This window comes from Actinomyces weissii (assembly GCF_016598775.1).
In the GTDB taxonomy this organism is placed as follows: Bacteria; Actinomycetota; Actinomycetes; order Actinomycetales; family Actinomycetaceae; genus Actinomyces; species Actinomyces weissii.
Genome location: NZ_CP066802.1, coordinates 2017493 through 2075163, shown reverse-complemented (window position 1 = coordinate 2075163; position 57671 = coordinate 2017493). Strand labels below are relative to the sequence as shown.

The window sequence follows — 57671 nt, the reverse complement described above, 5'->3', positions numbered from 1 at the left end:
GCCCTCGCCGCCGCCTGCGGCACCCTCAGCAACGACCCCGGCCCCGCCCAGGTCAACATCCGCTTCCGCCCGCCCCTGGCCCCCACCCCCGACGCCGGTGGCCGTGCTCCCGCCTCCGCCGTGGGCGCGCCCGCCCCTGTTCCCGCCCCCGACGCCGACGGGCGCGTTCCCGCCTCCGCCGTGACTGGGCTAGCTCACAGTCAGCAGCCCGCACAGGCCCTGGCGGCTAGCGCTGCCACGGTTCCCGGACCGCTGATGCCGTCGTGCCCCGGCCCGGATGTCCCGCCCCATCCCACCCCCGCCCCCGTCCCGCTGGTGCCGTCGTGCCCCGGCCTGGCTGCCTCGCGTCACCCTGCCCATCCCACCCCGCCTGACGGCGCCCCCAGGCGCGGCCTCGTGATCGCCGGAGACAGCGTCGACGCCACCGGGACCCACGCCCGCGCCCTGGCCGAGCACCTGGGCTGGCCGCTCCTGGCTGAACCGAGCTCCGGGGCCCGCGCAGGCGCCAACGCCCTGACCCGCTACGCCGAGCTCCTCAACCATGCGTCCGGGGCCGCCCTGGCCGCGCAGGCCGAGCACCTGGTGGTCTTCGGCCACCCCAGCCTCACCCGCCCCGTCAGCGCTCTGCTCGCCCGCAACGACCTGCCCATCGACGTCGTCACCAGCACCGCCCGCTGGACCGACGTCGCCGGGACCGCCAGCCGCGTCCTGCCCACCGCCCTCCTGTCAGGCCACCAGCCGCCAACCGACGCCGCCCAGGCCGGGGCCGCCCAGGTCGCCGCCGCCCTGGGGCTGGGCCCCGCCCCCGCCGACTGGCTCCCCAGCTGGCAGCAGGCCGTCGCAGAGCTGCCCCCGCTGCCCGAACCGCCTGCCGCAAGCCGCCTGAGCGCCGACGCCGTCGCCACCGCCGTGTGGGACGCCGCCTGCGCCGACCTCACCGCCCCCGGCGACGCCCCCCGCCCCCGGCTGGTGCTGGGGTCCTCCATGACCATCCGCCGCCTGGACCGCCTGGCCGTGCCCCCGGCAGGGGTGGCGCCGCACCCCCTGGCCAACCGGGGTCTGGCCGGGATAGACGGCACCCTGGCCACCGCCGTCGGCGTCGCCGTGGCCAGTGGGGGGCCGGTGCGCGTGCTCCTGGGCGACCTCAGCTTCCTGCACGACGCCATGAGCCTGAACCGCGGCGTGCTGGAGCAGCAGGTAGACCTGCAGGTGGTGGTGCTGGACGACGCCGGGGGCGCTATCTTCTCCAGCCTGGAGTACCCGGCCGTCACGCCCGCGGCGGACTTCGCCCGCTGCTTCACCACCCCGCAGGCCACGGACATTGCCGCCCTGGGGCGGGCCCTGGGCGCCGTCGTCCACCAGCCCGCCACGACCGAGGAGCTGCGAGAGCTGCTATCCCGCCCGATCGAGGGGCTCAGCCTCCTGTACATCCGTCTCTAGCGGGGTGACCTGGGTGTGACGGGGCGTGCCCACCCCCACCCTGACTTGTGCATTTCGGCGCGAGTGGTGCGGTAATCCGGCACCACTCGCGCCGAAATGCACAACTGGAGGCGAAGGGAGGTGTCCCGGCGTGCGGGTGGAGCCCAGGGGGCGTTGGATGTCCTTCAGCACCCGCTGCTGGGTCACGCCGAGCCTTTGGCGGCTTGGGTTTCGCGCTGGAGCCTGCGGCTTGGGAGGCTCGTGGGCCCTTGGTGCCTTGGGGGCTTTGGCACACATGGGAACCAGGCTGGTGCTGGGATTTCAACGTTTCCGGCGCCCAGGTGGTGGGGAGGACAGCGTGAGGTGTGCAACGGCCGAGTCATTGCACATTTAGTCGGGGTGGGCGAAGCTGCCAGGCCGGAGCATGTTTACGGGTGTTGCTTGTGATTGCAGGGGAGAACCCTGTTTCGTTCGGTGGGGTGCTCCGCGCCATGTGTGCAACCAGCCTCCAGCCCACCCAAGAACTGCCCCTGGTGCTGCTGCGGCACCTGTACCAGAGTGCGCAACCAGCCTCCAGTCCGCCCAGTACAACATCCCCTAGCACTAGAGCCCCTGGCAGAGGCCCCGTTGCTCAGGACCTTCTCGATTCTCCCGGTCCAAGAGCCGGACCTCAGGGCTGGAGCTGGCAGAGTGCGCCTTTGAATCCTCCCGCGGCTTCACCACCTACTGTGTGCGTCCGTGCTGTGACCAGCATGGAAGGTCCCTTTACTGTCGCTCTCCCAAGAGGTGGCAGGTGGGAGGTTCTCCTTCCCCCTGGGCTCTCACGAGGTAGCCGGTGTAGGCCGCCCGTTTGCCTGTGCGCGGGCCTTCACCTGCCCTGCCGTCAAACCCGGCCCCAGCCGACCCGTGCCTTCCCGCCTGCAGCACGCCCAACAAGCTGCGCCGTCGTCGAGCAGCTGGCGCAGGCCCACCAGCCGCGAGTTATCCACAACTAAGGCCACCCTTGCCGGTCTCGCGGTCCATATGTCCCGGTCTCGCGGTACCGATGTCCCGGTCTCGCGGGGCTGGGGGTGGGGATTGTGAGTGGGGACACTGGGGGTTACGGGCGGTTCACAGGTAAGTTCCAGACAGGCTTGGGCAACGCCCCAGATGGAACACGTTGGCTGTCCTTATATCTAGGCTACGGGAAGACCACCCGGAAGAAGGAACATGAGCATCTACGACGAGATCACTGGCGGACCGGACCCCGACGGCGAGACTCCTCGCACCAGCAGCTCCTGGACCGACCCGCGCACCTACCGTCCGGGACCCGTATCCGCTTCCGCTCCCGAGGCCCCCGCGCCCCCGGTCGCTCCCCGTGTCCGCCCCACCTCCCACCGGGCTCCCGGTCCGGAGCGCTCTTTCTACCCCTATGCGCAGGAGCCTCCCCGCGCGGAGACGAACAGCGGCTCCACGCTCTCCGGCAGCACCTACACCAGCGCGCCCAGTACGCCCGCGGGCTACAGCTTTGAGCGCAGCACCCCGTCCCCCGGCCCCGCCGCCCCGGCCCCCGGTGGTTCTGCACTCTCCGGCAGCACCTACACCAGCGCGCCCAGCACGCCCGCGGGCTACAACTTTGAGCGCAGCACCCCGTCCCCCGCCCCCACCGCCCCGGCCTCCGGTGGTTCTGCACTCTCCGGCAGCACCTACACCAGCGCGCCCAGCACGCCCGCGGGCTACAGCTTTGAGCGCAGCACCCCGTCCCCCGCCCCCACCGCCCCGGCCCCCGGCTCCTTCGCCGCGGCCGTATACGAGCCCATGGAGGCGGCTCCCTCCCGTACTGCCTACCGTCGGCGGGGCCCGGGCTGGGGCGCCCTGGTGAGTGCCACCGTGGTGACGGCGCTGCTCGCCTCCGGAGGCACCGTCGTCGCCACCCGCTACCTGGACAGGCCCGCCAGCAGTGCCCCTGCCGTGTCAGCCCTGCCCAGCCCGATGCAGGGCGGCACCACCCAGACCGTGGACAGCACCACCCAGGCGGCTGACTGGCAGGCCGTGTCCGCGGCGGTGGGCAACGCCGTCGTAGCCATCGCGGTGGCCCTCAACGACGGCACCTCCCAGGGCTCCGGCGTCATCTACGACGCCAGCGGCCACATCATCACCAACAACCACGTGGTGCAGGGAGCCAAGCAGATCCAGGTGACCCTGGCCGACGGGCGGATCTACGAGGCCAGGCTCACCGGCACCGACCCGGCCACCGACCTGGCGGTCATCGAGCTGGTCAACCCGCCCAAGGACCTGGTGGTGGCTACCGTCGGTGACTCCGAGTCCCTGGCGATCGGCCAGGGCGTCATGGCGATCGGCAACCCGCTGGGACTGTCCTCCACCGTCACCACCGGCATCATCTCCGCGCTCAACCGGCCAGTCATCACCACCCAGGAGGAGGACTCCGAGGGACAGGGCGGCCAGCAGGACCCCGGCGGCCTAGGCGATCTCCTCGGCGGCCTGGTGGGGGGCGAGGGCCGGTCCACCAGCCAGGTGGTGACCAACGCCATCCAGGTGGACGCCGCCATCAACCCGGGCAACTCCGGGGGCCCGCTCTTTGACGAGCACGGGCTGGTGATCGGCATCAACTCCTCGATCGCCACTGCCTCCAAGAGCTCCAACGGCTCCATCGGCATCGGTTTCGCGATCCCCGCGAAGCTCGCCAAGAAGGTAGCCGACCAGATCATCGCCACCGGCAAGGCCACCCACGCCTACCTGGGGGTCACTCTCAAGGACGCCGCCGCCTCCGCCGACGGTGTCACCCGCGTCGGTGCGGAGGTGCAGACGGTGGAACCCGGATCACCGGCGGAGAAAGCCGGCCTGCGCCCCCAGGACGTGCTGATCGCGATCGACGGCAAGCCCACCAGCCAGTCCGTGGCGCTCACCGGCTTCGTGCGCCAGTACTCCTCCGGCGACCAGGCCACCCTCACCGTGATCCGGGGCGGCAAGCGTGAGGAGGTCCAGGTGAACCTGGCGGAGCGGGCCGACTCCTGACGGCGCCCAGCTCTGGGACTGCTCCGGCGCAGCCCGGGCCGTTCGGCCGTTCCTAGCGCAGCTGCCAGGGCCGGTTAGGGCTGCTGGAGGTCGGTGCCGCTGGGGTGGGGCAGGCCAGGTGCGCCGGACAGTACGCACCGCACCCCGCCCGGCTGCTCTCAGTCCCCGCGGGGGCGTACCAGCTTCTTGCTTAGGCTATGCGCCGGGTGGTCGCCGTCAGCCGCTGTTAAGGGCCGCGCCGTCCGGGCTGGTGGCCTCAGGCGCTGACCCCCAGGGCCTCCAGCACCGGGCGCATCTTGGCCCTGGTCTCGGCCAGCTCGTCGGCGGGCTCGGAGTCCGGCATGATCCCCCCGCCCCCGAAGACCCGCAGGGGCAGCTGTGGTGACAGGCCGCCGTGGCCGTCCCCGGCCAGCTGGGCGCTGCGCAGGGCGATGCACCACTCGCCCTCGCCCCGCCAGTCCACCCAGCCCACCGGCCCGGCGTAACGGCCTCGGTCCATGCCCTCCAGCTCCTCTATCAGGGCCGCGGCCTCCCGCCGGGGGGTGCCGCAGACGGCGGCTGTGGGGTGCAGGGCGCCCACCAGGGACAGGGCCCCGGTGTCTCCCGCCACCACGCCGGTGATGTCGCTGGCCAGGTGCAGCACGTTGGGCAGGGGCAGCACGAAGCGCTCCGGGCACTCCACCACCGAGCACAGGGGCTCCAGCGCCTCCAGGGCGGAGGCCCGGGCCAGCGCGTGCTCCCGGTTGTTCTTGCTGGAGGCCGCCAGCCAGCGGGCCAGCGCTGCCGCCTCCGCCTCCCGCTCCTGGGGGGTGCCGCCGTGACGGCGGGCGGTCCCGGCCAGCACCCGGCTGGTGAGCCTCCGCTCCCGCAGTCGCACCAGCAGCTCCGGGGAGGCCCCGACCATGCCGTCGGCGGCAAAGGTCCAGCAGGACGGGTAGGCCGCCGCCAGACGCCGCAGCAGGTCCCCGGTGTGCCCGCGCCGTCGGGGCACCGCGGTGACGTCCCGGGCCAGCACCACCTTGGCCAGGTCGCCGCGCCGCAGCGCCGCCCGGGCCCGCTCCACGCTGCCCATCCAGGCGGTCTCTGCCTGGGCTCCCGGGGCGGTCACGGCCCCCACGGGCCCTGGCAGCGGGGTGGGGGAGAGGCTCAAGCCAGCCAGCAGGTCCTCCAGCGGCAGCTGTGGGGACGGCGTCGTCTGCGCATCAGGAGCGAGCACCTGGGCGTGGGTGAGCCAGGCCCCCTGCTCGTCCAGGCCCACCAGCAGCTCCGGCACCACCAGCACGGAGGTGTCAGCGGAGGTGGGGGAGAAGGCGACGGCCCCCACCGCCACCGGGCCGGTGCCCGGCCGCACCAGGGGGTCCGCCCACCAGGAGGCGTAGACCGTGGCCCGCCAGGCGGCCCGCAGCTCCTCGATCCTTGCCTCGCCGTCAGCCCGCAGCTCCAGGGCCCGCCCCAGCCCGACCAGGCCGCGGCCCTCCCGCACCCAGGAGACGACGTCGTCCCGGCCAGCCAGCAGCGCCAGCAGGTCCGGGGCCTGCGGGCCGCCAGGCAGCCGGGAGGTGTCCAGCGGTTGGGTGCGCACCTGCAGGCGCGGCGGGGCGGCCAGGGCGGCGCTGGCGCTCAGTGACAGGGTCATGCGCGGGACTCAGCTGCGGGGGAAGACCTTGGTGCCCCGGTGCACGGCCACGATGCCGCCCGAGAGGTTCTTGTATCCCACGGCCCGCCAGCCCGCCTCCTGCATCAGACGTGCCAGGGCCTCCTGGTCCGGCCAGGCCAGGATCGACTCGCCCAGGTAGTCGTAGGCGTCCGCGTTGGAGGAGACCAGGCGCCCGGCGGCAGGCAGGGCCGTGTCCAGGTAGAAGGAGTACAGGCGGCGGAACCAGGGGCTCACCGGGGTGGAGAACTCGGCGATCACGATCCGGCCGCCGCGCTTGGTGACCCGCAGCATCTCACGCAGGGCCTGCACGGTCCCCTGCACGTTGCGCAGCCCGTAGGAGATCGTCACGACGTCGAAGCTCTCGTCCGCGAAGGGCAGGGCGGTGGCGTCACCGGCCACGAAGCCGATATGCGGGTGGCGGCGCTGCCCCTCGGCCAGCATCCCGGTGGAGAAGTCGCAGGCCACCACCTCGGCGCCGTCGGCGGCGTAGCCCGCGCTGGAGGTGCCGGTGCCGGCCGCCAGGTCCAGGACCGTCATGCCCGGCCTGGCGGCCACGGCGCGGCGGGTGACATTGCGCCACATATGCACCTGGAACAGGGTCATCACGTCATTGGTGACGTCGTAGCGGCGGGCGACGGCGTCGAACATCCCGGCGACCTCACGGGGGTCCTTGGCAAGGGTGGCACGGCTCATGGGGCAATCATCGCAGGTGCGCAGACGGAAGCGGACACCAGCGGAAACGGGACCTCGGTCCCTGGTGCAGCGGGGTCGCAGGCGGCCAGCCAAATAATTACGACATGACAGGCGTTCGTAAATTATTCTCCCGGACTGAGGCCTGCCTGGCCTGTCAGCTCCGGGAACTGTTGCGGCTGAGCCAAAAAGCCGGAAGATGGCGGGTCAGGTCCGAGGGGTGGCCAGGACTGGCTAGAGTCGCCCGGAGCCCTCCTGTGTGGAGGGACTTAGGGCCGTGTGCAGGAGCGTGGCCCTGTCTGAGCCGAGCGAAAGGGGCAACATGCTGGTCGCCCAGGTGCCGTCGCCCCCCGCCGCCCAGCTCCATACCCCCACGAGGACGGTGACGGCAGCATGAACCCGTATTTCTCCCTGCTCATCATGGCGGCAGCAGCCTTTGTGGTGGCCGCGGGCGGCCTGGTCATGTCCGCGATCGTCACCCCGCGCCGCCCCAAGCAGGCCAACAAGGTCATGGTGGCCAACTACGAGTGCGGCATCGACCCCACCCCCACCAACGTCGAGCACGGGCGCTTCCCGATCTCCTTCTACCTGGTGGGCATGACCTTCATCATCTTCGACGTCGAGGTCGTGTTCCTCTACCCGTGGGCCACCGCCTTCCACACCCTGGGGGTCTTCGGCCTGGTCGCGGCCCTGGTCTTCGTCGCCATCATCACCGTGCCCTACGTCCTGGAGTGGCGCCGCGGCGGGCTGGACTGGGACTGAGCCGGGCCGGGACTGACACAGAGACGAGGCAGCAATGCGCAACCGTGAGTACGACAAGAAGATGCTCTCCATCCCGTCCAAGCAGGACGACCCCTGGGCGGAGGCAGCCGCCCAGGTAGAGTCCCCGGGCTTCCTGCTGGCCAGCACGGAGAAGCTCCTCGCCCTGGCCCAGGCGCGCTCCATCTGGCCGGTGACCATGGGCCTGGCCTGCTGCGCCATCGAGATGATGGCCACCGCCGCCCCCCGCTTCGACCTGTCCCGCTTCGGCTGGGAGGTGTTCCGTGCCTCGCCCCGGCACGCCGACGTCATGCTCGTCTCCGGGCGCGTCTCCCACAAGATGGCGCCCGTGGTGCGCAACGTCTACGACGCCATGCCCGAGCCCAAGTGGGTCATCTCCATGGGTGCCTGCGCCTCCTCCGGGGGCATGTTCAACAACTACGCCGTCGTGCAGGGCTGCGACCACATCGTGCCGGTGGACATCTACCTGCCGGGCTGCCCGCCCCGCCCGGAGATGCTCATCAACGCCATGCTGGAGCTGACCCGCCAGATCGAGCGCCACAAGACCATCTTCGGCCACCGTGAGGAGATCGCCCGCGCCGTCGAGGCCGCCGCCCTGGCCGCCACCCCCACCTCCGAGATGAAGGGCCTGCTCACATGAGCCAGAACACCCCTGCCGCGCCGGACCCTGAGGCGCCGGCCCCAGCAGCCCAGGCGGTCCCTGAGGTCGCCGGTACCCCCGTGCGGCCCGAGCTGCGGCTGGAGGTCGTCTCCCGCCACAGCGGCCAGTTCGGCTCCGCCGACGCCGGGGACACCAGCGGCTACGGCGGCCACAGCACCGTGGTCACCCTGGCCCCCGCCGCCTCCCGGCCCTACGGCTCCTGGTTCGACGAGACCGTGGACGCCCTGATCGAGGACCTGCAGGCCGAGGGCCTGGACCCCGCCCAGGTGCTGGAGAAGGTCGTGATCGAGCACGACGAGCTGACCATCTTCGTGGCCCGCGAGCACCTGCTGCCTGTGGTGCGCCACCTGCGCGACGACCAGGACCTGCGCTTCGAGCTGTGCCTGGGCGTAAACGGCGTCCACTACCCGGAGATGACCGGCCGGGAGCTGCACGCCTGCTTCGCCTTCCTCAGCCTCACCCACGGGGCCCGCTTCCTGCGGGTGGAGGTCACCTGCCCCGAGTCCGACCCGCACGTGCCCTCCATCGTCTCGGTGTACCCCGGCGACGACTGGCACGAGCGCGAGACCTGGGACCTGATGGGCATCATCTTCGACGGCCACCCCAACCTGACCCGCTCAGCCATGCCTGACGACTGGGTGGGCCACCCCCAGCGCAAGGACTACCCCCTGGGAGGCGTGCCCGTGGACTACAAGGGCACCACCACCCCGCCCGCCGACATCCGGAGGTCCTACCGCTGATGAGCGCCAACGCCACTTCCTTCGCCGCGGCCGGCCCTGCCACCGACGCCTTCACCGAGGGCGCGCCCGAGTTCACCACCCACGGCGGTGACTGGGACGAGGTCGTCGCCGCCATCGCCGCCCGGGACGAGTCCGAGCGCCTCCTCAACGACCGTATCGTCGTCAACATGGGGCCCGTGCACCCCTCCACCCACGGCGTGCTGCGCCTGGTGCTGGAGATCGACGGCGAGCGCATCACCGACGTGCGCGTAGGCACCGGCTTCCTGCACACCGGTATCGAGAAGAACATGGAGTACCGCACCTGGGTGCAGGGGGAGACCTTCATCACCCGGATGGACTACGTGGCCCCCTTCTTCCAGGAGGTCGCCTACGCCCTGGCCGTGGAGAAGCTGCTAGGCATTACCGAGGACGTCCCGGAGAAGGTCTCCGTGGTGCGCGTGCTGCTCATGGAGCTCAACCGCATCTCCTCCCACATGGTGGCCATCGGCTCCGGTGGCAACGAGCTCGGCGGCACCACCCTGCTGACCATCGGCCTGCGCTGCCGCGAGAACATCCTGCGGGTCTTCGAGATGGTCTCCGGCCTGCGCATGAACCACGCCTACATCCGCCCCGGCGGCCTGGCCCAGGACATCCCTGAGGGCACGGTCGAGTTCATCCGCTCGGTCATGCCCAAGATCAAGAACGACATCGGCGAGCTCGAGGCGCTGCTGCAGGAGAACCCCATCCTCAAGGCCCGGTTCATGGGCACCGGGGAGATCTCCCTGGCCGCCGCCCTGTCCCTGGGCCTGACCGGCCCCTGCGTGCGCGCGGCGGGCTACCCCCTGGACATGCGCAAGATGCGCCCCTACTGCGGCTACGAGACCTACGACTTCGACGTGCCGGTCTACGACCACTCCGACTGCTACACCCGCCAGCAGGTCCGCTTTGACGAGTGCTACCAGTCCCTGAAGATCGTCTCCCAGTGCCTGGAGCGCCTGGACCAGATCGAGGCCCGCGGGGAGGACCCCAGCAACCGGCACATGGTGGCTGACCCCACCATCGCCTGGCCCGCCCAGATGGCGATCGCCACCGACGGCCAGGGCCAGTCCGCCGAGCACGTGCGCGAGATCATGGGCACCTCCATGGAGTCCCTGATCCACCACTTCAAGCTGGTCACCCAGGGCTTCAAGGTGCCCGCCGGGCAGGTCTCCCAGACCGTTGAGCACGCCAAGGGCGTGGCCATGGTCCACGCCGTCTCCGACGGCGGCACCCGCCCCTACCGGGTCCACTTCCGGGACCCCTCCTACTCCAACCTGCAGTCCGTGGCCATCATGGGTGTCGGCGGCATGATCGCCGACCTCGTGCCGGTCGTGGCCTCGATCGACCCCGTCCTGGGAGGCGTGGACCGCTGATGAGCACCCCCGACTACAGCCCAGAGGAGCGCGAGCGCCTCCTGGCCGACATCGACGAGATCAAGAGCCGCTACCCGGCGGGCTACGAGCGCAGCGCCCTGATCCCCATGCTGCACCTGGTGCAGTCGGTGTACGGCTACGTGTCCCCGGCCGGGATCGCCATCTGCGCTGAGCAGCTGGGCCTGACCCGCTCCGAGGTCAGCGCCGTGGCCACCTTCTACAGCCAGTTCCGCCGCCACCCCGTAGGCCGCTACCACGTGGGCGTGTGCACCAACGCCCTGTGCGCGGTCATGGGCGGGGACGCCGTGTGGGAGGCGGTCAGTGCCCACACCGGCCTGGGGGCCGAGGAGACCAGCGAGGACGGCGCGATCAGCCTGGAGCGCATCGAGTGCAACGCCGCCTGCGACTACGCCCCCGTGGTCATGGTCAACTGGGAGTTCTTCGACAACCAGACCCCTGCCTCCGCCGTCGCCCTGGTGGACGCCCTGCGCCGGGGCGAGCCCGTGCAGCCCACCCGCGGTCCCGCCACCGTGCCGACCTTCCGGGAGAACGAGCGCCTGCTGGCCGGATTCGAGGACGGCCGCGTGGACGAGGGCCGGACCGTCGGCGACCCCAGCCTGCTGGGCCTGCGCCTGGCCCGTGAGAACGGCTGGACCGTGCCCCAGGAGGAGCAGAAGTGAGCGAGACCCACACCACCTTCACCGCCCCCGGGGTGCTCACGCCCGCCATCACCGAGCTGTGGGACCAGGAGGACTCCTGGAAGCTCAAGACCTACCGGGTGCACGGCGGCTACGACGGCCTGCGCAAGGCCCGGGCCATGGCCCCCGCCGACGTGCTCAACCTGGTCAAGGCCTCCAACCTGCGCGGCCGCGGCGGCGCAGGCTTCCCCACCGGCCTGAAGTGGTCCTTCCTGCCCGCCCCTGACGGCGGCCCCCGCTACCTGGTGGTCAACGCCGACGAGTCCGAGCCGGGCACCTGCAAGGACATCCCCACCATCCTGGCCAACCCCCACGCCCTGATCGAGGGGGTGGCGATCTGCTCGCGGGCCATCGGCTGCGACCACGCCTTCATCTACCTGCGCGGCGAGGTCGCCCACGCCTACCGCCGCCTGCTGGGCGCCATCCGGGAGGCTCAGGAGGTCGGCGTGCTCCGCGGCGGCTTCGGCCTGGACGGCACCGGCGACCTGACCATCACCGCCCACGCCGGGGCCGGGGCCTACATCTGTGGTGAGGAGACCGCGCTGCTGGACTCCCTGGAGGGACGCCGCGGCCACCCCCGCCTCAAGCCGCCCTTCCCGGCGGTGCAGGGTCTTTACGCCCGGCCCACCGTCATCAACAACGTGGAGACCATCGCCTCCCTGCCCGGCATCCTGCGGCGCGGGTCCGACTGGTACTGCGCCATGGGCACCGAGAAGTCCAAGGGGCACGGTATCTTCTCCGTGTCCGGGCACGTGGTACAGCCCGGCCAGTTCGAGGCGCCCTTCGGCATCACCATGCGGGACCTGATCGACCTGGCTGGCGGCATCCGCAAGGGCCACCGGCTCAAGTTCTGGGTGCCTGGAGGCTCCTCCACCCCGGTCTTCGGCCCCGAGGAGCTGGACGTACCCCTGGACTACGAGTCCGTGGGCGCGGCCGGCTCCATGCTGGGCACCCGGGCCCTGCAGGTCTTTGACGAGACCGTCTCGGTGGTGCGGGTGATCGCCCGCTGGACCGAGTTCTACCAGCACGAGTCCTGCGGCAAGTGCACCCCCTGCCGTGAGGGCACCTACTGGATGCGCCAGATCATGACCCGCCTGGAGGCGGGCCAGGGCCAGGCCGGGGACGTGGAGAAGCTGGAGTCGATCGCCAACAACATCGCCGGACGCTCCTTCTGCGCCCTGGGCGACGCCGCCGCCACCCCGATCCTGTCCGCCATCAAACGGTTCCGCCCCGAGTTTGAGGCGGGGTACACCACCCCCGCCCGGGAGCTGTTCCCCTACGCGGCCTCCTCCATCCTCGAAAGCGCACGGTGACACATGAGTGACATGGTCAACATGACGATCGACGGGATCCCCGTCGAGGTCGAGAAGGGCACGCTCCTGATCCGCGCCGCCGAGCAGGTCGGCGTGCGGATCCCCCGCTTCTGCGACCACCCGCTGCTGGCCCCCTCCGCCAACTGCCGCCAGTGCCTGGTGGAGGTGGCCATGCCGGACCGTGAGGGCGTCGTCCGGCCCATGCCCAAGCCCCAGCCCTCCTGCGCCATGACCGCGATGGAGGGGATGCAGGTCTCCACCCAGGCCACCAGCGCGGTCGCCGCCCAGGCCCAGGCCGGGACCATGGAGTTCCTGCTGGTCAACCACCCGCTGGACTGCCCCGTGTGCGACAAGGGCGGCGAGTGCCCGCTGCAGAACACCGCCCTGGAGCTCATGGCCTCCGGCGCCCAGTCCACCAGCCGCTTCACCGACGTCAAGCGGGTCTTCCCCAAGCCGCTGCGGCTGACCAGCAACGTGCTGCTGGACCGGGACCGCTGCATCCTGTGCCAGCGCTGCGTGCGCTTCATGGACCAGATCCCGGGCGACCCCTTCATCACCCTGCAGGGACGGGGCGCCGGGCACCCCGGCGGCCACCTCACCGGCGGCCTGTACTCCGAGCAGATCGGCCGCTTTGACGCCGCCGTGCTGGACTACACCACTGACGCCCCCCGGGGCTCCGTGTCCAACCGGGGACAGGGCGGGCTCAGCCCCGACACCGGCTGCACCGGGCCCGGCGGCGAGGCCGGGGCCAGCACGGGCGACAGCTACGGCCCCGCAGGGGAGGAGCTGGACGCCTCCGGGCGCCCCTTCGCCTCATACTTCTCGGGCAACATCATCCAGATCTGCCCGGTGGGGGCCCTGACCTCCGCCCGCTACCGCTTCCGTGCCCGCCCCATGGACCTGGTCTCCACCGACTCGGTCACTGAGCACGACGCCTCCGGCTCCGCGCTCCGTGTGGACATGCGTCACGGCACCGTCCTGCGACGGCTGGCTGGCAACGACCCGGAGGTCAACGAGGAGTGGATCACCGACAAGGACCGCTTCGCCTTCGCCTGGGCCAGCGCGCCCGACCGTCTCACCACCCCGCTGGTGCGTGACGAGCAGGGCCAGCTGGTGCCCACCTCCTGGTCCGACGCCCTGGACGTGGCCGCCCAGGGCCTGGCCGCTGCCCGCTCCGCCAGCGGCGTGGGGCTGCTGCCCGGGGCCCGCCTGACCCTGGAGGACGCCTGGGCCTGGTCACGTTTCGCCCGCACCGTGCTTTCCACCAACGACATCGACCAGCGGGTGCGTGACCACAGCAAGGAGGAGGACTCCTTCCTGGCGGCCCGCGTGGCCGGCACCGGCCTGGGCGCGGTTACCTACTCCTCCCTGGAGAAGGCCGGGCAGGTGCTGCTGGTGGCCCTGGAGCCTGAGGACGAGTGCGGCTCCCTGTTCCTGAGGCTGCGCAAGGGCGTGCTCGCGGGCGGGGTGAAGGTGGCCACCATCGCGCCTTTCGCATCCCGCGGCACCAGCAAGCTGGAGGCCCAGCTGGTGCTGGCCGCCCCCGGTGAGGAGGCCCGCAGCATCGCCACCCTGCGCAAGACCAGCCCCGAGCTGGTGGACGCCCTGTGCCAGGAGGGTGCCGTCATCCTCGTGGGGGAGCGTGCCGCCGCCGTCCCTGGCCTGCTCAAGGTCGTGGACTCACTGGCTGCCGTCACCGGGGCCCGGCTGGCCTGGGTCCCGCGCCGCGCCGGTGAGCGCGGCGGCATCGAGGCGGGGCTGCTGCCCCACCTGCTGCCCGGCGGGCACCCGGTGCACAGCTCGCGCGCCCGCGCCGCCGTCGAGGACGCCTGGGGACTGGCCCCCGAGGGCGAGGCCGACGGCTCCCGCCTACCCGCCTCCCGGGGCCGGGACACCACTGGCATCCTCTCCGCCCTGCTGGACGGTGAGCTGGGCGGCGCCGTCGTGGGCGGGGTTGACCTGCGTGACTTCCCCGACCCGGGCCTTGCCCGTGCCGCCCTGGCAGCCGCAGGCTTCCTGGTGCAGCTGGAGGTGCGCCGCAGCGAGGTCAGTGAGCACGCCGACGTCGTCCTGCCGGTGGCCCCACCCGTGGAGAAGAACGGCACCTTCGTGAACTGGGAGGGCCGGGTGCGTCCCTTCGGGCAGGCGCACGTCTCCCGCAGCCGCACAGACCGGGAGGTGCTGGGGATGCTGGCCGCCGAGATGGGCACCGACCTGGGCACTGGCTCCCTGGAGACCGTCCACGCCCAGCTGGCCCGGCTCGGCCTGTGGGAGGGGGACCGCGCCGAGGTCGTGTTCGTCAAGCCCACCGGCCGGAGCCAGGAGCTGCCCGCAGGCCGCCCCGCCGTGCTGGCCACCCACAAGCCGCTGCTGGACGCGGGCCGCCTGCAGGACGGTGAGCCCTTCCTGGCCGCCACCGCCCTGGCCCCCACCATCCGCTTGGGCACAGAGCTGGCCGCCCGGCTGGCGGTGCACGACGGCGACCAGGTCACCGTGGCCACCGCCACCGGCTCCGTCACCCTGCCCGTGCGGGTGGGTAACGTGGCCGAGGGCACCGTGTGGCTGCCCGAGTGCTCCGCCGGATCAACCGTGCGCCAGACCCTGGGCGCCCGCCACGGCGACACAGTGTCGATCTCGACCCCCCAGGAGGTGGCCCGGTGAGCCTCGTGAACCTCTTCCCCGGACTGTCGGCCAGCGCCCCCCTGCCCGCCGTGGGCGGAGTGGTAGCCGACTTCTCCCAGGAGACCTGGTGGCTGTCCGTCCTCAAGGCGGTGTTCATCCTGGTCTTCCTGATCCTCAGCGTCATCATGGCGATCTGGGCGGAGCGGCGCGTGCTGGCGCGGGTGCAGACCCGCCCCGGCCCCAACGTCAACGGCCCCCTGGGCATCCCCCAGCTGATCGCCGACGCCACCAAGCTGATCCTCAAGGAGGACTTCTGGCTGGCGGGTGCGGAGAAGCTCTCCTACATGCTCGCCCCCCTGATCGCGGCCTTCAGCGCCTTCATGGTCTTCGCGATCATCCCCTTCGGGCCGCAGGTCTCGATCCTCGGCCACAGCACGCCCCTGCAGCTGACCGACTTCCCGGTGGCGGTGCTCTACGTGCTGGCCATCAGCTCCTTCGGTATCTACGGCATCATCCTGGGCGGCTGGTCCACCCACTCCACCTACCCGCTGCTGGGCGCCGTGCGCTCCGCCGCGCAGGTGATCTCCTACGAGCTGAGCATGAGCCTGGCGATCCTGTCGGTGTTCCTGGTGTCCTCCACCATGTCCACCTCCGGGATCGTGGCCTCCCAGACCACCCTGTGGTGGGCCCTCGGCATCGCCCCCAGCTTCATCATCTACGTGATCTCCATGGTCGCGGAGGTCAACCGCCTGCCCTTCGACCTGCCGGAGGCCGAGGGCGAGCTGGTGGCGGGCCACATGGTGGAGTACTCCTCCATGAAGTTCGCCTGGTACTTCCTGGGCGAGTACATCAACATGTTCAACGTCTCCGCCGTCTGCGTGACCCTGTTCCTGGGCGGCTGGCGCTCCTTCGTCCTGGCCTCCTTCTGGCCCGGGGCCAACGAGGGCTGGTGGCCGATGCTGTGGTTCATCGGCAAGGTCTGGCTGCTGATGCTCGCCATGATCGTCACCCGCGGCACCCTGGTGCGCTTCCGCTACGACCACTTCATGGCCTTCGGCTGGAAGTTCCTGATCCCCGTGGCCCTGGCCTGGTTCGTGATGGTGGCCCTGGTGCAGGGCTCCCGCTCCTTCAGCGGCCTGAGCTTCCAGGCGATCATGGTGGTCATCTCCGGGGTCCTGCTGGTCTCCCTGATCCTCATGTTCCTGATTCCCGGCGGGGAGGAGGACGACTCCCCGGAGCCGCTGCTCGCCGCCGACGGCACCCTGATCGTTCCCGGTGAGGAGATCGATGCCTTCGCCGGAGGCTTCCCGGTGCCCCCGCTGCCCGGACAGACCCTGCCTCCCTCCCCGCGCCAGGTCCGGCGTGAGGAGCAGCTGGTCGCCCAGGCCCAGACCACCCCCGACGTCGCCGTCCAGGAGGGAACTGATGACTGACCCCAAGCCCCGCCGGCAGGACGGTGCCAACCACGACCAGTGGCTGCGGGACGAGCCCGGGCTGCTGGGCCGCGTCTTCGCGCCGGTGGCCGGGTACGGCGTGACCCTCTCCTCGATCTTCCGGCCCACCGTCACCGAGCAGTACCCCTTCGAGCCAGCGCACCTCATGCCGCGCTACCACGGCCGCCACCAGCTCAACCGCTACGAGGACGGGCTGGAGAAGTGCATCGGCTGCGAGCTGTGCGCCTGGGCCTGCCCCGCCGACGCCATCTACGTGGAGGCCGCCGCCAACACCCCCGAGGAGCAGTACTCGCCGGGGGAGCGCTACGGGCGCGTCTACCAGATCAACTACCTGCGCTGCATCTTCTGCGGCCTGTGCATCGAGGCCTGCCCCACCCGGGCCCTGACCATGACCCACGAGATCGAGGAGCTGGTGGGCCCCAACCGCAACGGCCTGATCTACGAGAAGCAGAACCTGCTGGCCCCCCTGCCAGAGGGGGCCCTGAGCACCCCCCACCCGATGGTCGAGGGCACCGAGGACGGCGACTACTACCGGGGCGCCGTCACCGGCCCCACCGCCGCGCAGGCCGCCTGGGTGCAGGAGCACCGCCCGGAGGACCCGAGCCTCGCCCAGGTCCGCACCGTGGCCGCCCCGCAGCCGAAGGAGGCCCACCTGTGAACGCGCTAGCCGCCTACACGCCGCTGCCCGCCGCCGTAAGCCCCACCGGGACCCTCACCACGGGGGAGACCCTGCTGTTCGGGGCCACTGCGCTGGTGACCGTCGTCTGCGGGCTGGGGGTGCTAACCGCCCGCCGGGCCGTGCACGCCGCCATCAACATGATCGCCATCATGGTCAGCCTGGCGGTCCTCTACCTGGCCAACGAGGCCCCCTTCCTGGGCATCACCCAGGTGGTGGTCTACACCGGCGCGGTCATGACCCTGGTCATGTTCGTAATCATGCTCGTGGGCGTCGGCGGTGACGAGCCCACCGCCGGAACCTCCTCCCGCCTGCAGGTGCCGCTGGCCGTCCTGGGCGGCATCGGCCTGGCCGGAGCCATCGGCGCCGCCGTGACCGCCACCCGCATGGACGGCTTCCAGGGCCTGCACCGTGGCGACGCCGCCACCCCCGCCGCCCTGGGCCAGGCGCTCTTTAGCGGGCACGTGGTCCTCATGGAGGTCACCGGCCTGCTGCTGGTGGTCGCCGCCCTGGGGGCCCTGACCCTGACCCACCGTGACCGCACCCGCCCCAGGACCACCCAGCGTGAGCTCATGGAGGAGCGCATGCGCGCCTACGCCAAGGACGGCCAACACCCCGGCCAGAAGCCCATGCCCGGCGTCTACGCCACCACCAACACCGCCGCCGCGCCCGCGCTGGACGCCAGCGGCCAGGCCCTCACCGACTCCGTGCCCCGGCCCCTGGTGGCCCGCGGGCAGGACCTGGAGCTGGCCGACGTCGCCCCCGGCCTCGCCGCCGAGCAGCGCGCAGGCAAGCAGGTGCACAGCACCCAGGTGGGCCAGTCGGGCATGGAGTCCATGCCCGGCGCCGCCGCCCCCCGCGTCATCCAGCCCGTGTCCCGCGCCAACGCCCCCCAGGTGCCGTCCGGCCCGGCTGAGAGCAGCAAGGAGGACAGCAAGTGAGTGTCCCGGTAAGCGCCTACATCATCCTGGCCGGGGTCCTGTTCGCCCTGGGCGCCCTCACGGTGCTCCTGCGCCGCAACGCGGTGATCGAGCTCATGGGGGTCGAGATGATGCTCAACTCGGTCAACCTGGTCCTGGTGACCTTCTCGCGCGTCCACGGCAACCTGACCGGCCAGGTCTTCGCCTTCTTCGTGATGGTGGTGGCCGCCGCGGAGGTCGTGATCGGCCTGGCGATCATCGTGTCCATCTTCCGTACCCGCAGGTCCACGTCGGTTGACGACGAGAACCTGCTCAAGAACTGAGAGGCCACGTGATGATCCCATCCGCCCTCGCACCCCTGGCGCACGCTGCCACCGGCAGCGCTGGCGTGCACGCGGCACACGGCCCCGCCGCACTGGCCTGGCTGCTGATCGCCGTCCCGGCCGCCTCCGCCGCCGTCCTGCTGCTGGCCGGAAGGCGCAGCGACGCCTGGGGGCACTGGCTCGGACTGGCCGCCGCCGTCTTCTCCGCCCTGCTGGGCCTGACCATCCTCGCGCAGTCGCTGAGCCTGCCCGCCGCGGAGCGGGTCATGGAGATGGAGCTGTGGCGCTGGTTCTCCGCCGGTGACCTCAGCATCGACGTCGGCCTGCGCATCGACCCGCTCTCCCTGACCTTCGTGGCCCTGGTGACCTTCGTCGGCTCCCTGATCCACCTGTACTCGGTGGCCTACATGTCCCACGACCGGGACCGGCGGCGCTTCTTCGCCTACCTCAACCTATTCGTGGCCGCCATGCTCACCCTGGTGCTGGGCTCCTCCTACATCGTGGTCTTCGTCGGCTGGGAAGGCGTGGGCGTGGCCTCCTACCTGCTGATCGGCTTCTGGAACACCGCCGACGCCGACTCCCCCCAGCGCGAGCAGGTCACCAGCCGGGAGAACGCCGCCGCCGCCAAGAAGGCCTTCCTCATGAACCGGGTCGGTGACCTGGGCCTGCTGCTGGCCATGATGGCCATGGTCTCCCAGGTCCACTCCGTGTCCTTCACCCAGGTGCTGCCCTCAGCCACCACCGGCGTGCTCACCCCGGGCTGGGCCACCGCTATCGGCTTCTTCCTGCTGCTGGCGGCCTGCGGAAAGTCCGCCCAGTTCCCGCTGCAGGCCTGGCTGGGTGACGCCATGGCCGGCCCCACCCCCGTGTCCGCCCTGATCCACGCCGCCACCATGGTCACCGCCGGGGTCTACCTGATGGTGCGCTCCGGCGCGGTCTTCCAGGCCTCGCCCTCCGCCCAGCTGGCCGTCGCCGTCATCGGCGCCGTCACGCTGCTGCTCGGAGCCGTGATCGGCTCCGCCAAGGACGACATGAAGAAGGTCCTGGCGGCCTCCACCATGAGCCAGATCGGCTACATGATGCTGGGTGCGGGCCTGGGCCCCATCGGCTACGCCTTCGCGATCTTCCACCTGCTCACCCACGGCTTCTTCAAGGCCCAGCTGTTCCTGGGGGCCGGGTCGGTCATGCACGCCATGAGCGACCAGGTGGACATGCGCCGCTTCGGTGGCCTGTCCCAGGTCATGCAGGTCACCTGGGTGACCATGGGCATCGGCTGGCTGGCCATCCTGGGGATCCCGCCCTTCTCCGGCTTCTGGTCCAAGGACAAGATCATCGAGGCCGCCTTCGTGGGGGAGGGGGCCCGCCCCTGGGTGCTGGGCAGCATCGCCCTGTTCGGGGCCGGGCTGACCGCCTTCTACATGTCCCGCCTGTTCTTCATGATCTTCCACGGTGAGCGCCGCTGGACCACCCAGGACGACGTCGAGGGGGAGGTCCACCCCCACGAGTCCGGCTGGATGATGACCGCCCCCCTGGTGGTCCTCTCCGTGTTCTCCGTGGCCCTGGGCGGTCTGCTGTCCGTCGGCGACGCCTTTGCCCACTGGCTGGAGCCGGTCACCGGGCACGCCGAGCACGGTGAACCGGTGCTGCCGGTCCCCGTGATCATGGCCCTGACCCTGGCCCTGGTGCTCGTCGGGGTCGCCGTCGCCTACCTGATGTACGTCAGGAAGCCGGTGCCCACCGTCCTGCAGCCCACCAACGCCCTGGTCCGGGCCGCCCGCCAGGACCTCTACCAGGACACCGTCAACGAGGGCCTGGTCATGCGGCCGGGTGCCGGACTGGTGTGGGCCACCACCGCGGCCGACGAGCTCGGGGTGGACAACGCCGTCGAGGGCCTGGGAACAGGCACCGCGGCCCTGGGACAGCTGGTGCGCCGTACCGAGTCCGGCTACCTGCGCAGCTACGCGGGCTACATGCTGGCGGGCACCGTCCTAGCCCTGATCGCCGTCCTGGCCACCAGGCTCTGAGAGGTATGCACTCGATGAACGCACACATCCTGACCATCATGGCGGTCCTCCCGCTGCTGGGCGCGGGCCTGCTGCCCTGGCTGCGCAGCTACGCCCGCGAGACCGGGCTGGGCGTCTCCCTGGCCACCCTAGGGCTGGGCGTCTGGGCCCTGACGCGCTTCGACATGAGCCAGGGGGCCCAGGTCCAGCTGACCGACACCTACCAGTGGATCCCCTCCCTGGGCATCTCCTGGGCCCTGGGGGTCAACGCCCTGGGCCTGCTGATGCTGCTGCTCGCCGTCGCCCTGGTGCCGCTGGTGCTGCTCGCCTCCTGGGGCGAGGTACCAGCCGACCGCCAGGGGGGCTTCACCGCCCTGGTCCTGGCGCTGGAGGCCTTCATGGTGGTGATCTTCTCCGCCCGCGACGTGTTCCTGTTCTACGTCTGCTTTGAGGCCATGCTCATCCCGGTGTACTTCCTGATCGGGCGCTTCGGGGGGCCGGGCCGCCAGCGGGCCGCCCTGAAGTTCCTGCTGTACTCCCTGGCCGGGGGGCTGGTCATGCTGGTCGGCGTGGTGGCCCTGCCCTTCTACAGCCCCACCGGTGATCTCACCTTCACGGTGGACGCCCTGGCCGGCAGGCTGACAGCGCCCACCGGCACGGCCCGCTGGATGTTCATCAGCTTCATGGTGGCCTTCGCCATCAAGGCCCCCATGTTCCCGGTACACACCTGGCTGCCGGACACCGCCGAGCAGGCCACCCCCGGCACCTCGGTGCTGCTGATCGGCGTGCTGGACAAGATCGGCACCTACGGGATGATCTCCCTGTGCCTGCCCCTGTTCCCTGAGGCCTCACGCTGGGCCGCCCCGGTGGTGCTGCTGCTGGCCGCCATCTCGATCATCTGGGGGGCGCTGCTGGCTATCGGCCAGGACGACCTCTACCGCCTGATCTCCTTCACCTCCATCAGCCACTTCGGCTTCATCGTCATGGGGATCTTCATCGGCTCCCAGGTGGCGGCCACCGGCGCCATGCTCTACATGGTGGCCCACGGGCTGTCCATCGCCGGGCTCTACCTGACCACCGGATTCCTGGTACGCCGCACCGGCACCACCCGGATCAGCGAGCTCGGGGGCATGGCCCGGGTCATGCCGGTGGCGGCCGGTACCTTCCTGGTCTCCGGCCTGGCCTCGATCGCCCTGCCCGGCCTGTCCGGATTCGTCCCGGAGTGGATGGTCCTGACCGGCACCTTCTCCCGCTCCGTGCCCCTGGGGGTGGCGGCGGCGGCCGGGGTCGTGATCGCGGCCGTCTACATCATGCTTCCCTACCAGCGGGTCTTCACCGGCGCCCCCGCCCCCCAGCGGGTGGGCCTGACCGACCTGGACCTGCGGGAGAAGACCCTGCTGGCGCCGGTGCTCGTCGCGATGTTCGTGCTTGGCCTGGCGCCCTTCCTGCTCACTGACGGGCTCAACCCCGTCTCCGAGCAGGTAGCCGCCGTCAGCAGCGCCGCGCCCGCCAGCCCCACCACTGCCTCTGAAGGGAGCAGCAAGTGAGCACCTTCACCGCTCCGTCTATCGCCTGGTCCGCCCTCACCCCGGTGATCGTCGTGGCCGGTGCCGCCCTGCTCGGCGTGCTGGTTGAGGCCTTCGTCCCGCGCAAGGTGCGTCCCACCGTCCAATTGGTGCTGGCGTTGCTGGCGGTCCTGGGCAGCCTGGTGGCCGTGGGCACGCGGTGGGCCGCCACCACCGGCGGCACCATCGGCTACATCGCCGGGGGACTGTCAGAGGACACCTTTGCGGTCGCGGCCCAGGGCGTGCTCCTGCTGATCGGCTTCCTGGCCCTGCTGGTCATGGGGGACCGCACCAGCGCCAACGACGGCGCCTTCGCCGCCCAGGCCGCTGACCGGCCCGGCTCCGCCGAGGAGACCGAGTCGCTGCACGCGGGCTGGACCACCTCGGAGATCTATCCCCTGACCCTGTTCTCCCTGGCCGGGATGATGCTCTTCCCCATGGCGAACGACTTCATCTCCCTGTTCGTGACCCTGGAGCTGATCTCCCTGCCGCTGTACGTGCTGGCGGCCACCGCCCGTCACCGCCGCCTGCTGTCCCAGGAGGCCGCGCTGAAGTACTTCGTGCTGGGCTCCTTCGCCTCCGCCTTCCTGCTCATGGGCGCCGCCCTGCTCTACGGCTTCTCCGGGCGCATCAGCTACGCCGGCGTGGCCACCGCCGTCAACTCCTCCCTGTCGGCTGGCGGGGACTGGCTGGTACTGGCCGGAGTGGTGCTAGTGACCGTGGGCCTGCTGTTCAAGGTGGCGGCAGTGCCGTTCCACGCCTGGAGCCCCGACGTCTACCAGGGGGCGCCCACCCCGGTGACCGGCTTCATGGCCGCCGGGGTCAAGGCCTCCGCCTTCCTGGCGCTGGTGCGCTTCTACTACGTGGTAGCGGGCGGCTTCGGCTGGGACATGGCCCCCTTCCTGTGGACCGTGATCGGTCTGACCATGCTGGTGGGCACCGTCGTGGGCGTGGTCCAGACGGACATCAAGCGCATGCTCGCCTACTCCGCCATCGCCCACGCCGGGTTCATGCTGATCGGCGTGATCGGCTTCAGCCGCCTGGGCATAGTCTCGCTGCTCTTCTACTCACTGGCCTACGGCGTGGCCACGGTGGGGGCCTTCGGGATCATCTCCCTGGTGCGGGTGGACCACGACGGCGCCCCCGGCGCGGAGGCCACCAACCTGTCCGCCTGGCAGGGGCTAGGACGCCGCAGCCCCTGGCTGGCCGGGGCCATGGGGGTGCTCCTGCTGTCCTTCGCCGGTATCCCGCTCACAGCGGGCTTCGTGGGCAAGTTCCAGGTGTTCCTGGCCGGGGTGGAGGGTGGAGCCATCTGGCTGGTGGTGGCCGCCGTGGTCTCCTCCGCCGTCACCGCCTTCTTCTACCTGCGCCTGACGGTGCTGATGTTCTTCCGTGAGCCGCAGGAGGGAGGCGCCGTCGTGGTGGCCTCGGACGGCACAACCAGCGCCGCCGTCCTGATCGCCGTGCTGCTCACCGTGGCCCTGGGGGTGCTGCCGCAGCCCGTGATCGAGGTCTTCGCGCAGGCCGCTATGCTCGTGCCGTGATCGGATCAATCCCGCTTGACGCACCTGATCTCGAGGACCGGATCGCCCCGGCCCTTGAGGCGGTAGAGACCCGGCTGATGGAGGTCGTCTCCCGTGCGGATGAGGCGATCAACCCGCCTACCTCACACCTCGCGGCAGCTGGTGGCAAGCGCCTGCGTCCCGCCCTGACCCTGCTCACCGCCCAGCTGGGGGACCCCGAGCTGGCCACCGGGGAGGGTGTCCGGGACGCCGGGGTGGCGGTGGAGCTGACCCATATCGCCACGCTCTACCACGACGACGTGATGGACGACGCCCCCCTGCGCCGCGGCGCCCCCAGCGCCCAGACCGTGTGGGGCAACTCCGCCGCCATCCTCACCGGTGACGTGCTGGTGGCCCGCGCCTCCCAGCTGGTGGCCGCCCTGGGGCCGGAGCCCGTGCTCGCCCACGCCCGCACCTTTGAGCGCCTGTGCACCGGGCAGCTGCACGAGACCCTGCCACGCCCGGCCGGCACCGACCCGGTGGCCCACTACATCCAGGTGCTGGCCGACAAGACCGGTTCGCTGATCGCCGTCTCCGCCCGCTACGGGGCCATGCTCACCGGCGCGGGGGCGCGCACGGAGCAGATCGTGGAGAGCTTCGGGGAGAAGATCGGCGTGGCCTTCCAGCTGGCTGACGACGTCATCGACCTGTGCTCCGACTCGCAGACCACCGGCAAGACCCCTGGCACCGACCTGCGCGAGGGCGTGGACACCATGCCGGTGCTCCTGCTGCGCCAGGCCCTGGCCGCTGGCAACCTGGACGCGGCCGGACAGTCCATCCTGTCCACCATCTCCAGCGAGGACCTCAGCGACGACACCGTGCTCTCCCAGGTGGTCGCGCGCCTGCGGGAGCACCCGGTGGTCGCCTGCACCCGGGAGATGGCCTTCGCCTGGGCGCAGGACGCCGTGGACGCCCTGAAAGGGCTGGAGGAGGCGGTGGCCGCAGGCACCAGCAGCCGCCTGGACGCCGCCGGGGTCACGGACCCGCTGGCGCGGCAGCGCGCCCTGGACGAGGCCGCCACCCGCGTGGCGGTGGTGCGCAAGGGCATGGAGTACTTCGCCCGGCTGCTGGTGGACCGCGCCGCCTGAGTGGCCTGGGGTGGGGCCGGCGGACCTGCGGGACCTGAACAAGTACGGTGCCGTGTACGCGGGCCGCTTCTACCAGGCGATTGGCTGGGTGGGCCCGGACCAGGCGGACTGAGGCGCAGGGGGCCTGGCGTGCGCCCTCGGGCGGGGCGGTGGTGACCGCTCCTCCTGGGGCGGGGACAGGGGCTGCGGCGGGTCTGGCCGGGAGGGGCGAGCCTGGCCGGGCGGACCTGCTGTCCGGCGGCAGTGACACGGCTCAAGCCGGGAGGCCCGTCCCTGGCAAGGGGCCTGCGGCCTTTCCTTCGTAGACTGGCAGTGGGCTGCCCAGCCCCACCCAACCGCACTTCGAGTCAGGAACCTTGAGAACAGTGAGCACGCGTCCGCTTTCCGTCGCCGTCATCGGCGCAGGCCCCGCCGGCATCTACGCCTCCGACATCCTGTCCAAGTCCGGGCTTGACGTGAGCATCGACCTGTTCGAGCGGCTGCCCGCCCCCTACGGACTGGTGCGTTACGGCGTCGCCCCCGACCACCCGCGCATCAAGCAGATTATCGTGGCCCTCTACAAGATCCTGCAGCGCGGCGACATCCGTCTGATCGGCAACGTGGAGGTGGGCCGGGACGTGAGCGTAGCCGAGCTACGCGAGCACTACGACGCCATCGTGCTGTCCACCGGTGCGGACACCGACGCCCCCCTGGACATCCCCGGCGTGGACGCCCCCGAGTGCTACGGCGGCGCCGACTTCGTCTCCTGGTACGACGGCCACCCCGACCACCCGCGCACCTGGCCCCTGGAGGCCAAGGAGGTGGCGGTGATCGGCGTGGGCAACGTGGGCCTGGACATTGCCCGCGTGCTGGCCAAGCACGCCAAGGACCTCATGGTCACTGAGGTGCCGCAGAACGTGGCGGAGCAGCTGGCTGCCAGCCCCGTAACCGACGTGCACGTATTCGGCCGCCGCGGCCCCGCCCAGGTCAAGTTCACCCCCCTGGAGCTGCGCGAGCTCGGCAAGCAGCCTGACGTGGACGTGACGGTGGACGAGGAGGACTTCGAGTACGACGAGGGCTCCCAGGCCGCCCTGGCCGCCTCCAACCAGCAGCGCCAGGTGGTCAAGGCCCTGGAGGGCTACGCCATGCAGGACCCGGAGGACCTGACCGCCTCCCACGCCATCCACATCCACCTGTTCCAGGCTCCGGTGGAGGTGCTCACCGACGCCGCGGGGCACGTCACCGGCCTGCGCACCGAGCGCACCGCCCTGAACGGGGACGGCACCGTGCACGGCACCGGTGTGTTCACCGACTGGCCCTGCCAGGCCGTCTACCGGGCGGTCGGCTACGCCTCCAGCCCGCTGGAGGGGCTGCCCTTCGACCACGAGCACCACGTGCTGCCCAACGAGGGTGGCCGGGTGCTGGGGGAGGACGGTACCCCCATCACCGGCGTCTACGCCACCGGCTGGGTGCGGCGCGGGCCCGTGGGCCTGATCGGCTCCACCAAGTCCGACGCCCAGGAGACCATCGGCAACCTGGTGGCGGACGCGCAGGCGGGGCTGCTGCACGCCAGCACGCAGGACGAGGCCCAGGTGGGCCACGACGCCATGCTGGCGCTGCTGACTGAGCGGCAGGTCCCCTTCACCACCTGGGAGGGCTGGGAGCTGCTGGACGCCTATGAGCGAGAGCTCGGGGAGGGCTACGGCGAGGTCGAGGTCACCGGCGGGGCCATGAAGCCGCGCGAGCGCGTCAAGGTGGTCTCCCGCAGCGCCATGACCGCGATCTCCCGGGGCCTGGGCGCGCCTGAGGACCTGATCGGCCAGCCCGACGTCGACCGGGTCCCCGAGCGGGTGGTCCACCGCCTGGCCGACTGACTCCTGGCCGCCTGACGCCTGTGCGACTGGGCTGTGTCCGCCCGCAGGTGCCCTGCTCTTCCCGGCCGTCTCTGGCGGCTTGCGGTCCACCGCCTGCCTGCGCTCCAGGGCGGCGGTAAGGCTAAGGGTGGCTGTCAAGGACCAGGACGGGACTGGTGCGGGAGGCAACCGGGCCGGGTAGGGGTGCGCCGCAGGCTGCCTTGCCCTATGTTCGTAGGTGACCGCCCGCACCTGAGCGGGCGGGCAGCCCGACTGAAAGCAGGACCATGCGTATTGGCGTGCCCACCGAGGTAAAGGACAACGAGGCGCGAGTGGCTCTCACCCCTGCGGGAGCCCACGCCCTGAGCCAGCGCGGCCACCAGGTCACCGTGCAGAAGGGTGCGGGCCTGGGCGCCGGGATCACCGACGCCCAGTACGAGGCGGCAGGCGCCACCACCACCGACGACGTCGCCGCGCTGTGGGCTGACGCCGAGCTGGTGCTCAAGGTCAAGGAGCCGGTGCCCTCCGAGCTCGCCTACCTGCGCCCGGGCCTGGTGCTGTTCACCTACCTGCACCTGGCTGCCGACCGCGAGCTGACCCTCCGGCTCCTGGAGTCGGGCACCACCGCAGTCGCCTACGAGACCGTGGCCACCGACGGCGGGGCCCTGCCGCTGCTGGCCCCCATGTCGGAGATCGCCGGACGCCTGGCCACCCAGGTCGGTGCCGACTGCCTGCTGCGCAGCCGCGGCGGGGCGGGCGTGCTGCTGGGCGGGGCCGCCGGGGTGCGGCGCGGGCAGGTGGTGGTGCTGGGAGGCGGTACCGCCGGCCTGAGCGCAGCCCGGGTGGCGGTGGGCATGGGGGCGGAGGTCACCGTCATGGACATCAGCCCTACGCGTATGCGCCAGATCGACGAGCTCAGCGGGGGAGCGATCCGCACCCGCTTCTCCACCAGCCTGGACGTGGCTGAGGCCTGCGTGCAGGCGGACCTGGTGATCGGGGCGGTGCTGGTGCCCGGGGCCCGGTCCCCCAAGCTGGTCACCCGGGAGACGGTCCAGTCCATGCGGCCCGGCAGCGTGCTGGTGGACATCGCCATCGACCAGGGCGGGTGCTTTGAGGACTCCCGCGTGACCACGCACTCCCAACCCACCTACGAGGTGGACGGCAAGGTCTTCTACTGCGTCGGCAACATGCCCGGGGCGGTGCCGCACACCTCCACCTACGCCCTGACCAACGCGACCCTGCCCTACGCCGTCTCCCTGGCTGAGCAGGGCTGGCGGGAGGCCTGCCGGAGCAGCGCGGAGCTGGGGCGGGGTCTGAGCACCCATGACGGCCGCCTCTACACCGCGGGGGTCGGCCAGGCGCTGGACCTGCCGGTAGCTGCAGTGGCTGACCTGCTGGGCTGAGGCTGGCGGAGCGGCTGGACCTCTCGGCTGTGACCGGCTGCCTGGGCCGAGGGCGGGGGGCTGGTCCGGCGCCCGCAGCACCGGCCCCGCCGTCGGTGGTCCGTACGGGGGCCGGGAGACAGTGGCAGGGCCGCGGCCAGGTCAGGCTCACAGCCCGTACACAGCCCGAGGGCCTAGGCTGGTGCCGTGACCAAGCACCACAACGGACTGAAGACCGCCGCCCTGCTGGGTGGCATGTGGGGGATGCTCGTGCTGCTGGGCTACCTGCTGGCCCAGGGCACCGGCTCCTCCGTCTGGCTGTTCATCATGCCGCTTATCGGCCTGGCCCAGACCGCCTACTCCTACTGGAACTCTGACAAGCTGGCGGTGCGCTCCATGGGGGCGGTGGAGGTCACCGAGGCCGAGCAGCCGGTCATGTACGCGGTGGTGCGTGAGCTGTCCCAGGTGGCTGGCAAGCCCATGCCGCGCCTGTACGTGGCCCCCACCATGAGCCCCAACGCCTTCGCCACCGGGCGTGACCCGCAGCACGCCGCCGTGTGCTGCACCCAGGGCATCCTGCAGCTGCTCAATGAGAGGGAGCTGCGCGGGGTGCTGGGGCACGAGCTCTCCCACGTCTACAACCGGGACATCCTCACGGGCTCTGTAGCCGCCGGGATAGCGGGGCTCATCTCCTCCATCTCCTCCATGGTGCTGTGGTTCGGGGGCGGGCGGGACCGCCGGGAGGCGGGCAACACGATCGTGCTGGTGCTGGTGGCCCTGCTGGCGCCGTTGGCGGCCATGATCACCCAGATGGCGGTGTCCCGTACCCGTGAGTTCGACGCCGACCACGACGGTGCCGTGCTCACCAACGACCCGCTGGCCCTGGCCTCCGCGCTGCGCAAGCTGGAGGGGGGCGTGGCGCGTGCGCCCCTGCCCCAGGACCCGCGGGTGGAGCCGCTGTCCGCCATGATGATCGCCAACCCCTTTGGCCGGGTGCGCAACCTCTTCGCCTCCCACCCGCCTATGGATCAGCGCATCGCCCGCCTGGAGCAGATGGCCGGCTACTAACCCATCCCTTTCCGCGAGACCGGGACATATGGCTCGCGAGTTCGGTAAGGTCCACCTTGGTCTGTGGATAACTCACGGCAGGTAGGCCTGCTCCGGGGCGCGGGACGACGGCGCCCGGCCAGCCATGTGGTATAGGCCGAAGCTTGGTAGGAGGGGCAGGCCAGCGCCCGGCCCGGGGCACAGGCCAGCGCCCGGCCCTTCAAGGGACACAGGCCGACACCCGTCATGGGGTACAACCAGACGCCCGGCCTAGCATGGGGCACATCCCGACGACGGCACCCCGCAGCCCGCCTGCCTCAGGAGGTAGCCGGTGTCGGGCTGGCCCCACCCCCTCCACGCCAGCAGGCAGGCTGGGAGACGGGAGGCCGTAGGCAGAGCATGGAGCCATGAACGACACAGACACCAATAGCTGGCAAAGGCGCTACCGGCAGGCCGGGCGCGACGCCGGTTTCCTCCTGCTCTCCGGCCCGGTCCTGCTAGGTGCCTTCCTGGTGCTGGTGCCCCTGAGCCTGCTGGCCGCCTCCACCACCATCATCTGGGTGGGGGTGCCGCTGCTGGCGGGCACCCTGCTGCTGGCCACGCGCGCGGCCGCACTCGGCCGGTGGGCGGTCGCCGCCGTCGACGGCAGCGAGTACCTGCCCGGTGGCTACCAGCAGCCCCAGCCAGGCGACCGGAGGCTACGGCGGCTCCTGCTGCCCCTGCGGGACCCGCAGCGCTGGCTGGACCTGACCTGGGTGGTGCTCGGGTTCGGGGTGACGCTGGTTACCTGGAGCATCGCGGTCGTCTGGGTGACGGCGGCCGTCCTCGCCCCGGTCGGGCCGCTGCTGCGGCTGCTGGCGGGCCCGGAGGCAGGAAACGCCAGCAGCCAGCACCTGGCCGGGCTACTGGGCCTGGAACCGGTCCTGCTGTGGGCCAGCGCCATCGACCTGCTGCTGGGGGCGCTGGCCGTCCTGACCGCCCCCTACGTGCTGCGCCTGCTGGTAAAGGTCAACCAGCTGCTGGCCCGGGCGCTGCTGTGCTCCCGCAGCCAGGTGGCCCGCCTGGAGACCTCGCGTGCCGCCCTCTGGCGCGCCGAGTCCGAGGCTCGCCGCTGCCTGGAGAGGGACCTGCACGACGGCCCACAGCAGCGTCTGGTGCGCCTGGGCATGGACCTGGCCCGCGCCCAGCGCCAGCTCCGCCGCGACCCGCAGGCGGCTGAGGACACCATCGCCGGGGCCATTGCCCAGACCCAGGAGACCCTGGACGATCTGCGCCGCCTGTCCCGGGGGATCGCCTCACCGGTGCTGGTGGACCGGGGGCTGGCCGCCGCCCTGGCAGACCTGGCCAGCCGCTCGGCGGTGCCGGTGCAGGTGCAGGCGCAGCTGCCGCGCCTTCCGGAGCACGTGGAGCAGACCGCCTACTTCGTGGCCAGCGAGGCCCTGGCCAACCTCAACAAGCACGCCGGTGCCAGCGTGGCGGAGCTGGGGGCGGCCTACGAGGCTGGCAGGCTGAGGCTGTGGGTGGTGGACGACGGCTGCGGAGGCGCGGACTTGGCTAAAGGGCACGGGTTGGCGGGGCTCAGGGAGCGGCTGGAGGGCGTCGGCGGGCAGCTGCTGCTCAGCTCGCCGCCAGGAGGACCGACCCGGGTGGAGGCGGTGGTGCCGTGCGCGTCCTGATCGCGGACGACTCCGTGCTGCTGCGCCAGGGGCTGGCCCTGGTCCTGGCGGAGGGCGGCCATGAGGTGGTGGCGGAGGTGGGTGACGGCGAGAGCCTGCTCGCCCAGGCGCTGGCGCTGCGCCCCGACGTCGTGGTGGCGGATATCCGCATGCCGCCCTCCCACTCGGACGAGGGGCTGCGGGCTGCCGCGCGCCTGCGTGGGCAGTGGCCGGGGGCACGGGTGCTGCTGCTGAGCCAGTACGTGGTGGCGGGCTACCTGCCTGAGCTGCTGACCGACGGCGGAGGTGGTCTGGGCTACCTGCTCAAGGACCGCGTCACTGACATCGACGCCTTCCTGGAGGCGGTGGAGCGGGTGGCCCGCGGGGAGCTGGTGCTGGATCCGGAGGTGGTGTCCCAGGTGCTGGGGCGCGGTCGCCGGGTGGACCCGCTGGCCTCGCTGACCCCGCGGGAGCGGGAGGTGCTGGAGCTGATGGCGCAGGGCTGCACCAACGTGGCGATCGCCGGGCGGCTGGTGGTTACCGAGGGGGCGGTGGAGAAGCACACCCAGCGGATATTCGCCAAGCTCGGCCTGCTGCCGGACGCTGCTGTGCACCGCCGGGTCAAGGCTGTCCTCACCCTGCTGTCCGCCTGAGGGGGCAGCGGGGACGACGACGCCGGGGCCGCCCGCAGCACCTGGCCGTGTGCGCCCCCCCGGGCGGCTGGTGCTGCTGGTCGCCAGTCAGGTGCACACCTGAGCCAGGTAGCACGCTTGCGTCAGGTACGACGGTGCCCAGGCCTGCGTAAGGCCTGGGCACCACCAGGGACTAGATCCTTCTCGTATGGTCAGGGGCCGGTCAGGCCTGTGGGGCCAGGGGCGCGGCCCCGAAGGACACGCTGAAGTCCTCGCACCACAGCACCACGGACTGCCACTGGCTCAGGTCGGTGCCCTCCGGCAGGTCGTAGAGCTGGTTGCCCAGGTTGCCCTTGATCGGGGCGACGTCCAGGTGGGCGTGGTCCTTGGCGGTGAACCAGCCAGCGAAGCCCTCAACCACCGGCCCGGCACTGAGCCACACGCGCACGTCCGGGCCGTTGGAGGTGGCCAGGTCCGCCAGTGCCAGCTGTAGGCGCCCGTCAGGCAGGCGGTAGATGCTGGCGGTGCCGGTGGTGGTGTGCTCGTGGGAGGTAAAGGTCCCGGTGGACACCAGCACCGGGCCTGCAGGCTGGGCCTCGGGCGTGGCTGGACCCTGGGGGTCTGCCGCCGCGGTGGCGTCGTCGGAGGCGGCCTCGGAGGCCTCGGAGGCTGGTGCGGAGCTGCTGGGCGCCTTGGGTGCGGGCGCGGCGGCAACGGGCAGGGTGTCGTTGACGGTGGTGTCCACCAGCAGCAGCCAGGGCTTGAACACTGCCAGGGCCACTCCGGCCGCCACCAGGCAGGCGGCGGCGACGGCGGCAGTGGCACGACGGTGGGCACGGACAAGAGTAAGTAGCTTGGTCAGCATGGGGCGTAAGTGTAGGGGGCGCTCCGCTGGCGCCCACCATGGTGAGGGCCACTGTGAGGAGCACTGAGGCAGGGCGTGGCACCTGCGGTCCCCGACGCCCAGGTGGCCCCGGCTGGAGCCCGGTGCCGAGGCCTGCCTCAGGGCTGCGGGGGCGGGAGAGCCTGGGCACGGGGAGAGCTGCCCCCGCTGCCGGGCAGCTCGCGCTGGCCTGCCTTGTTAACCTGGTCGAGGTTCATGGAGGTGACCGATGTCAACCCTGAGTAGGCGGTGTCTCACTCTGGCTGGTGCCACGGCAGTGTCGGCGCTCCTGGTGGGTTGTGCGACTCCGGCCGGTCTCCTTGGTGGGAGGCGGCGGGGAGAACAGCCGGACAAGCGCTTCGCCAAGCTCACTGAGCACGTGGTGGAGCCGGTCACGGTCTCCACTGAGATGAAGGGCCCTATCAGGCTCATGCCTGGCCTGGGAATCGTGAGCGGCAGCTTTATCGGCCAGGGATGGGCTGAGGGCCGTGTTGACCTTCCCTACCCGGACCGGCCCGTCTGGATGCACGCGGTCCTGGAGGTGTCTCCTGAGCCTGCCCAGGCCCTTGAGGAGGCCGCGCAGGCGGTGGCGGAGCTGCTGCCCCCGGTGCACCCCGCCTTGCACCACCTGGTACCGCTGGGCGCGGAGTTCAAGGAGGTGGCACCGGCGGACGCAGACTATGTCCTGGCGGTGGACCAGGCCCAGCTTGATCCCTCAGAGGCCAGATTCGGCACTGAGCAGCTGGTCGTGTGCGCCGCCAAGCGGCTGGTGGTCATGACCGCTGTGCTGTGGCCCAGGTGAGGAGCCTGCGGCGTCTGGAAGGGCAGCACCGCCCTATCCTGCCTGAGTCGCTCAGCGGTAGTTGACGAACTGCAGGGCGGCGTCGACGTCGAGCCCCTTGAGCAGGGTGATCGTGGCCTGCAGGTCGTCCCGGGACTTGGAGGAAACGCGCACCTCGTCGCCCTGGATCACGGCCTTGACGCCTTTGGGGCCCTCGTCCCGGACGGCCTTGGTGATCTTCTTGGCGACCTCCTGGCTCAGCCCCTCCTTGAGCGGGCAGACCAGCTTGTAGATCTTGCCGGAGGGCCGGGGCTCCTTGTCGCCCAGGTCCAGGGCCTTGAGGGACACGCCGCGGCGGAAGAGCTTGGACTGCAGCACGTCCAGGACCGCCAGCACGCGCTCGGCGGAGTTGGCCTCCAGGGTGATGGTGTCCCCGGCCAGCGACACGGCGGCGTCCACGCCCCGGAAGTCGTAGCGCTGGGAGATCTCCTTGGCGGTCTGGTTGACGGCGTTGTCCACCTCCTGGCGGTCCAGCTTGGAGACGACGTCGAAGGAGGAGTCTGCTGCCATGGTCTGCCCTTTCTGCCTGGTGCCTGGGTGGCGGGCGGGTGCGCGCCGACGACGGGGTCACTGGGATGGTAGCCGGGTCTGCCCGGGCGGGGGCGGTTACCGGGCTGCCTGCGCCTGCTGCGCTGCTGCCCCGCCACGGGCTGGCGGCCTGCCGTCAGCGGGCGACGGCGGGTGGCACGGGATGGTGGGGCTGCGTGTGAGCAGCGTCCTACGGGCCGGATTGGCGCCCACCGGAGTCCGCTTGCTATTCTTCCACGGCAACGAACGCGGCCCTGGTGGGTCGGGTGCGGAGCAAGGCGGGTTGCCCGAGCGGCCAATGGGAGCTGACTGTAAATCAGCCGCGTAAGCTACGGGGGTTCGAATCCCTCACCCGCCACCATGGCCACCTCGGTGGTCAGGCCCCTGTTCGCAGGGGCGCCCCGCAGTGAGGGAGTTCACGGGGGTGGGAGTTGCGAGAGCAGATCCCAGCCACCTAAAGTTCCGCTCGTTGCCCCGATAGCTCAGTAGGCAGAGCGTCTCCATGGTAAGGAGAAGGTCAAGGGTTCGATTCCCTTTCGGGGCTCTGACACGAAGGGGGCCTGCTGGCCCCCATTGTGTTGATATGGCGAGGTAGCTCAGCTGGTTAGAGCGCACGACTCATAATCGTGAGGTCGAGGGTTCGAGTCCCTCCCCCGCTACGTACGTTTCGAGCAAGGCGCCACCGGCTGCTCGAGGATCAACAAAGAGGAGCACAACGTGGCTAGCAAGAGCGCGGACGTTCGCCCCAAGATCACTCTGGCGTGCTCGGAGTGCAAGGAGCGCAACTACATCACCAAGAAGAACCGCCGTAACACGCCGGACCGGCTGGCCATCAGCAAGTTCTGCTCCCGTTGCGGCAAGCACACCGAGCACCGTGAGACCCGCTGAGCGGCGAACCGGCTCGGACCGGTAGCATCCGGCTGTGAGCAGACCAGGCCCCGTCAACCCCAGGTTGGCGGGGCCTCAGCGTGCCGCGGCCCCCGCAGGTGGTGCTCCCGCCCGGTCCGGGCGGGTCGGTCCGGTCCTGGAGGAGGTGCTGCAGCGCTGCGAGCTGGCAGACGCTGGGGCGCGGGCGCAGCAGGTGACGTCGCTGCTCAGGCCGGCGCTGGCAGGGCTGGACCAGGTCAGGCAGTCCCTGGGGGAGCAGCAGTGGGACGGCCTGGTGCACCGCCGTTGCCGTTTGCGCCCCGGTGCGCCCGGGCAGCCGTCCGACGACCGGCAGCCTGCCCCGGAGCAGGCGTGCACCACGGTGGAGGTGCTGGGCAGACGCGCAGGCTGGGAGTTGCTGCGCGCCTCGACCTGCTGGCGGTCCCCGGGGGCGGGGACGCCCCGGGTCGTGCACGATCTCGCACGGTACCTGGGGCAGCAGCCCGGGGCTGTCCCCAAGGTCCTGCCGCAGGCGGAGGCGCTGGCTGGTGCCGTGCCTGGGGCAGGTGGGCCGCGGCTGCAGCTGTCTCCTGCTGATGTGCGGGCCTGGGCGCAGGCCAGCGGCGACCGTAACGCCATACACGTGGAGCCGGGCCGCGCGCACGCCTTGGGGCTGCCGGTGGGAGCTGGCTCGGTAGTGGTCCACGGCATGCTGCTGGCGGCCTTGTCCCTGGCGGTAGCACCCCTGCGTGCCCCTGAGGCGGACCTGCGGTTCCTGCGGCCGCTGCCCCTGGCCCTGGACGGTACGGTGTGGTTGGCGGCAGACCGGGACGGCGGCCTCTGGCACGCGGGACGGCTGCTGCTGCGCCGTGGTGACCACAGGGTGCGCAGCTAGGGGATGGGCCACAACCGCAGGGTCAGACGGTTCCCTGTGCTTATACTTGACCGTTCACTTAATGACGGTATGTGGGAAAGAGGATCCCGTGCAAGGCATGTCACAGACCCAGTGCGGGCAGGTGCGCGGTTGCGGCCAGCCTAGTGGCTGCGGACAGCCTGACGGTGCCCGGCGCCCCCTGGACCCGCAGGAGATGGCGGCCTGGCGGGCCTTCCTGCTGGCCTCCACCTCCGTGACCGCCGCCCTGAACCGGGAGCTGGAGGAAGGTGCGGGCATCTCCCTGCACGAGTACGAGATCCTGGTGCGTCTGCTGGAGGCGGAGGGGAACTCGCTGCGCATGAGCGTGCTGGCCCAGGGCACTGCCCAGTCCCGCTCCCGCCTGACGCACACGGTGTCCCGTCTGGAGAAGGCCGGCCATGTCAGCCGCAGCTCGTGCCCCTCTGACCGGCGCGGCGTGTTCTGCCACCTGACTGAGACGGGCCAGCAGTTCCTGGCCCGCACCGCCGCGCTGCACCTGGACGGTGTGCGTCGGCACGTGATTGACCGGGTCCCCCCGGACCAGCTGGCCCTGCTGACCTCCTTGCTGACCCCCCTGGCGGAGGACTGACCCCCGGCGGTCCCGGGCTCAGCGGGTACCGCGAGGCAGCAGCCCCGCCAGCTCCTCCCAGACTGCGGCCAGGGCTGGCAGCAGCCGTCCCGTCCCCCCTGCCGGTGCAGGCATCCCAGCCGTCAGGGAGGGGTCCTTGACCTCTGGGGCTGGTGGCCGCCAGGCACCGTGGGCGTCGTGGTGGAGCCGGACCCACTGCAGGGAGGCGGACTCCCCGTCGCAGGGCACCAGCCTGTCCAGCCCGGGGTCGGGTAGCAGCCGGGCCGTGAAGGTCGTGTAGGACCAGTCCGGGTGCTGCTGCAGGTGGTGCGCCCCAAGACGCACCAGCGTGGCAGGCACCCCCGTCTCCTCCTCCAGCTCCCGCAGGGCCGCCTGTGCCGGGTCCTCGCCCTGGGCCACGGCCCCACCGGGCAGCCCCCAGCAGCCCCCGTGGTGCGTCCACCTGGCCCGCTGCTGCAGGAGCACCTCCAGCCCCACGTCCGCAGACCGCCACAGCAGCACCCCGGCCGCCCCGGCCAGTCCCCAGTGGCGTGCCCCGCAGCCGCAGTCGACCCAGCCGTCACCCGGGTGGTGCACCACGTCCACCGGCGCGACCAGCGGGGCCTGCTCCTGCGGCGCGGCGGGTGCGGTACCGAGCGCTGCGCCGGGCCCCGCAGACTGCCTTGCTACAGGCCCGGAGCCGCCGGTGCTGTCGTCGCTCGGCCCGGTGGCGCCGTGGTCTGCCTGGAAGCCGTTGCTGCCCGGCGCCGTGGCCTGCCCGGCACGGGCCGCTGCCGCAGGCGGGGGCGGCGTCGTCAGCAGCTGGACGATCCGGGCGCGGGTGGCGTCAGGCTCCACGAGCTCATCCACCCAGCCCAGGGCCACGGCCTGGGGGGCCGCCTCCGTGGCCTCCTGCTCCGCCACCAGCCGGGCACGCAGCCCCTCCACCTCCGCCGCCCCGGCCTGCTGGGCCTGTGCCAGCCGCCGCCGGTGCACCAGGCCGACGGCGCTGCGGGCGTCCATCACCCCGATCCGCGCCTGCGGCCAGGCCAGCGCCCACGCCCCGCTCAGGGGCTTGGAGCCCAGGGCCACGTAGGCGCCACCGTAGGCGCGCCGCGTCACCAGGGTCACCGCCTGGCAGCCAGCTGCCCGCAGGCTCGCGTAGGCGGACACCAGCGCCGCTCCGTGCCGCACCACCCCGCCAGCCTCTGGCGCCGGGCCGGGCAGGAAGCCTGGCGTGTCCACCACGGTGACCACGGGCAGGCCCAGGCGCACGCACAGGCCCAGGTGCTCACTGACCTTCTGGGCGGCCTCCGGTGTCAGGGCCCCGGCCAGGACCTGGGGCTGAGGGGCCACCAGTCCCACGGGCAGGCCCTCCACCCGGGCCAGGGCCGTGACCACGCTGGTAGCCCAGCGGGGGCGCAGCTCCTCCAGCTCAGAACGGTCCGTCAGGGACCGCAGCAGCTCGCGCACGTCATAGGGCTCCGCCCGGTCTGCGGGCACCGCCAGGGCAGCTACCTGGTCACCCGGCACGGGGACGCACCCCGCCCCGCCCCGGCGCAGGGGCAGCGCCCGCCGCCCCTGCCGCAGCACGGGGGCGTAGGAAACCAGCCGGCGGGCTGCGGCGAAGGCTGCCTCCTGGTCGGGGACCGTCAGGTGCGCGGTGCCTGAACGGGTGGCGTGCAGCTCCGCCCCGCCCAGGGACTGTGCGTCCACCTGCTCCCCGGTGGAGGCGGCCAGCACCGCCGGGCCAGTCAGGAAGAGCTGGCCCGGCCCCTCCACCATCACCAGCAGGTCCGCCAGGGCGGGGGAGTAGGCGGCCCCGCCGGCTGCCGCCCCCAGCACCAGGCCGATCTGCAGGACCTGACCGTGGGCGCGGCGCTGCGCGGCCAGGACCAGCCCCACCCCGGCCAGGGCGTCCACGCCCTCCTGCACGCGGGCACCGCCGCCGTCCAGCACGCTCAGCACCGGCAGGCCGGAGGCGGCGGCTGCCTCGACCAGGCTGGCCACCCGCCGCGCCCCCTCCAGACCGATCGTGCCTCCCTTGACGGTGGGGTCCTGGACCCACAGGGCGACGTCGCGGCCCGCTACACGGGCCTGGGCGGTCAGTACCGCGTCGGCCTCCACTACCTGGCTGAGGCTGCCTGGGTCCGCCAGGGACTGGGCCCGGGCCCGGGCGCTGCGGTCGGCCTGGGGGCGGGGGCGGGTGGCAGGGCGCTGACCAGCCGGGGCCGGGTGGCCAGGCTGGGGGGCGGACCCGGTGGTAGCCGGGGCCGCGGGAGCGGGTCCTGGGGCAGGGGCGGTGCCTGCGCGTACCCGGGCCACCAGGGCCCCGCCCGGCACGGGCTGTCCGGGTTCCAGGGGCACGGACTCCACGACCCCCGCCACCGGCGTCGGCACCGGCAGGCGCATCTTCATGGCCTCCAGCACCACCACCTGCTCTCCAGCAGCAACCTGGCTACCGGGGGGCCTGGTGCTCACGCAGGTGCCCGCCAGCGGGGCGCGCAGCTCGACCAGGGAGCCCGGGGCGGCGGCGGTGCTGCCTGGGCCGGCAGAAGAGCCAGCAGCACTGAAACCGGTTGTGAGACCCGCGGTGCCGCCCGCAAGGGCCGTGGGCTCGGCGGGCGCGGGCGTCGTCGTCCAAGCATCCTCGGGGGAGCCGGGGCCGAGGCGGCCTGCCGCCAGGGCCTCCTCCAGCCAGCCGGTGCTCACCCGCCCCCGCTGCAGCGCCTCCGAGCCCAGCACCTGCTGCAGCAGCGGGGCCAGGGTGCGGGGACCGGCCACCTCCACCTCAGCCAGGGCCTCCTGGAGCGTGCGCAGCGCCTCCGGGCGGTCCCGCCCCACCGCCGCCAGGAGCGCCAGCGGCTCCGAGAACTCCGGGCGCAGGGCGTCCCCCGGGAAGGTGCCCCGCTGCACCCGCAGACGGGCTGCCGTCACCTGCCTCCGCGCCACCTGGGCGCGCAGCCTCGCGGTCGACAGGGGCAGCTGGGCTTGCAGCACCGTCCCCACCTGCGGCACCAGGGTGACCGGGTCCTCCGCGTAGAGGCGCACCTCTACGGCGTGCCCGTGGGTGGGGACGCAGTCCTCCGAAACGCCGATGACAGAGGGTGAGGACGGCTCCGCCAGGCCCTCCCAACCCGCCTGCCTGGCCGCCCGCCGCCCGGCGTCCAGGGCCTGGGGCAGCCCCGCCCCCTGGGCCAGGGACAGCTGGGCGGCCACCAGGTCCACCCCGGTGACCTCCTCCGTGACGGCGTGCTCCACCTGCAGTCGCGCATTGACCTCCAGCAGCACCGGCGCACCGGTCTGCGGCAGCAGGAACTCGCAGGTGGCGGCCCCGCGCAGCCCCACCTCACGCAGCAGGCGGCGAGCCCCCTCAGCCAGAGCCTGCTCCGTGGCGGCCGCCAGGCCCGGGGCCGGAGCCTCCTCCAGGAGCTTCTGAGCCCGCCGCTGCACCGAGCACTCCCGGGTGCCCAGGGTTACCACCTGCCCGCGACCGTCTCCCAGGGCCTGGACCTCTATATGCCGGGCCCGCGGCACACGCTCCTGCAGCAGCAGCGCCCCCAGGCCCTGTGCCCGCTCCCAGGTGGCCCGGGCAGCCAGGGGCCCCGGCACCTCCACCACCCCGCGTCCGCCCCCGCCGTGCACCGGCTTGAGCACCCCGGGGCCGTCCAGCTCCCGCAGCGCCTGCTCCAGGTCCGCCAGCCCCGCCAACGGACCCCAGCTGCGCGGCACCAGCAGTCCCAGGCGAGCGGCCAGGCGCACCAGCCGGGTCTTGTCCGTCAGCACCTCCAGCACCTGCGGGTCCGGTCCGGCCCAACACAGGCCCGCCTCCTGGCAGGCGCGGGCCAGCGCGGCGCTCTCCGCCGCGAAACCCACTCCGGGGTGCAGCCCGGTGGCCCCCAGCTCTCGGGCGGCAGCCAGCAGCGCGGCGACGTCGTCGTAGGCAGGTACCAGCGTCGCCTCTGTCAGGGTGCGCGTCCACCCGGCGTCGCGCTCAGCGGCCGTGAGCACCCCGACCGGCTCCCAGCCGCAGCGCCGTGCCGTGGCCGCCACCCTTATGGCCGTCAGCCCACGGGCCGCGACCAGCAGCCGCCTCACCGGACCCCGCCCGGCAGGCTCCACAGGTCCGTCCAGGTGACCCCCAGCCCTGCCAGCAGACGGCGCAGCAGCGGCAGGGAGATACCCACCACCCCGTGCGGGTCACCCTCCACGGACTCGATGAAGGCCCCGCCCAGGCCGTCGATCGTGAAGGCCCCCGCGCACCACTGAGGCTCGCCGGTGGCCGCGTAGGCGGCGATCTCCGCCTCCGTGGGGTGGCCGAAGTGCACCACTCCCGAGCTCACGCCTGCGGCAGTGGCTCCGTCAGCCACCCGCACCAGGAAGTGCCCTGAGTGCAGCACGGCGCTACGTCCTCGCATGGTCAGCCAGCGCTCGCGGACCTTCTCGGGGCTGCCGGGCTTGCCCAGCACCTGACCGTCCAGCTCCAGCATGGAGTCACAGCCGACGACGACGCAGCCGCCCTGGCCACTGGCCTGCGCCACTTCCTGGGGGCTGAGCCGGGCCGCCACGTCCAGCGCCTTGGCCCGGGCCAGGGCCTGTACCTGCTCAACGGGCCCCGGGGCGGGGCGGCCCTCCTGCAGGTGCTGGGCGCGCAGGGCGTGCAGCACGGCGTCCTCGTCCACCGTGGAGACCCGCACCAGGGGCTCCACCCCTGCTGCGCGCAGGGTGGACAGACGGCCGGGGGACTGGGAGGCAAGCACGATCACGCCCTGAGCCTAACCACTTGCGCGCCACCTACCGGGGTACCTGCCAGGACGCCGTAGCGGCCGTGGGGGCAAGGCGCGTCGGGGCTGCCAACCGGGGAGGTACGCTGTACCGCCGCCTGCCCGGTGCGGCTGGAGGGGCTGCGCCGCAGTGGTAAACCCGCACGGTGGTACGGGCATCTGCCTGACGGCCGCCGTAGCGTGGGGCCACAGGGGCGCGAGGCCGGTGCGGCTGAAGGGGCTGTGCCGTAGCCGCTGCACTAGGCTCTGCCCGTGAGCACCGTCGGACACCCCGGGCCGGGACGAGCAGGCCCCCGGACCGGCTCTCCCTGGGCACGCCGGGTGGTGGTGCCCCGCACGGGCTCCACCAACGACGACCTGCGGGCCGCGCTCAGCGGCCCGGACGGCCTGCTGGACCCGGCCAGCGGCCCTTGCTGGCCCCACCTCTCCGTGCTGCGTGCCGCGGAGCAGACCAGCGGGAGGGGCCGGGCCGAGCACACCTGGGTCACGCCCCCTGCCGGGGCCCTGACCGCCTCCGTGGTGCTGCGCCCCCTGGTCCCCGCTGAGCGGCTCGGCTGGCTGCCGCTGCTGGCCGGGCTGGCCGTGTGCCAGGCCCTCAGCCCCCTGCTGGCAGGCAGCGGCTGGTCCTTGCGCACCAAGTGGCCCAACGACGTCGTGGCTGTCCCCGCCCAGAGTGGTCCTGCCGCCGCAGGCCAGGGTCCGGCAGCACCGCCTGCCAAGGCCACCCAGCAGGTGGAGGACCTGCCCGGCTGGGGCCGCAGCCGCAAGCTGGCCGGGGTGCTCACGGAGCTGGTTTCCCCCCGCGGCGGGCTCAGCCCGTTGGCTCCCGCCGACCGGGAGGCCGCAGGCGCCGTCGTCGTGGGCATCGGGGTGAACCTGGGGCAGCAGGCTTCTGGCCTGCCTGTGCCCTGGGCGGCCTCCCTGAGCAGCCTGGGGGCTGCTCCGGCAGCGGTGCTCCCGCAGGCTGGTGAAGCTGGTCTCCTGCCGGCTCCGGCAGACGGCGGCCCCGCAGCCGGGTGGGACGCCGACCTCGTGCTGGACCTGGTTGGCCACCACCTGGCGGACCTGCTGCGTCGGTGGGAGGCGGCGCAGGGGGACCCGGACGCCCCCGGATGCCCCCTGGGGGCGGCGGTGCGCCAGGGCTGCAGCACCCTGGGGCAGTGGTGCCAGGCGCAGGTCCCGGGGCTGCAGGACCCGGTGGAAGGACTGGCGGTAGGGCTGGAACCAGGTCTGGTACTACGTGACCCAGCGGGTTCCTTGCGGGTCCTTGCGGTAGCAGAGGTGACCTCTGTGCGGCATCCTGGTGTGATCTGGGATACTCTGGCCCAGTGAGTACGGAGCAGGCGCAGACCGGAGCCGCACAGGGGCAGGCACAGGCCGCCCCGGGTGTGGGCTCCTGCACGCACTCCGCCGTGGCCTCCAGCCGTCCCGGCCAGGGGCGTCCCGCTGACGGCCTGCCCTCTGTCCCCGCGCCTGCCACGGGGGCTCCGGCTGACGCCACAGGTAGCGGGCGGGCCGCGCACGCTGCCCCGAGCGGGCGGACAGAAGGCGATCAGGTGGGGGCCGCCCCTCCGCACGGCCCGAGCGGGACCGGTCAGGATGTCTCTGTAGAGCACGCTGTAGCAGCGCCTGCTGCCCCTGTCGTCGAGGCGTCCCAGCCTGCGGCGGAGCCCCCCTCAGGGCTGGGCCGCAGCGGGTCCAGCCTGCGTGCGCTGCTGGGAGGGGAGCCCTGCTACGACCTGGAGGGCCTGGCCCGGCAGGCTGGGGTAGAGGTCAGCGACGCCGAGCGCTTCTGGCGGGCCATGGGCTTTGCCGACGTCATGCCCGGCCAGGTGCTGTTCACGGACCAGGACGTGGACTCCCTGAAGAGCGTCATCAACCTGCTCAAGGAGAAGCGCCTGTCCCGGGCCACCCTCAACGAGCTGCTGCGCGCCCAGTCCTACACGATGGACAGGCTGGTGCTGTGGCAGCTGGAGGCCTTCGTCTTCGAGCTCTCACGCCGACGCTCCATGGACGACTCCGCCGCCCGCCTGCTCTGCCTGGAGCACGTGGAGGAGATGATCGAGCCCCTGGTCGCCCAGGTGGTCTACGCCTGGAAGCGTCACCTGGCGGCCCTGGTGTCCCGCACGGAGGCGGAGGTGGCCCGCCGGGGGCAGGAGGAGGTGGGGCAGGACCTGTTCCCCCTGACCCGCTCGCTCGGCTTCGTGGACATCGTGTCCTTCACCAAGCGGGCCCAGACCATGGGGGTCGCGGACCTGACCAGCATGCTCAACGACTTCGAGTCCACGGCCCGGGACGTGGTCACCTCGCGGGGGGCCCGGGTGGTCAAGACCATCGGCGACGCCGTCATGTACATCGCGGACGACCTGCCCACCGCCGCCGACGTCGTCACCGCCCTGGTGGACGAGCTGCAGGCCGGGCCGGACATGCTGCTGGTACGGGCCAGCCTGGTCCACGGGCGGGTGGTCTCCCGCTCCGGCGACGTGTTCGGGCCCACCGTCAACCTGGCCTCCCGGCTGGTTGACACCGCCGCTCCCGGGGGGATCCGCATGGACGAGCCCACGGCGCTGGCCCTGGTCAACGGCCCGGCTGGCTCCCGGTACCGGGTCCGCCCCTGCCACGAGGTGGTGGTGCGTGGACTGGGGCAGATAGTCCCCTGGGAGCTGGAACGGGCTTGAGCCCTGGCGCTGCCTAGGCTGCCCGCAACCCTAACTCTGAGAACTGCCAGAAGGAGGACTGATCGCCTCCTGGGAAAGGATGACTGCTGTGGGAACCTCACCTAATATCAAAAGCGTGATCACTGTGCTTCTCGTTGAGGACGACCCTGCTATCTCCGAGCCCCTGGCCCGAGCCTTCGGCCGGGAGGGCTATGAGGTAGTCACCCACGGCACCGGCAACGGCGCCCTGGGTGAGGTCTCCCGCGCCGACATCATCGTGCTGGACCTGGGCCTGCCGGACATCGACGGCCTGGACGTGGCCCGCCAGGTCCGGGCCCAGGGCCTGACCACTCCGATCCTCATGCTCACCGCCCGCGGTGAGGAGACCGACAAGGTGGTGGGCCTGGACGCCGGGGCCGACGACTACGTGACCAAGCCCTTCCGCCTGGCCGAGCTGCTGGCCCGCGTCCGCTCCCAGGTGCGCCGGGCCTCCGGGGAGGCCATTGAGGAGACCCTGACGGCGGGTGAGGTCAAGGTGGACGTCGCGGCACGGCGCGCCTTCGTAGGCAGCCGGGAGCTGCAGCTGACCACCCGCGAGTTCGAGCTGCTGCGGGTGCTGGTGCGCAGCGCGGGCCAGGTGCTGGCCAGCGAGGACGTGCTCAAGGAGGTCTGGGGTGAGGACCCCACCGGCAGCAAGCAGTCCCTGGAGATGCACGTGACCTGGCTGCGGCGCAAGCTGGGGGACGACCCGGACGCCCCGGCCATGCTGCTGACCGAGGAGGGCGGTTACCGCCTGGTTGCTGCCTGAGCAGGTGGCCTGCCCGGCGCTGGCCGGTCGTGTCTGGATGGTCTAGGAGGGGCCGGTGCGACGTCGCAGCATGGCGATGGCGATGACCTCGGTGGCTGTGGCCGTCGCGGTCCTGGGGGTGCCTCTGGGCAGCGCCTGGGTGGTGCTCGCCTGGCGCAGCACCCCGGACCCTGACGACCGGCTGGAGGTGCTGTTCACGGTGGTCCTGACCATTCTCGGGCTGGCTCTGGTGGCGGCTGCGGCGGCCTACGTCGTCGCCGCGAAGGGCTCCCGGCGTATCTCCGCGCCCCTGATCTACCTGGCGGCGGAGGCTGAGCAGCTGGGCTCGGGGCAGGTGCGGCCCCGCCCGCGCGCCTCCGGGATCGAGGAGATCGACCTGGTGCAGGCCGAGCTGGTGCGCTCCGCGGAGCGGGTGGCGGGGCGGATCGCGGCGGAGCGGCAGTTCGCCTCTGACGCCTCCCACCAGCTGCGCACCCCGCTGACCGGCTTGTCCCTGCGGCTGGAGGAGATTGAGCTGACGGCCCCGGACGAGGCCACGCGCGCTGAGGCGCACGCCTGCCTGGAGCAGGTGGAGCGGCTGGCGGGGGTGGTGGAGGACCTGCTCAAGGCCTCCCGGCGGGCTAGCGGTGGCAGTACGGAGGCCTTGCGCCTGGAGGACGTGTTCGCGCGGCAGCGCGAGGAGTGGGAGCCAGCCTTCGTGGCGGCTGGCCGCCGCCTGGTGCTGAACGACGAGGTGGGTATGCCGGTGCTGGCCAGCCCGGGCTCCTTGGCGCAGGTGCTGGCCACCGTCATCGAGAACTCCTTGCGCTACGGAGCGGGGACCACCAGCGTGAGCGTGCGCAGCGCCAACGGCGGGACCGGCGTCTTTATTGATATTGCCGACGAGGGCAAGGGGGTCAGCGACGAGCTGGCACCGTTCATCTTTGAGCGGGCGGTCTCCGGGCACGGCTCGACGGGGGTGGGGCTGGCCCTGGCGAAGGACCTGGTGGAGGCCGACGGTGGCCGGATAGAGCTGCGGTCCCGCCGCCCGCCGGTGTTCTCCGTGTTCCTCAACGCGGTGCCCCGCTCCCTGGACCCGCACAAGGTGCTGCCGCAGGGGGCCCTGGTCAGCGTGGGCCGCTGGCGCCGCTTCTAACCCCCTCTCACCCTACTCTCTCCCGCGAGACCGGGACATATGTACCGCGAGACCGGGACATATGTACCGCGAGACCGGTAAGGGGAGCCTAAGTTACTGGCGTCCTGCGTGTCCTGTGGCTTGCGGCGGTGGGTGTTCCTCCCTGGCAAGGCAACTCTCAGGGCGCTGGGCAGGGCTGGCAGCGAAGGCTTTCGCACCTCCGTAGGGGGAGCTCAGAAAGTGGGCTGGCACTGGAGGAGATGCAAAGTCTGCACTTCCGTGAGAGGGAGCCCAGGCCAGGCAACAGCCGCGCCGAGCTCAGGGCTGCGTGGCACCGCCCCATCCGGCGGGCGCTCAGGACTGCTGGAGGTCGACGTCGGCCACCCCGGCCTGCGGGGCGTCGGCCACCACGGCCTGCTGCTTGCGGGAGGCCAGCCAGCTGCGCAGGGCGGAGAGGACCATCGGCAGCACGGAGATCCCCACGATTACCAGGATCATCACGTCGATGTTCTTCTGGATCCACTGGATGTTGCCCAGCAGGTAGCCCAGCCAGGTGATACCAAAGCCCCAGAAGGTCGCCCCCAGGGCGTTGAAGCCCAGGAAGTGCAGGTAGTGCATACGGCCCACGCCCGCCATGACCGGGGTGAAGGTCCTCACGATCGGCACGAACTGGGCCAGGGTGATGGCCTTGCCGCCGTGCTTCTCAAAGAAGACCTCGGTGCGCTCCACGTACTCCTGCTTGAAGAAGCGCGAGTCAGGCTTGTTGAAGACCGCCGGGCCCGCCTTGCGGCCGATCAGGTACCCGCACTGGTTGCCCAGCACAGCCGCCAGGAACATCAGGGGCGCCGCCACCCAGATGTGCACGGGCACACCACGGCTAGGGTCGGCCTCACCGATGGCCACGAACATCCCCAGGGTGAACAGCAGGGAGTCCCCGGGCAGGAAGAAGCCCACCAGCAGGCCGGTCTCCGCGAAGATCACCAGCATCACGCCCAGGATCGCCCACGGACCTACCCAGCCCACGAAGGCGGAGATCATGTTGGCGGGGTCCAGCCACTCGGGCCCCAGGGCGGGGGCAGGCAGGGCGGGGAGGGGCAGGGCTGCGGAGAGTCCGGCCGTAAGGGCCGTGGCAAGTGCGGTCACACCCCCCAGGCTAGGTGGCGGCCAGTGGGGCAGGCCATGAGCATTACCTCAAAGGTCTTGTGGCCTTGGGCACGGTGGCAGGGTGGGGCTCTGGTGGGCTGCGGCGACGGCGTGGCTGCACCCGACGGCGGGGCACGGCCTGGTTGCTCTTGGGGGCTGGGGGTGGCGACGTCGTCGCTCAGGCGCCTTTGGTGGCGGCCTGCCTGCCCTTTCCGGTGAACACCACGTAGTGGTAGAAGAGGAAGCGGAAGGCCGTGCCCAAGGCGAAGCCGACGACGTAGGCGGCTACGTTGTCCGCCAACGGGCTGGTGCGCCCCAGCACGTGGTGGGTGAACAGCAGGCACAGCTGCGTTATCACCAGGCCGCCGAGGTTGCCCATCACGAAGAGGAAGGCCTCGCGCGCCGCGTTCTCCTGGGTGCGGCCCCGGTAGGTCCACAGGCGGTTCATGGTCCAGGAGAAGGTGGTGGCCACCGCCGCTGAGGCCACGTTGGCGCTGTTGGGGTGGCCAGCCAGTACCCCGGTGGGTCCGTGCTGCAGGAGGTTGAAGAGCCCGACGTCGACGACGAAGGCCAGGCCACCGACCGTCCCGAACTGCAGCAGCTCCCGCACCCAGGCCAGCAGCCGCTGCTTCACGGAGCTGGTGGGCACGGTCTTGGTCGCGGTGGTCACCGCGCCATCCTACGGGGTGGCCGTGGCGCTCCCGGAACCGCTATGCGCTTGGCGATGCAGGTCAGGGGACCCACTGGATGGTCACGGAGCCCAGGTCCCACACCCAGCTGACCCAGAACAGCTGCCCGACCAGGGCAAGCAGCAGCAGCGCCAGGCGGCGACGGCGGGGGCGCACCGTGCAGGCCAGGGCCCAGGCCGCGGGGGCCAGGGGCAGCAGCAGCCGCAGCAGGGAGGTGGTGGGGTCAAAGAAGGTCAGCAGGTAGAGCAGGTAGCCCACGCACCACCACCAGGCGGCGGGCCCGAGGCCGCGCAGCGCCGGGGAGGTGAGGGCCAGCAGCATCAGCAGCAGCCCGGCGGCAAGCAGCAGCGGCCCCAGGTGGGGGCCGACGAAGTACCCCGAGCGCTCCAGCCAGGGGAGGAAGGGCGTCAGGTGCTGGCCGCGCCAGGCGGTCTCCGTGGCGGTGTAGGCGTCGGCCCGCCCGGTGGCCAGTGCGGCCAGCAGGGGCCAGGACAGGGCGGCGCAGCCCGTCGCCAGGCTCAGGCCCAGCAGTCCGTGCGGGCGGACGGCTGCACAGGTGGGGCGGGCAGGGGTGTCAGGGGCGGAGCAGGAGCCAACCCTCAGGAGGGTGCTGGAGGGGGAGCCGAGGCCAGGGGCGGCGTCCGCCGTCGAGCCGGAGCTGGCGGCTGGGACGGGCCCGCCCGCCGTGGGTAGCCAGGCGGCCAGGGGGCTGCGCAGCCGGGCCAGGGCTGCAGGCAGGGGGACGGCCCCGGTGCTGAGCACCCGCCAGGCCCACCACAGGCCCAGGGTGGCGGAGAGGGGTACTCCCACGGGGCGGGAGAAGGTGGCCAGCAGGGCCACCGGCAGCGCCGTCAGGTAGCGGCCCCGCTCAGCCAGGAGCAGGGTCCCGGACACCAGCAGCAGCCCCAGGGACTCCGCGTACGGCGTCTGCAGCACCGGGGCGCAGGGGGAGGCCCACAGCAGGCCCACCGCCCACAAGGAGGTTTCCTGCCCGGCACGCGGTGCCAGCCACCGGTCCAGCACGATGGCGGCCGCCCCGGAGGCGAGCGTGGCCACCAGCGCGCCTGCGGCGTAGAAAGGCAGCCCCAGAGTCATCAGAGGCAGGCACAGGTAGGGCAGCAGGGGCATGAAGGCCCAGGCGTTGGCCTGCACCTGGCCCCCTGGCCCTTCCGGGAGCGTCCCCGGGTAGCCCTCCACCAGCACCCGCTCGTACCAGCCGGCGTCCCAGAAGGCCATGTGCTCCAGCCAGGTGGGTGCGGCCCCGCCCCAGGGGGTGGCGGGGGTGTCCTGCGCCCCCAGGCGCAGCACCAGGAAGCTCAGGGCCGTGGCGGCGCCCCACACGGCCAGCACCTGCAGGGCGCGGGGCCAGGGCCGGTGGCGGCTTCCAGAGGTGTCCAAGGGGGAGGTGCGGGTCACCGGTCCAGCCTACGGCTAGGTAGCCTGGAGGGGTGGGCGTACCGGCGGCCGCGGGGTGGCGCTGCGGGGGCGGGCGTCGTCGACGTATAGCAGGGGGCTCGGGAGCTGCGGGTGGTGGGGGCGGGGCACGAGAACCAAGTTCGTTATTGTTCGGATCTGGTAGCGAAAGGTAGTATTAGGGCATGAGCATTCTTGTTGCTGGAGGCGCTGGGTACATCGGCGCGCACGTGGTCCGTCTGCTGCTGGAGCGTGGGGAGCAGGTCGTAGTGGTTGACGACTTCTCCTACGGCTCACCGAGCCGGGTGGAGGGGGCCACGCTGGTGGAGCTGGACGTGGCCACGGGCGAGGCTGCCAGCACCCTGGCCGGGGCTATGGAGCAGCACGGGGTGACGGCGGTCATCCACTTCGCGGCGCGCAAGCAGGTGGGGGAGTCGGTGGAGCGCCCCGCCTGGTACTACCAGCAGAACGTGGGTGGCCTGGCCAACATGCTGGCGGCCATGGAGCAGGCGGGGGTCAAGCAGATGATCTTCTCCTCCTCCGCCGCGGTCTACGGCATGCCGCCGGTGGAGGTGGTCCAGGAGGACATCGACTGCCGCCCCATCAACCCCTACGGGGAGACCAAGCTGATCGGCGAGTGGATGATGGCGGACTGCGAGCGGGCCTGGGGCCTGCGCTGGGCGGGGCTGCGCTACTTCAACGTGGCGGGCTCCGGCTGGGACGACCTGGGGGACATGGCCACCCTGAACCTGATCCCTATGGTCCTGGACCGCCTGGCCAAGGGTGACACCCCCAAGATCTTCGGCACTGACTACCCCACCCCGGACGGGACCTGCATCAGGGACTACATCCACGTCAAGGACCTGGCCGTGGCGCATATCGCCGCCCTGGACTACCTGGCTGGTGGCCGCGACATGGAGGAGCACGTCTTCAACGTGGGCACGGGCCAGGGCTCCTCGGTGCGCGAGGTGGTCTCCAAGGTCATCGCCGCCACCGGCCTGGACGTGGAGCCGGAGGAGCTGCCCCGCCGCGCCGGTGACCCGCCGCAGCTGATCGGTGACGCCTCCCGCATCGGGCGGGTGCTGGGCTGGCAGGCGCAGTACGACCTGGACGACATCGTCTCCTCCTCCTTCGCCTCCTGGCAGGCGGACCCGGCCCGCCCGCACCTCGCCTAGGCGGTCACTGCCACTGCACAGCGACGACGGCGGCGGCTCGCTCCGGTACAGGAGGGGCCGCCGCCGTCTGCTGTGTGGCGATCCCGCGCAGAAGTGGGCGGTGATACCTGTTGAGCGTCGTGGAGGGGTGCTGGGAGGGCGATCCCACGCAGGCGCGGGGTGGGCTGGGTGGTGGTCTGTCACTGGTGGAGGACCAGGAGCTCCCGAGCGGACCGCCGATCCTTCAACTACCGCGTAATCAAGCCGAAAACTGCTCAGGCTTAGCAGCAGGGAGGTGTTCTAGGCCTCCACCAGTGACAGAATGCACCCGCCCCGGCGGCGGGCTCCTCAGGGCTGCTGCTGGAAGTCCTCCTTGGTGAGGGTGCCCTGGCGCAGCTTGGCAAAGAACTCCGGTGCGGTGGTGTCCTCCAGCAGCACGGCCGAACCGATGCCCCCAGGCTCAAAGTCCAGTGACTCGATAGGTGGCGCACCGCTGAGCTCCTTGCTGGAGGAGGAGCGGAAGGCCAGGAGCATCTGGGTCAGGGACACCACCCCGGCGTCCTCGTCCACGGTCAGGGCCCCGTGCCCGCCTCGACCAGGGAGTCCTGCCCGGATGGGGAGGCCAGGACGCCGGGGGAGGCGGCCTTACGCACCAGCTTGGAGATGACGCTGCGCTGGCGGCTGGCCCGCCCGATGTCCCCGCTGGGGTCGGACTTGCGCATACGGGAGTAGGCCAGGGCCTTGGTGCCGTCCACCTGCTGGCACTCGCCCTGGGCGGTGTCCCACACCAGCCCGGAGTCCTGGTCCTCGACGTCGTAGTCCAGGCACAGCTCCACCCCGCCGACGGCGTCGACGATCTCCTGCACCCCGGCCATGCCGACCTCGGTGTAGTGGTCCACGGTTAGGCCGCTAAGCTCCTCAACCGTCTCCACCAGCAGCGCCCCGCCCCCGTAGGAGTAGGCGGAGTTGATCTTGTCGCCGCCGTGCCCAGGGACCTCCACATAGGTGTCGCGGGGCAGGGAGACCAGTGCGGCGGTGCCGTTAGGGGCCTTGTGCAGCAGCATGATCGAGTCGGCGCGGGCACCCTCGGTGCCGTCGTCCAGGGAGCCGTCGGCCCGGGAGTCGGAGCCCACGATCAGCCAGGTGTCCCCAGGGGTGCCAGGGGCCCCGGAGAGCACGTCCACCCGGTTCAGGGAGGAGTTGACCTGCTGCCACAGCAGGGCCGCCCGGGCGGTGGCCAGCACCAGCAGCACCACCAGGGCCAGGAGCAGGGCCCGCCGCACGGGGTGGCGCCTGCGCCTGCGGGTGGGGCGCGCAGACGCCGGACGGGGCTCCTGCGGGGGGAGGCTACGGCGGGCGGGCTCTGTGTACCCCCGGGGGCCGGGGGCAGGGTGGGGCTGCGGCGGCAGGGTCCGCGGTTGACCAGCCGGCCAGGCCTGGGTCGCGGGTGGGGATGCAGGCAGCACGGAGGTGCGCTGGGGCTCATCCAGGTCTGCGCCGTACGGTTCCGGTGCCACGCTGCCCAGGGACCTGATGCCGGAGCCCTGGCGCACCTGCGGGCCAGCCGGGGCGGCGGGGTCGCGCAGTGCCCGGCGCACCGGCAGCTGCGGTCCACCGCTGGCACCCTGCCTGGGGGCACGGCTGGGGCGGGCTCCCTGCTGCGGGCCGGGCCTGGGGGCGCCAGTCGTCTCGCCTAGGGCGGGGGAGTCCTGGCGTCGGTGCGACCGCTGCCTAGGAGGCAGGCCCTGGGGGTCTTCGAGTCCGCTCATAGGCGTGGGGCGCTCACTTGCACTGGGCCGCCGGGTTGGGCTCGGTGGCCGGCGCGGGGGCCTGGTCCTGGTTCTCAGGTACCTGGGTGGCCTCCGGCTCCTCCGTGGCCTGGGGAGCGGTGCTGTCCTCGGGGGTGGGGGTGTTTACCGTCCCGTCACCCTGGGCAGACACGGTGGAGGAAGGGACCGGCTCGTCCTTCTTGAGGGCCTTCCACACGCGGTTGGCGTCCTGGGTAGGCACCAGCCGGTTGGGGTCCCAGGGGGCCTCGGTGGTGGGCAGGGCGATGAAGTTGATCTTGTCCATGCCGACGTCGGAGACGCTCTTGGCCAGTCCCGCCAGGGTGCTCAGGGAGCCGATGCCCTTGGAGACGGTCAGGGTGCTCAGCCCGGCGGAGGCGAAGGAGTACAGGTCGTCCAGGTTGGTCAGCAGGTTCTTGGAGACGGCGGCACGGATCATCGCCCCCATGAGGTTCTGCTGGCGCCCGATCCGGCTCGTGTCAGAGCCGTTGCTGACGCCGTGGCGCACGCGCGCGTACTGCAGCGCCTCCGCCCCTGACATGTGGTGGCAGCCCACGGAGAACTGGGCGCCCGTGTAGTGCGGGTCGTCGATCTCCTCGGTGACGTAGACGCCGACGCCGTCCAGGGCGTCCACCATGCGCTCCAGGCCGGAGAAGTCCACCACCACGAACTCGTGGATGACGATGCCGCTCATGGCCTCGACCGTCTTGATGGCGCAGGCGGCACCCAGGCCGATCGCCGTGGTGTCCGTGCCGGTGCCCGCGCCGGTGGCGAAGGCCTGGTTGAACATGGTGTCGTCCTGCGGGGCGGAGCTCGTCTTGTCCCGCAGGGTGCAGCTGGGGATCGACACCAGGGTGTCGCGGGGGATCGAGACGACGTCCACGCGGCTGCGGTCGGCGGACAGGTGCATGACCATCGCGGTGTCCGAGCGGGCCACCGCGACCTCCTCAGAGCCCTGGGAGCCGTCCACGTTGTTGCTGCCGGCCCGGGTGTCCGAGCCCAGCACCAGGATGTTGACTGCCTGCCCCTTGTAGGCGTCCTTGGAGCCGTTGTCGGCCCTCTCTGAGCCGAGCAGCGCGGCCAGGTCCACGGTACGGACCTTGGACTGCAGGTCGTGCAGCGCGAATGCGGCCCCGGAGGTCAGGAAGAGCACTACGGCTAGCGCGGCCAACCCGATCCGTCTCGGCAGGGAGGTACGCGGGTCACGGTCTGCGTGGCGGTAGCGCCGGTTCCTAGGTGCTGGCACGTGCTCGATCATAACCAGGACTGTCGTACCCCGGGTGTGGGCTCTGCCTCGGCTAGGCTTTTGCGCGTGGGGCAAGTATCACGACCGCAGGGAACCGCAGGCGTGCCCGGGACGAAGGGCACAGACGCGCCTGTCCGCGTCGTCACCGTCGCCTACAACCCGGGTGAGGAGCTGGCGCACTTCCTGGACTCGCTGGAGCAGGCCACCACCCGGCCGCTGCACGTGGTCATCGCGGACAACGGGCAGCAGCACGAGCTGGTTGACGCGCTGGCCGCCCGGCACGGCGCGCAGGTGGTGCGCGACGGGCACAACCACGGCTACGGCGGCGGAGCGAACCGCGGTGCCGCAGACCTGACGGAGGACTGGCTGGTGGTGGCCAACCCGGACCTGGTGTGGCGCCCCGGCAGCCTGGACGTGCTGATAGACACCGCGCTGGCCCACCCGGAGGCTGGCTGCCTGGGGCCCCGGATCCTCAACACGGACGGCAGCGTGTACCCCTCGGGGCGGCAGCTACCTTCCCTGTTCAAGGGGGCGGGGCACGCGGTGCTGGGGCGCGTGTGGCCCGGCAACCCCTTCTCCAAGGCCTACCACGGCCTCAACCAGGACACCGTGCACGCCGTGGGCTGGCTCTCGGGGGCCTGCCTGCTGCTGCCCGCAGAGGTCTGGCGCGCGCTGGGCGGCTTTGACGACGGCTACTTCATGTTCTTTGAGGACACCGACCTGGGGGCCCGGGTAACAGCCTTAGGGCGCCTGAACCTGCAGGTGCCCCAGGCCGTCGTCGTCCATGAGCAGGGCGCCAGCTGGAAGGCCCGCCCGGAGCGGATGATCCGGGCCCACCACGCCTCGGCCCGCCGCTACTTCCACCGCGCCTACCCGGCCTGGTGGCAGGCGCCCGCGCGCTGGGCGGTGGACGCCGGGCTACGGGTGCGGGAGCAGGCGGAGGTGCGGCGGTCCCAGAAGCCCAGGAAGAGTTGAGTCTGCCTGCGGGCGGGGCTCAGGATCGCCGGTGCAAGTCAGGCCTCGCTGCTGCTGCCTCCACCTACCCGGCCTACGCGTCACCGGACCTCGGACCCCGCTCGGTGGGGGGCTCGGCTGGAGCCGGAGCGCCGTCCAGGGCCACCCGCCGGGCCAGGCGCGTCAGCTGCCGCTCCAGGGCGGCGTTGCGCCGGAAGGAGGAGAGCATCTGCACCAGGAAGGCCACCACCAGGGCGTAGAGCAGCAGGTCCGTGCCCCGGCCCACCCCCACCAGGTGCGCCAGGTGGCCGGTCAGGCTGGGGAAGATAATGGTCACGACGGCGAAGACCACGAAGGCCAGGGTCACCAGGCGCCGTCCTGCCAGGTGGCGGTCCCCGCCGGGGGAGCGCAGAAGCATCCAGCCCACCAGGCAGACGGCGGTTATCAGGATGGTCTGGATGACGATCTGTGGGCCCAAGGTGGCCTCCTCTCAAAGCATGTGGACTGTCTGCCCGGTCAGGAGAAGACCAGGTCCACCAGGATGTTCACCGAGTTCCACAGGGACTGCCCCTTGGCCTTGGAGTAGTCCGTATACGCGATCTGGACTGGGTGCTCCCGCCACGGCAGCCCGGTACGCGCCAGCTGGTTGATGATCTCGGAGGCGTGGGCCATCCGGTTCTGGCTCAGCTCCAGCCGGGCCATGGCGTCCCGGCGTAGTACCCGCAGGCCGTTGTGCGCGTCGGTGAGACGCATACCCGTGCTGCGGGAGGACACCCAGGTAGCCGCACCCAGCACCGCCCGCTTCGCCAGGCTGACCTTGGTGCTGCCGTCCAGGAAGCGGGAGCCCAGCACGAAGCCCAGGTCCTCGCTGCGGGCAGCCTGCACCATGGCGGCGGCGTCCTGGACTCTGTGCTGCCCGTCAGCGTCGAAGGTGACCGCGTAGCGGGCGTCAGTGCGCTCCAGCAGGTACTGGAAACCTGTCTGCAGGGCCGCTCCCTGCCCCAGGTTGATGGGGTGGCGCAGCACCGTGGCCCCGGCCAGGCGGGCCTGCTGCACAGAGTCGTCCTGGGAGCCGTCGTCCACCACTACCACGTGTGGGAAGACCTGCCGTACGGACTCCACGACCTTACGGATCACCGGCCCTTCGTTGAACAGGGGGATGACCGGCCAGGCGTCATCCAGTGGCGGGGCCGACGTCGGGGCCTGCGCCAAGGGAGCGTCAGAGTGGTGAGCCACCTGGGCATTGTCGCACAGCGCCTCCACACGGCCCCCGCCGGGGTGTCGGCACCACCGCATATCATGACGGCGTCCGCGGCAGGCTGCCCGCGCCCCCGCCCGCTGCGGCTCCCGGCCGGTGCCTGCCCTGAGCCTGACCGAGCAAGCCGACCGAGCAAGGAGCCTGCGCGCATGACCTCACGTCTGTGGCCCACCGAGGCGCTGCGGGCCCTGGGGCCCCTGTTCGCCCGCGCCGTGATCGCCCCGGCTGCCGGGGTGGCGCTGCTGGCGCTGGTCCTGGGGGCCGGAGGCGCCCCGGAGAGCTCCTGGTGGGCGACGGTCCCGGTGACGGTGGCCGCGGTGGTGGGCCTGCTGCTGCCCGGCTGGTTGGTGGCCCAGGCCTGGGGGCTGCGTGGTCTGACCGCCGCCGGGGCCGCGCCAGCGTTCACCGGCGGGCTGGTGACCCTGGCGACCCTGCTGGCGCCGCCGCTGGGGTGGGCCTGGGAGCGTGCCCAGCTGCTCACAGGGCCCTTCGGCTGGCTGTGGGGGCTGGCGGTGCTGCTGGGGCTGGCCACCCGCCTCCTGCCCGCGCCGCCGGAGGCGCCCAGCCTCCAGCCAGAGCCCCTGACCCGGGCTGGGCGCCTGCTGGTGGGAGGGGCGCTGGCGCTCGCGGTCAGCCTCACGGGCCTGCCCGTGCTGCGGGCCACCGGCTCCCTGGACTCGCCGCTGCAGGCCTCCGACGCCGTCTACCACCTGTCGGTCACCGCCTTCATCCGGGCCGAAGGCGACGCCAGCCCCTTTGGGGCCACCGCCCCCATGTACGACGGGGACCGCTTCTACTACCCGAGCCTGTGGCACGCTCTGGCGGCCCTGCTGCCCGGCAGCGTGGTGGCGGGTGCGAACGTGCTGGTGCTGGTGCTGGCGGCGCTGGTCTGGCCGTTGGGGATGGCCGCCCTGCTCCGGGAGGTGCTGGCCGACCGTGACGGCGCGGACCCGGCCTGGGCCCAGGCTGACGGCCTTTGGCTGGCTCTGGGCGTGGCGTTGTCGGGCTCGGTGGTCTCGGTGCTGCTGCTGCTCACCAGCGTCTGGCCCTACGCCCTGTCCGTGTGCCTGCTGCCCGGCTGCCTGGCGCTGGTGCAGCTGGCCTGCCGCCCGGGGACCTTGGGGCTGCGGGGGCGCAGCCGGGCGCTGGGGCTGCTGGGCCTGGCTGCCCTGGGGGTCGTGGGGGCGCACGGTACCGGGGCCTTCAACCTGCTGGTCCTGGCCGGGCCGCTGGTGCTGGCGGCCCTGACCGCCCCGGTGGGTCGCCTGTGGTGCCGAGGCGGGCGGGGGCGGCTGGTGCTCGGTGGCCTGGCAGCTGGGGGGCTGGTGCTGCTCGCGGCGGGCGCCTGGCTCATGCGGGACTCCCTGGCCTCGGTCTTTGGCTACGAGCGCCCGCCGGGGAACATCCCGGAGACCCTCTACGCGGTGGTCGCGGACCACCCGCTGCTGGCCACCTTCACCCCTTACGTGCCCGGCAATGCCCTGGTGTTCCTGCTGGCGGCCGGGGCGGTGGGGGCTGGCTGGCGCGCCTGCGCGGTGCTGCGCCGCTGGGCGGTGGGCACGGGGCTGGCCCTGGTGCTGCTGCTCCTGGCTGCCGGGACCCAGTGGCCGCTGCGGGTGCTGGCGGGTCCCTGGTACACCCAGCGGGCGCGCCTGATGGTGCTGGTGAGCATCGGCCTGCTGGTGCTGGCGGTGCTGGGGGCCCAGGAGCTGGCCCGGCGCTGGCAGGGGGTGCCTGGCTGGCGTGCGGCTTTGACCACCCCGCCCGGGCGCCTGCCCCTGGTGCTGCTGGTGCTGTCCCTGGTGCTAGCGCCCGCCTGGCGCTGGGGCCTGCGCCAGGAGGTGGTGGCCGCCGTCCACGACCCGCAGCGGATCTCCTACGGCACCATGCTCTCGGCCGACGAGCTGGCGCTTCTCCGGCGCGCCCCAGGGCTGCTGCCTGAGGACGCCGTCGTGGTGGGCAACCCCTCCAACGGCAGCGCCTACCTTTGGAGCGTGGCCGGGGTACGGGTGGTCTACCCCTCCCGGCTGGTGCCCTGGAGCGAGGAGCTGGCCTGGCTGGGGGAGCACCTGCACGAGCTGGGTAGCAACCCGCAGGTCTGTGAGGTACTGCGACGGCGGGGCGTGGCCTACTACTACTCCGACGACGCCCCCGCCGACGGCGCCACGGGGGGCGGCCGCCAGCCCCTTTGGGGGCCGCACCTGGAGGAGGTGCCCCGCGAGCACCTGGAGCTGGTTGGCTCGGCGGACTCTGGCGGGGGCACCGCCGCCCTGTGGCGGATCACCGCCTGCGGCTAGCCCAACGCCCCGCCCCGGGGCAGGCTGGCCACGGCCGCGTCGCAAGACGGCCTCCCACCCCCAGCGGTTGGTCGGGGAAGTGAGGCAGGCAGCCGTTCTGGTTGCCACTGTCGCTCATGTGTGTGAAAATCACACACATGGGGACTGTCAAGGACTTTGCAGAGCTCGGTGCCCGAGTCAGGCAGGTGCGCATGGGCGTGGGACTGGACCAGAGTGAGCTGGCAGGTGCTTGTGGCCTGGAACGCAGCGCGCTGTCCAGGATCGAGTCTGGATACAGGAAGGTCTCGGCTCTGGAGCTCTCCAGGATCGCGGAGGCGCTCAAGGTCTCTCTCGTGGACCTGGTAGCTGTCCCTGAGCCGGATGTGGTCGCGGCGCGTAAGCCAGTAGGTGAGGGCGCGACCCCCAAGGAGCGGAAGGAGTTTCGCGCCGAGCTGGAGCTGGACCGGGCCTGGCGGGACCTGTGCCAGCTCCGGGAGGCGGGGCTCATCTCTCCCGCTCAGTTGTCCTTCGGTGGGCAAGGGGTGTCTAGCCGCGAGCAGGCCCAGCAGACGGCCCGAGAGGTGCGCAGCTTCCTCGCTGCGGGTGATGAGCCGCTTGAGGGCATGGCAGACGTCGCCGCTGAGGTAGGTCTGTGGATCCGCA

General features: G+C 71.8%; 48 protein-coding genes and 3 tRNA genes (2 of these 51 running past the window's edge). 37 read left to right on the top strand and 14 right to left on the bottom strand.

Going from position 1 to position 57671, the window contains the following annotated elements; all coding sequences use genetic code 11:
• Together menD and JG540_RS08395 are read left to right on the top strand one after the other, a co-directional pair.
• Positions 1–1440, top strand: the 3' portion of a protein-coding gene (gene menD / locus JG540_RS08400) for a 2-succinyl-5-enolpyruvyl-6-hydroxy-3-cyclohexene-1-carboxylate synthase (protein WP_234042764.1). 735 nt of this gene lie to the left of the window's left edge; the window shows 1440 of its 2175 coding nt (coding positions 736–2175); the start codon falls outside the window, past its left edge; it ends in the stop codon at positions 1438–1440.
• 1188 nt (positions 1441–2628) lie between these two features.
• Positions 2629–4434 carry a S1C family serine protease gene (locus JG540_RS08395; protein ID WP_200275313.1) on the top strand — a complete coding sequence of 602 codons (1806 nt, stop codon included), beginning with the start codon at positions 2629–2631 and terminating at the stop codon, positions 4432–4434.
• 256 nt (positions 4435–4690) lie between these two features.
• Here JG540_RS08395 and JG540_RS08390 read toward each other — a convergent pair whose 3' ends face one another.
• Both JG540_RS08390 and JG540_RS08385 read right to left on the bottom strand, forming a co-directional pair.
• Positions 4691–6070, bottom strand: coding sequence for an isochorismate synthase (locus JG540_RS08390; protein ID WP_200275311.1), 1380 nt, complete (start codon positions 6068–6070; stop codon positions 4691–4693).
• 9 nt (positions 6071–6079) lie between these two features.
• Entirely contained in the window at positions 6080–6784 is a 705-nt protein-coding gene (locus JG540_RS08385) for a demethylmenaquinone methyltransferase (RefSeq protein WP_200275309.1), read from the bottom strand.
• Between the two features lie 390 nt (positions 6785–7174).
• Between JG540_RS08385 and ndhC the strand changes: the two genes are divergently transcribed.
• The 20 genes from ndhC to JG540_RS08285 all read left to right on the top strand — a co-directional run bounded on the left by ndhC (position 7175) and on the right by JG540_RS08285 (position 31146).
• Entirely contained in the window at positions 7175–7543 is a 369-nt protein-coding gene (gene ndhC, locus JG540_RS08380) for an NADH-quinone oxidoreductase subunit A (RefSeq protein ID WP_200275307.1), read from the top strand.
• 34 nt (positions 7544–7577) lie between these two features.
• The gene (locus JG540_RS08375) at positions 7578–8201 is read left to right on the top strand and encodes an NADH-quinone oxidoreductase subunit B (RefSeq protein WP_200275305.1); all 624 of its coding nucleotides are present in this window, start codon (positions 7578–7580) and stop codon (positions 8199–8201) included.
• On the top strand, positions 8198–8962 hold the full coding sequence (locus tag JG540_RS08370) for an NADH-quinone oxidoreductase subunit C (RefSeq protein WP_200275303.1): 765 nt from the start codon (positions 8198–8200) through the stop codon (positions 8960–8962). The genes JG540_RS08375 and JG540_RS08370 overlap by 4 nt, the downstream gene beginning before the upstream one ends.
• Entirely contained in the window at positions 8962–10353 is a 1392-nt protein-coding gene (locus tag JG540_RS08365) for an NADH-quinone oxidoreductase subunit D (protein WP_200275301.1), read from the top strand. The genes JG540_RS08370 and JG540_RS08365 overlap by 1 nt, the downstream gene beginning before the upstream one ends.
• On the top strand, positions 10353–11033 hold the full coding sequence (gene nuoE, locus JG540_RS08360) for an NADH-quinone oxidoreductase subunit NuoE (RefSeq protein WP_200275300.1): 681 nt from the start codon (positions 10353–10355) through the stop codon (positions 11031–11033). The genes JG540_RS08365 and nuoE overlap by 1 nt, the downstream gene beginning before the upstream one ends.
• Positions 11030–12364 (top strand): NADH-quinone oxidoreductase subunit NuoF, encoded by a 1335-nt coding sequence (nuoF, locus tag JG540_RS08355; RefSeq protein ID WP_200275298.1) that lies wholly within the window; start codon positions 11030–11032, stop codon positions 12362–12364. The genes nuoE and nuoF overlap by 4 nt, the downstream gene beginning before the upstream one ends.
• A 3-nt stretch (positions 12365–12367) precedes the next feature.
• Complete coding sequence (locus JG540_RS08350; RefSeq protein ID WP_200275297.1) at positions 12368–15025, top strand: NADH-quinone oxidoreductase subunit G; 2658 nt, start codon at positions 12368–12370, stop codon at positions 15023–15025.
• A 5-nt stretch (positions 15026–15030) separates the two neighbouring features.
• On the top strand, positions 15031–16419 hold the full coding sequence (nuoH, locus tag JG540_RS08345; RefSeq protein ID WP_234043000.1) for an NADH-quinone oxidoreductase subunit NuoH: 1389 nt from the start codon (positions 15031–15033) through the stop codon (positions 16417–16419).
• Positions 16412–17098 (top strand): NADH-quinone oxidoreductase subunit NuoI, encoded by a 687-nt coding sequence (gene nuoI / locus JG540_RS08340; protein ID WP_200275296.1) that lies wholly within the window; start codon positions 16412–16414, stop codon positions 17096–17098. Before nuoH ends, nuoI begins: the two co-directional genes overlap by 8 nt.
• On the top strand, positions 17095–18057 hold the full coding sequence (locus tag JG540_RS08335; RefSeq protein WP_200275295.1) for an NADH-quinone oxidoreductase subunit J: 963 nt from the start codon (positions 17095–17097) through the stop codon (positions 18055–18057). Before nuoI ends, JG540_RS08335 begins: the two co-directional genes overlap by 4 nt.
• Positions 18054–18359: an NADH-quinone oxidoreductase subunit NuoK gene (nuoK, locus tag JG540_RS08330; protein ID WP_200275294.1), complete on the top strand. Its 306-nt coding sequence runs from the start codon at positions 18054–18056 to the stop codon at positions 18357–18359. Before JG540_RS08335 ends, nuoK begins: the two co-directional genes overlap by 4 nt.
• A gap of 11 nt (positions 18360–18370) precedes the next feature.
• Positions 18371–20383, top strand: a complete 2013-nt coding sequence (nuoL, locus tag JG540_RS08325; RefSeq protein ID WP_200275293.1) for an NADH-quinone oxidoreductase subunit L — start codon at positions 18371–18373, stop codon at positions 20381–20383.
• A 14-nt stretch (positions 20384–20397) separates the two neighbouring features.
• The gene (locus JG540_RS08320; protein WP_407648318.1) at positions 20398–21909 is read left to right on the top strand and encodes an NADH-quinone oxidoreductase subunit M; all 1512 of its coding nucleotides are present in this window, start codon (positions 20398–20400) and stop codon (positions 21907–21909) included.
• Entirely contained in the window at positions 21906–23471 is a 1566-nt protein-coding gene (gene nuoN / locus JG540_RS08315; protein WP_200275291.1) for an NADH-quinone oxidoreductase subunit NuoN, read from the top strand. Before JG540_RS08320 ends, nuoN begins: the two co-directional genes overlap by 4 nt.
• Entirely contained in the window at positions 23468–24577 is a 1110-nt protein-coding gene (locus JG540_RS08310) for a polyprenyl synthetase family protein (RefSeq protein WP_200275289.1), read from the top strand. Before nuoN ends, JG540_RS08310 begins: the two co-directional genes overlap by 4 nt.
• Positions 24578–24942: 365 nt before the next feature.
• Positions 24943–26430 carry an FAD-dependent oxidoreductase gene (locus tag JG540_RS08305; protein WP_200275287.1) on the top strand — a complete coding sequence of 496 codons (1488 nt, stop codon included), beginning with the start codon at positions 24943–24945 and terminating at the stop codon, positions 26428–26430.
• A 266-nt stretch (positions 26431–26696) separates the two neighbouring features.
• Positions 26697–27812 carry an alanine dehydrogenase gene (gene ald, locus JG540_RS08300; protein WP_200275284.1) on the top strand — a complete coding sequence of 372 codons (1116 nt, stop codon included), beginning with the start codon at positions 26697–26699 and terminating at the stop codon, positions 27810–27812.
• A gap of 186 nt (positions 27813–27998) precedes the next feature.
• Complete coding sequence (htpX, locus tag JG540_RS08295) at positions 27999–28859, top strand: zinc metalloprotease HtpX (RefSeq protein ID WP_200275282.1); 861 nt, start codon at positions 27999–28001, stop codon at positions 28857–28859.
• A 386-nt stretch (positions 28860–29245) separates the two neighbouring features.
• On the top strand, positions 29246–30514 hold the full coding sequence (locus tag JG540_RS08290) for a sensor histidine kinase (RefSeq protein ID WP_200275280.1): 1269 nt from the start codon (positions 29246–29248) through the stop codon (positions 30512–30514).
• Positions 30502–31146 carry a response regulator transcription factor gene (locus JG540_RS08285; protein WP_200275278.1) on the top strand — a complete coding sequence of 215 codons (645 nt, stop codon included), beginning with the start codon at positions 30502–30504 and terminating at the stop codon, positions 31144–31146. The genes JG540_RS08290 and JG540_RS08285 overlap by 13 nt, the downstream gene beginning before the upstream one ends.
• A gap of 202 nt (positions 31147–31348) precedes the next feature.
• Here JG540_RS08285 and JG540_RS08280 read toward each other — a convergent pair whose 3' ends face one another.
• Positions 31349–31990, bottom strand: a complete 642-nt coding sequence (locus tag JG540_RS08280; protein ID WP_200275275.1) for a DM13 domain-containing protein — start codon at positions 31988–31990, stop codon at positions 31349–31351.
• A gap of 310 nt (positions 31991–32300) precedes the next feature.
• On the opposite strand from JG540_RS08280, the gene JG540_RS08275 reads away from it, so the two are divergent.
• The gene (locus tag JG540_RS08275) at positions 32301–32810 is read left to right on the top strand and encodes a hypothetical protein (protein ID WP_200275273.1); all 510 of its coding nucleotides are present in this window, start codon (positions 32301–32303) and stop codon (positions 32808–32810) included.
• A gap of 51 nt (positions 32811–32861) precedes the next feature.
• Here JG540_RS08275 and JG540_RS08270 read toward each other — a convergent pair whose 3' ends face one another.
• A complete protein-coding gene (locus tag JG540_RS08270; protein ID WP_200275271.1) occupies positions 32862–33359 on the bottom strand; it encodes a YajQ family cyclic di-GMP-binding protein in 498 nt (165 codons plus the stop codon).
• A gap of 295 nt (positions 33360–33654) precedes the next feature.
• Here JG540_RS08270 and JG540_RS08265 point away from each other — a divergent pair.
• The 6 genes from JG540_RS08265 to JG540_RS08240 all read left to right on the top strand — a co-directional run bounded on the left by JG540_RS08265 (position 33655) and on the right by JG540_RS08240 (position 35746).
• Positions 33655–33738, top strand: a tRNA-Tyr gene (locus JG540_RS08265).
• 110 nt (positions 33739–33848) lie between these two features.
• Positions 33849–33921 (top strand) — tRNA-Thr (locus tag JG540_RS08260).
• A gap of 41 nt (positions 33922–33962) precedes the next feature.
• Positions 33963–34036: transfer RNA gene (locus JG540_RS08255), tRNA-Met, on the top strand.
• 58 nt (positions 34037–34094) lie between these two features.
• Positions 34095–34265 (top strand): 50S ribosomal protein L33, encoded by a 171-nt coding sequence (gene rpmG / locus JG540_RS08250; RefSeq protein WP_026426483.1) that lies wholly within the window; start codon positions 34095–34097, stop codon positions 34263–34265.
• Between the two features lie 34 nt (positions 34266–34299).
• Entirely contained in the window at positions 34300–35139 is an 840-nt protein-coding gene (locus JG540_RS08245) for a MaoC/PaaZ C-terminal domain-containing protein (protein WP_200275269.1), read from the top strand.
• 97 nt (positions 35140–35236) lie between these two features.
• On the top strand, positions 35237–35746 hold the full coding sequence (locus tag JG540_RS08240) for a MarR family winged helix-turn-helix transcriptional regulator (protein ID WP_234042763.1): 510 nt from the start codon (positions 35237–35239) through the stop codon (positions 35744–35746).
• Between the two features lie 18 nt (positions 35747–35764).
• Here JG540_RS08240 and JG540_RS08235 read toward each other — a convergent pair whose 3' ends face one another.
• Together JG540_RS08235 and JG540_RS08230 are read right to left on the bottom strand one after the other, a co-directional pair.
• A complete protein-coding gene (locus JG540_RS08235; RefSeq protein WP_200275265.1) occupies positions 35765–39823 on the bottom strand; it encodes a carboxyl transferase domain-containing protein in 4059 nt (1352 codons plus the stop codon).
• Positions 39820–40491: a nucleoside triphosphate pyrophosphatase gene (locus JG540_RS08230; RefSeq protein ID WP_200275263.1), complete on the bottom strand. Its 672-nt coding sequence runs from the start codon at positions 40489–40491 to the stop codon at positions 39820–39822. The genes JG540_RS08235 and JG540_RS08230 overlap by 4 nt, the downstream gene beginning before the upstream one ends.
• 270 nt (positions 40492–40761) lie before the next feature.
• Between JG540_RS08230 and JG540_RS08225 the strand changes: the two genes are divergently transcribed.
• From JG540_RS08225 to JG540_RS08210, 4 genes are all read left to right on the top strand, one after another.
• On the top strand, positions 40762–41841 hold the full coding sequence (locus JG540_RS08225; RefSeq protein WP_200275261.1) for a biotin--[acetyl-CoA-carboxylase] ligase: 1080 nt from the start codon (positions 40762–40764) through the stop codon (positions 41839–41841).
• On the top strand, positions 41838–43187 hold the full coding sequence (locus JG540_RS08220; RefSeq protein ID WP_407648317.1) for an adenylate/guanylate cyclase domain-containing protein: 1350 nt from the start codon (positions 41838–41840) through the stop codon (positions 43185–43187). Before JG540_RS08225 ends, JG540_RS08220 begins: the two co-directional genes overlap by 4 nt.
• 115 nt (positions 43188–43302) lie before the next feature.
• On the top strand, positions 43303–43974 hold the full coding sequence (locus JG540_RS08215) for a response regulator transcription factor (protein ID WP_200275259.1): 672 nt from the start codon (positions 43303–43305) through the stop codon (positions 43972–43974).
• A gap of 55 nt (positions 43975–44029) precedes the next feature.
• Positions 44030–45109 (top strand): sensor histidine kinase, encoded by a 1080-nt coding sequence (locus JG540_RS08210; RefSeq protein WP_200275257.1) that lies wholly within the window; start codon positions 44030–44032, stop codon positions 45107–45109.
• Between the two features lie 333 nt (positions 45110–45442).
• On the opposite strand, the gene JG540_RS08205 is transcribed toward JG540_RS08210, so the two are convergent.
• The 3 genes from JG540_RS08205 to JG540_RS08195 form a co-directional block, all read right to left on the bottom strand.
• Positions 45443–46231: a VTT domain-containing protein gene (locus JG540_RS08205; protein WP_234042762.1), complete on the bottom strand. Its 789-nt coding sequence runs from the start codon at positions 46229–46231 to the stop codon at positions 45443–45445.
• A 178-nt stretch (positions 46232–46409) separates the two neighbouring features.
• Positions 46410–46901 (bottom strand): GtrA family protein, encoded by a 492-nt coding sequence (locus JG540_RS08200; protein ID WP_200275254.1) that lies wholly within the window; start codon positions 46899–46901, stop codon positions 46410–46412.
• 61 nt (positions 46902–46962) lie between these two features.
• Positions 46963–48336 carry a hypothetical protein gene (locus tag JG540_RS08195; protein WP_200275252.1) on the bottom strand — a complete coding sequence of 458 codons (1374 nt, stop codon included), beginning with the start codon at positions 48334–48336 and terminating at the stop codon, positions 46963–46965.
• A gap of 182 nt (positions 48337–48518) precedes the next feature.
• Here JG540_RS08195 and galE point away from each other — a divergent pair, with 182 nt between their 5' ends.
• On the top strand, positions 48519–49508 hold the full coding sequence (galE, locus tag JG540_RS08190; RefSeq protein WP_200275250.1) for a UDP-glucose 4-epimerase GalE: 990 nt from the start codon (positions 48519–48521) through the stop codon (positions 49506–49508).
• A 327-nt stretch (positions 49509–49835) separates the two neighbouring features.
• On the opposite strand, the gene JG540_RS10430 is transcribed toward galE, so the two are convergent.
• The 3 genes from JG540_RS10430 to JG540_RS08180 all read right to left on the bottom strand — a co-directional run bounded on the left by JG540_RS10430 (position 49836) and on the right by JG540_RS08180 (position 52532).
• Positions 49836–50057, bottom strand: coding sequence for a hypothetical protein (locus JG540_RS10430; RefSeq protein WP_234042761.1), 222 nt, complete (start codon positions 50055–50057; stop codon positions 49836–49838).
• A 2-nt stretch (positions 50058–50059) separates the two neighbouring features.
• Positions 50060–50770 (bottom strand): LCP family protein, encoded by a 711-nt coding sequence (locus JG540_RS10425; RefSeq protein ID WP_234042759.1) that lies wholly within the window; start codon positions 50768–50770, stop codon positions 50060–50062.
• Positions 50771–51269: 499 nt separating this feature from the next.
• The gene (locus JG540_RS08180; protein ID WP_200275248.1) at positions 51270–52532 is read right to left on the bottom strand and encodes an LCP family protein; all 1263 of its coding nucleotides are present in this window, start codon (positions 52530–52532) and stop codon (positions 51270–51272) included.
• 90 nt (positions 52533–52622) lie between these two features.
• Between JG540_RS08180 and JG540_RS08175 the strand changes: the two genes are divergently transcribed.
• Positions 52623–53495 (top strand): glycosyltransferase family 2 protein, encoded by an 873-nt coding sequence (locus JG540_RS08175; protein WP_234042757.1) that lies wholly within the window; start codon positions 52623–52625, stop codon positions 53493–53495.
• A gap of 73 nt (positions 53496–53568) precedes the next feature.
• Here the strand turns inward: JG540_RS08175 and JG540_RS08170 are convergent, their stop codons facing one another.
• Together JG540_RS08170 and JG540_RS08165 are read right to left on the bottom strand one after the other, a co-directional pair.
• Positions 53569–53952: a DUF2304 domain-containing protein gene (locus JG540_RS08170; protein WP_200275244.1), complete on the bottom strand. Its 384-nt coding sequence runs from the start codon at positions 53950–53952 to the stop codon at positions 53569–53571.
• Between the two features lie 38 nt (positions 53953–53990).
• The gene (locus tag JG540_RS08165; protein WP_234042756.1) at positions 53991–54710 is read right to left on the bottom strand and encodes a glycosyltransferase family 2 protein; all 720 of its coding nucleotides are present in this window, start codon (positions 54708–54710) and stop codon (positions 53991–53993) included.
• A 171-nt stretch (positions 54711–54881) separates the two neighbouring features.
• On the opposite strand from JG540_RS08165, the gene JG540_RS08160 reads away from it, so the two are divergent.
• Both JG540_RS08160 and JG540_RS08155 read left to right on the top strand, forming a co-directional pair.
• A complete protein-coding gene (locus JG540_RS08160; RefSeq protein WP_200275241.1) occupies positions 54882–57029 on the top strand; it encodes a DUF6541 family protein in 2148 nt (715 codons plus the stop codon).
• Between the two features lie 137 nt (positions 57030–57166).
• Positions 57167–57671: the 5' portion of a helix-turn-helix domain-containing protein gene (locus tag JG540_RS08155; protein ID WP_200275240.1), read on the top strand. The gene runs 533 nt beyond the window's last position; only the first 505 of its 1038 coding nucleotides appear in the window; it begins with the start codon at positions 57167–57169; its stop codon lies off the right edge, out of view.

Bases quoted from the DNA above. Each gene is read 5' to 3' on its own strand.
- ald (WP_200275284.1), top strand. From the start codon at position 26,697: ATGCGTATTGGCGTGCCCACCGAGGTAAAGGACAACGAGGCGCGAGTG.
- JG540_RS08375 (WP_200275305.1), top strand. From the start codon at position 7,578: ATGCGCAACCGTGAGTACGACAAGAAGATGCTCTCCATCCCGTCCAAG.
- JG540_RS08385 (WP_200275309.1), bottom strand. From the start codon at position 6,784: ATGAGCCGTGCCACCCTTGCCAAGGACCCCCGTGAGGTCGCCGGGATG.
- JG540_RS08370 (WP_200275303.1), top strand. From the start codon at position 8,198: ATGAGCCAGAACACCCCTGCCGCGCCGGACCCTGAGGCGCCGGCCCCA.
- JG540_RS08290 (WP_200275280.1), top strand. From the start codon at position 29,246: ATGAACGACACAGACACCAATAGCTGGCAAAGGCGCTACCGGCAGGCC.
- nuoE (WP_200275300.1), top strand. From the start codon at position 10,353: ATGAGCACCCCCGACTACAGCCCAGAGGAGCGCGAGCGCCTCCTGGCC.
- JG540_RS08390 (WP_200275311.1), bottom strand. From the start codon at position 6,070: ATGACCCTGTCACTGAGCGCCAGCGCCGCCCTGGCCGCCCCGCCGCGC.
- JG540_RS08280 (WP_200275275.1), bottom strand. From the start codon at position 31,990: ATGCTGACCAAGCTACTTACTCTTGTCCGTGCCCACCGTCGTGCCACT.
- nuoI (WP_200275296.1), top strand. From the start codon at position 16,412: ATGACTGACCCCAAGCCCCGCCGGCAGGACGGTGCCAACCACGACCAG.
- JG540_RS08180 (WP_200275248.1), bottom strand. From the start codon at position 52,532: ATGATCGAGCACGTGCCAGCACCTAGGAACCGGCGCTACCGCCACGCA.
- JG540_RS08160 (WP_200275241.1), top strand. From the start codon at position 54,882: ATGACCTCACGTCTGTGGCCCACCGAGGCGCTGCGGGCCCTGGGGCCC.
- galE (WP_200275250.1), top strand. From the start codon at position 48,519: ATGAGCATTCTTGTTGCTGGAGGCGCTGGGTACATCGGCGCGCACGTG.
- JG540_RS08350 (WP_200275297.1), top strand. From the start codon at position 12,368: ATGAGTGACATGGTCAACATGACGATCGACGGGATCCCCGTCGAGGTC.
- JG540_RS08395 (WP_200275313.1), top strand. From the start codon at position 2,629: ATGAGCATCTACGACGAGATCACTGGCGGACCGGACCCCGACGGCGAG.
- JG540_RS08320 (WP_407648318.1), top strand. From the start codon at position 20,398: ATGAACGCACACATCCTGACCATCATGGCGGTCCTCCCGCTGCTGGGC.
- JG540_RS08270 (WP_200275271.1), bottom strand. From the start codon at position 33,359: ATGGCAGCAGACTCCTCCTTCGACGTCGTCTCCAAGCTGGACCGCCAG.
- ndhC (WP_200275307.1), top strand. From the start codon at position 7,175: ATGAACCCGTATTTCTCCCTGCTCATCATGGCGGCAGCAGCCTTTGTG.
- JG540_RS08365 (WP_200275301.1), top strand. From the start codon at position 8,962: ATGAGCGCCAACGCCACTTCCTTCGCCGCGGCCGGCCCTGCCACCGAC.
- JG540_RS08240 (WP_234042763.1), top strand. From the start codon at position 35,237: ATGTCACAGACCCAGTGCGGGCAGGTGCGCGGTTGCGGCCAGCCTAGT.
- nuoL (WP_200275293.1), top strand. From the start codon at position 18,371: ATGATCCCATCCGCCCTCGCACCCCTGGCGCACGCTGCCACCGGCAGC.